This window comes from Streptomyces sp. SCSIO 75703, assembly GCF_036607905.1.
GTDB lineage: Bacteria > Actinomycetota > Actinomycetes > Streptomycetales > Streptomycetaceae > Streptomyces.
Genome location: NZ_CP144555.1, coordinates 6751602 through 6809272, shown reverse-complemented (window position 1 = coordinate 6809272; position 57671 = coordinate 6751602). Strand labels below are relative to the sequence as shown.

Annotated in this window: 46 protein-coding genes and 1 pseudogene (1 of these 47 only partly in view); 19 read left to right on the top strand and 28 right to left on the bottom strand. The window is 73.1% G+C overall.

The window, feature by feature from the left end; all coding sequences use genetic code 11:
• Nucleotides 1-859 precede the first annotated feature (859 nt).
• Complete coding sequence (locus VM636_RS29910; RefSeq protein WP_234312872.1) at nt 860-1552, top strand: pyridoxal 5'-phosphate synthase; 693 nt, start codon at nt 860-862, stop codon at nt 1550-1552.
• Between the two features lie 45 nt (nt 1553-1597).
• On the opposite strand, the gene VM636_RS29905 is transcribed toward VM636_RS29910, so the two are convergent.
• Complete coding sequence (locus VM636_RS29905; protein WP_030423419.1) at nt 1598-2059, bottom strand: nuclear transport factor 2 family protein; 462 nt, start codon at nt 2057-2059, stop codon at nt 1598-1600.
• 92 nt (nt 2060-2151) lie between these two features.
• On the opposite strand from VM636_RS29905, the gene VM636_RS29900 reads away from it, so the two are divergent.
• Entirely contained in the window at nt 2152-2712 is a 561-nt protein-coding gene (locus tag VM636_RS29900) for a TetR/AcrR family transcriptional regulator (RefSeq protein ID WP_030423420.1), read from the top strand.
• 1072 nt (nt 2713-3784) lie between these two features.
• On the opposite strand, the gene VM636_RS29895 is transcribed toward VM636_RS29900, so the two are convergent.
• Nucleotides 3785-4165, bottom strand: coding sequence for a peptidase inhibitor family I36 protein (locus VM636_RS29895; protein ID WP_030423421.1), 381 nt, complete (start codon nt 4163-4165; stop codon nt 3785-3787).
• 402 nt (nt 4166-4567) lie between these two features.
• On the opposite strand from VM636_RS29895, the gene VM636_RS29890 reads away from it, so the two are divergent.
• The gene (locus tag VM636_RS29890; protein WP_338482874.1) at nt 4568-4759 is read left to right on the top strand and encodes an e9imm peptide; all 192 of its coding nucleotides are present in this window, start codon (nt 4568-4570) and stop codon (nt 4757-4759) included.
• A gap of 5 nt (nt 4760-4764) precedes the next feature.
• Here the strand turns inward: VM636_RS29890 and VM636_RS29885 are convergent.
• Nucleotides 4765-5705: pseudogene (locus tag VM636_RS29885) on the bottom strand (IS5 family transposase).
• A gap of 90 nt (nt 5706-5795) precedes the next feature.
• Here VM636_RS29885 and VM636_RS29880 point away from each other — a divergent pair.
• On the top strand, nt 5796-6887 hold the full coding sequence (locus tag VM636_RS29880) for an IS630 family transposase (protein WP_053914774.1): 1092 nt from the start codon (nt 5796-5798) through the stop codon (nt 6885-6887).
• Here the strand turns inward: VM636_RS29880 and VM636_RS29875 are convergent.
• Nucleotides 6884-7840: an IS481 family transposase gene (locus tag VM636_RS29875; RefSeq protein WP_338482875.1), complete on the bottom strand. Its 957-nt coding sequence runs from the start codon at nt 7838-7840 to the stop codon at nt 6884-6886. The genes VM636_RS29880 and VM636_RS29875 overlap by 4 nt on opposite strands.
• Nucleotides 7841-8272: 432 nt before the next feature.
• On the opposite strand from VM636_RS29875, the gene VM636_RS29870 reads away from it, so the two are divergent.
• Nucleotides 8273-8992 carry a DUF981 domain-containing protein gene (locus tag VM636_RS29870; RefSeq protein WP_053912703.1) on the top strand — a complete coding sequence of 240 codons (720 nt, stop codon included), beginning with the start codon at nt 8273-8275 and terminating at the stop codon, nt 8990-8992.
• Here the strand turns inward: VM636_RS29870 and VM636_RS29865 are convergent.
• Nucleotides 8953-9234, bottom strand: a complete 282-nt coding sequence (locus tag VM636_RS29865; RefSeq protein WP_338486238.1) for a hypothetical protein — start codon at nt 9232-9234, stop codon at nt 8953-8955. The two genes, VM636_RS29870 and VM636_RS29865, sit on opposite strands and share 40 nt — an antisense overlap.
• A gap of 121 nt (nt 9235-9355) precedes the next feature.
• Here VM636_RS29865 and VM636_RS29860 point away from each other — a divergent pair, with 121 nt between their 5' ends.
• A complete protein-coding gene (locus VM636_RS29860) occupies nt 9356-9736 on the top strand; it encodes a metalloregulator ArsR/SmtB family transcription factor (protein WP_030419789.1) in 381 nt (126 codons plus the stop codon).
• Nucleotides 9737-10186: 450 nt separating this feature from the next.
• Here the strand turns inward: VM636_RS29860 and VM636_RS29855 are convergent, their stop codons facing one another.
• The 3 genes from VM636_RS29855 to VM636_RS29845 all read right to left on the bottom strand — a co-directional run bounded on the left by VM636_RS29855 (nt 10187) and on the right by VM636_RS29845 (nt 13655).
• A complete protein-coding gene (locus VM636_RS29855; protein ID WP_338486235.1) occupies nt 10187-10894 on the bottom strand; it encodes an SDR family oxidoreductase in 708 nt (235 codons plus the stop codon).
• Between the two features lie 2 nt (nt 10895-10896).
• Nucleotides 10897-12549 carry an NAD(P)/FAD-dependent oxidoreductase gene (locus VM636_RS29850; RefSeq protein ID WP_338486233.1) on the bottom strand — a complete coding sequence of 551 codons (1653 nt, stop codon included), beginning with the start codon at nt 12547-12549 and terminating at the stop codon, nt 10897-10899.
• 206 nt (nt 12550-12755) lie between these two features.
• Nucleotides 12756-13655 (bottom strand): alpha/beta hydrolase, encoded by a 900-nt coding sequence (locus VM636_RS29845; protein WP_053914796.1) that lies wholly within the window; start codon nt 13653-13655, stop codon nt 12756-12758.
• Between the two features lie 379 nt (nt 13656-14034).
• Here VM636_RS29845 and VM636_RS29840 point away from each other — a divergent pair, with 379 nt between their 5' ends.
• The 4 genes from VM636_RS29840 to VM636_RS29825 all read left to right on the top strand — a co-directional run bounded on the left by VM636_RS29840 (nt 14035) and on the right by VM636_RS29825 (nt 19840).
• Nucleotides 14035-15195, top strand: a complete 1161-nt coding sequence (locus VM636_RS29840) for a substrate-binding domain-containing protein (RefSeq protein WP_051821271.1) — start codon at nt 14035-14037, stop codon at nt 15193-15195.
• Nucleotides 15196-15403: 208 nt separating this feature from the next.
• The gene (locus VM636_RS29835; protein ID WP_030419794.1) at nt 15404-16126 is read left to right on the top strand and encodes a glucose 1-dehydrogenase; all 723 of its coding nucleotides are present in this window, start codon (nt 15404-15406) and stop codon (nt 16124-16126) included.
• A 190-nt stretch (nt 16127-16316) separates the two neighbouring features.
• Nucleotides 16317-18782, top strand: a complete 2466-nt coding sequence (locus VM636_RS29830) for an ATP-binding cassette domain-containing protein (protein ID WP_338486229.1) — start codon at nt 16317-16319, stop codon at nt 18780-18782.
• Nucleotides 18779-19840 carry an ABC transporter permease gene (locus VM636_RS29825; protein ID WP_051821272.1) on the top strand — a complete coding sequence of 354 codons (1062 nt, stop codon included), beginning with the start codon at nt 18779-18781 and terminating at the stop codon, nt 19838-19840. The genes VM636_RS29830 and VM636_RS29825 overlap by 4 nt, the downstream gene beginning before the upstream one ends.
• Before the next feature lie 112 nt (nt 19841-19952).
• Here the strand turns inward: VM636_RS29825 and VM636_RS29820 are convergent, their stop codons facing one another.
• Both VM636_RS29820 and VM636_RS29815 read right to left on the bottom strand, forming a co-directional pair.
• Nucleotides 19953-21668 (bottom strand): helix-turn-helix domain-containing protein, encoded by a 1716-nt coding sequence (locus VM636_RS29820; protein ID WP_338486227.1) that lies wholly within the window; start codon nt 21666-21668, stop codon nt 19953-19955.
• Nucleotides 21669-21796: 128 nt separating this feature from the next.
• Complete coding sequence (locus tag VM636_RS29815; protein ID WP_037857963.1) at nt 21797-22471, bottom strand: GntR family transcriptional regulator; 675 nt, start codon at nt 22469-22471, stop codon at nt 21797-21799.
• Between the two features lie 231 nt (nt 22472-22702).
• Here VM636_RS29815 and VM636_RS29810 point away from each other — a divergent pair, with 231 nt between their 5' ends.
• From VM636_RS29810 to VM636_RS29800, 3 genes are read left to right on the top strand one after another with little or no spacing between them, the layout of a single operon-like run.
• Nucleotides 22703-24193 (top strand): NAD-dependent succinate-semialdehyde dehydrogenase, encoded by a 1491-nt coding sequence (locus VM636_RS29810; protein ID WP_030419799.1) that lies wholly within the window; start codon nt 22703-22705, stop codon nt 24191-24193.
• Nucleotides 24190-25428, top strand: coding sequence for an iron-containing alcohol dehydrogenase (locus VM636_RS29805; protein WP_030419800.1), 1239 nt, complete (start codon nt 24190-24192; stop codon nt 25426-25428). The genes VM636_RS29810 and VM636_RS29805 overlap by 4 nt, the downstream gene beginning before the upstream one ends.
• A complete protein-coding gene (locus VM636_RS29800) occupies nt 25425-26402 on the top strand; it encodes a 3-hydroxyacyl-CoA dehydrogenase (protein ID WP_338486224.1) in 978 nt (325 codons plus the stop codon). The genes VM636_RS29805 and VM636_RS29800 overlap by 4 nt, the downstream gene beginning before the upstream one ends.
• Nucleotides 26403-26662: 260 nt before the next feature.
• Here the strand turns inward: VM636_RS29800 and VM636_RS29795 are convergent, their stop codons facing one another.
• Nucleotides 26663-28993: a heavy metal translocating P-type ATPase gene (locus VM636_RS29795; protein WP_030419802.1), complete on the bottom strand. Its 2331-nt coding sequence runs from the start codon at nt 28991-28993 to the stop codon at nt 26663-26665.
• Nucleotides 28994-29557: 564 nt separating this feature from the next.
• Here VM636_RS29795 and VM636_RS29790 point away from each other — a divergent pair.
• Both VM636_RS29790 and VM636_RS29785 read left to right on the top strand, forming a co-directional pair.
• Nucleotides 29558-31588 carry an ATP-dependent DNA helicase gene (locus VM636_RS29790; protein ID WP_338486486.1) on the top strand — a complete coding sequence of 677 codons (2031 nt, stop codon included), beginning with the start codon at nt 29558-29560 and terminating at the stop codon, nt 31586-31588.
• A gap of 116 nt (nt 31589-31704) precedes the next feature.
• Nucleotides 31705-32229 (top strand): AAA family ATPase, encoded by a 525-nt coding sequence (locus VM636_RS29785; RefSeq protein ID WP_338486222.1) that lies wholly within the window; start codon nt 31705-31707, stop codon nt 32227-32229.
• A 138-nt stretch (nt 32230-32367) separates the two neighbouring features.
• Here the strand turns inward: VM636_RS29785 and VM636_RS29780 are convergent, their stop codons facing one another.
• The gene (locus VM636_RS29780) at nt 32368-33246 is read right to left on the bottom strand and encodes an alpha/beta hydrolase (protein WP_338486220.1); all 879 of its coding nucleotides are present in this window, start codon (nt 33244-33246) and stop codon (nt 32368-32370) included.
• A gap of 110 nt (nt 33247-33356) precedes the next feature.
• Between VM636_RS29780 and VM636_RS29775 the strand changes: the two genes are divergently transcribed.
• Nucleotides 33357-35294, top strand: a complete 1938-nt coding sequence (locus VM636_RS29775) for a BTAD domain-containing putative transcriptional regulator (protein WP_053914370.1) — start codon at nt 33357-33359, stop codon at nt 35292-35294.
• 155 nt (nt 35295-35449) lie between these two features.
• On the top strand, nt 35450-35632 hold the full coding sequence (locus tag VM636_RS29770) for a hypothetical protein (protein ID WP_234312556.1): 183 nt from the start codon (nt 35450-35452) through the stop codon (nt 35630-35632).
• A gap of 59 nt (nt 35633-35691) precedes the next feature.
• Here the strand turns inward: VM636_RS29770 and VM636_RS29765 are convergent, their stop codons facing one another.
• From VM636_RS29765 to VM636_RS29740, 6 genes are all read right to left on the bottom strand, one after another.
• Nucleotides 35692-36708, bottom strand: coding sequence for a dipeptide ABC transporter ATP-binding protein (locus VM636_RS29765; protein WP_053914368.1), 1017 nt, complete (start codon nt 36706-36708; stop codon nt 35692-35694).
• Complete coding sequence (locus VM636_RS29760) at nt 36705-37709, bottom strand: ABC transporter ATP-binding protein (RefSeq protein WP_030419808.1); 1005 nt, start codon at nt 37707-37709, stop codon at nt 36705-36707. The genes VM636_RS29765 and VM636_RS29760 overlap by 4 nt, the downstream gene beginning before the upstream one ends.
• Nucleotides 37709-38695 carry an ABC transporter permease gene (locus tag VM636_RS29755; protein WP_030419809.1) on the bottom strand — a complete coding sequence of 329 codons (987 nt, stop codon included), beginning with the start codon at nt 38693-38695 and terminating at the stop codon, nt 37709-37711. The genes VM636_RS29760 and VM636_RS29755 overlap by 1 nt, the downstream gene beginning before the upstream one ends.
• Nucleotides 38692-39642 carry an ABC transporter permease gene (locus VM636_RS29750; protein ID WP_338486216.1) on the bottom strand — a complete coding sequence of 317 codons (951 nt, stop codon included), beginning with the start codon at nt 39640-39642 and terminating at the stop codon, nt 38692-38694. The genes VM636_RS29755 and VM636_RS29750 overlap by 4 nt, the downstream gene beginning before the upstream one ends.
• Nucleotides 39643-39651: 9 nt before the next feature.
• Nucleotides 39652-41400, bottom strand: a complete 1749-nt coding sequence (locus tag VM636_RS29745) for an ABC transporter substrate-binding protein (protein ID WP_030419811.1) — start codon at nt 41398-41400, stop codon at nt 39652-39654.
• Between the two features lie 372 nt (nt 41401-41772).
• Nucleotides 41773-42483, bottom strand: a complete 711-nt coding sequence (locus VM636_RS29740; protein ID WP_030419812.1) for a GntR family transcriptional regulator — start codon at nt 42481-42483, stop codon at nt 41773-41775.
• A gap of 196 nt (nt 42484-42679) precedes the next feature.
• On the opposite strand from VM636_RS29740, the gene VM636_RS29735 reads away from it, so the two are divergent.
• Entirely contained in the window at nt 42680-44059 is a 1380-nt protein-coding gene (locus VM636_RS29735) for an aminopeptidase P family protein (RefSeq protein ID WP_338486214.1), read from the top strand.
• Nucleotides 44060-44213: 154 nt separating this feature from the next.
• Here VM636_RS29735 and VM636_RS29730 read toward each other — a convergent pair whose 3' ends face one another.
• The 5 genes from VM636_RS29730 to VM636_RS29710 are packed head-to-tail and all read right to left on the bottom strand — an operon-like array spanning nt 44214 to nt 48987.
• Nucleotides 44214-45215 carry a proline racemase family protein gene (locus VM636_RS29730; protein ID WP_030419814.1) on the bottom strand — a complete coding sequence of 334 codons (1002 nt, stop codon included), beginning with the start codon at nt 45213-45215 and terminating at the stop codon, nt 44214-44216.
• A gap of 1 nt (nt 45216) precedes the next feature.
• A complete protein-coding gene (locus tag VM636_RS29725; protein WP_030419815.1) occupies nt 45217-46113 on the bottom strand; it encodes a dihydrodipicolinate synthase family protein in 897 nt (298 codons plus the stop codon).
• Nucleotides 46114-46158: 45 nt separating this feature from the next.
• Nucleotides 46159-47577 carry an NAD(P)/FAD-dependent oxidoreductase gene (locus VM636_RS29720; protein WP_053914366.1) on the bottom strand — a complete coding sequence of 473 codons (1419 nt, stop codon included), beginning with the start codon at nt 47575-47577 and terminating at the stop codon, nt 46159-46161.
• On the bottom strand, nt 47570-47824 hold the full coding sequence (locus VM636_RS29715) for a (2Fe-2S)-binding protein (RefSeq protein ID WP_030419817.1): 255 nt from the start codon (nt 47822-47824) through the stop codon (nt 47570-47572). The genes VM636_RS29720 and VM636_RS29715 overlap by 8 nt, the downstream gene beginning before the upstream one ends.
• On the bottom strand, nt 47821-48987 hold the full coding sequence (locus tag VM636_RS29710) for an FAD-dependent oxidoreductase (RefSeq protein ID WP_037857967.1): 1167 nt from the start codon (nt 48985-48987) through the stop codon (nt 47821-47823). The genes VM636_RS29715 and VM636_RS29710 overlap by 4 nt, the downstream gene beginning before the upstream one ends.
• Before the next feature lie 113 nt (nt 48988-49100).
• Between VM636_RS29710 and VM636_RS29705 the strand changes: the two genes are divergently transcribed.
• On the top strand, nt 49101-50684 hold the full coding sequence (locus VM636_RS29705) for an aldehyde dehydrogenase (NADP(+)) (protein WP_338486210.1): 1584 nt from the start codon (nt 49101-49103) through the stop codon (nt 50682-50684).
• Between the two features lie 278 nt (nt 50685-50962).
• On the opposite strand, the gene VM636_RS29700 is transcribed toward VM636_RS29705, so the two are convergent.
• The 5 genes from VM636_RS29700 to VM636_RS29680 all read right to left on the bottom strand — a co-directional run.
• Nucleotides 50963-53245 carry a lantibiotic dehydratase gene (locus VM636_RS29700; protein ID WP_338486208.1) on the bottom strand — a complete coding sequence of 761 codons (2283 nt, stop codon included), beginning with the start codon at nt 53243-53245 and terminating at the stop codon, nt 50963-50965.
• Nucleotides 53246-53554: 309 nt separating this feature from the next.
• A complete protein-coding gene (locus VM636_RS29695) occupies nt 53555-53809 on the bottom strand; it encodes an acyl carrier protein (protein WP_053914364.1) in 255 nt (84 codons plus the stop codon).
• On the bottom strand, nt 53806-54816 hold the full coding sequence (locus VM636_RS29690) for a pyridoxal-phosphate dependent enzyme (RefSeq protein WP_338486206.1): 1011 nt from the start codon (nt 54814-54816) through the stop codon (nt 53806-53808). Before VM636_RS29690 ends, VM636_RS29695 begins: the two co-directional genes overlap by 4 nt.
• The gene (locus VM636_RS29685; RefSeq protein WP_030419823.1) at nt 54813-56315 is read right to left on the bottom strand and encodes an amino acid adenylation domain-containing protein; all 1503 of its coding nucleotides are present in this window, start codon (nt 56313-56315) and stop codon (nt 54813-54815) included. The genes VM636_RS29690 and VM636_RS29685 overlap by 4 nt, the downstream gene beginning before the upstream one ends.
• Nucleotides 56315-57671: the 3' portion of a lantibiotic dehydratase gene (locus tag VM636_RS29680; RefSeq protein WP_338486203.1), read on the bottom strand. The gene runs 968 nt beyond the window's last position; only the last 1357 of its 2325 coding nucleotides appear in the window; its start codon lies beyond the right edge, outside the window; it ends in the stop codon at nt 56315-56317. The genes VM636_RS29685 and VM636_RS29680 overlap by 1 nt, the downstream gene beginning before the upstream one ends.

The following is a 57671-nucleotide window of genomic DNA, read 5'->3' as shown; positions in this document are numbered from 1 at the left end:
TGGACCGTGAAATCCCCCTCCGGCCCGGGGCGATGAGGCGTGTCCCGGGTGTGGTGCGTTAGGGAAGGAAGAGGCTTTCCGCGTGCACGGTACCGTCTCGCGTCACACGTTCGTCGTCCGCACCCCCACACGTACAGGGGTGGGCGCTCCCGCTGTCCGGGACCGTCGCGAGGAGGCCGAACCGGGCCGGCGGCGGTCTTCGCCGGCCAGAGGCGGGCAGGCGGTCCCAACAGCCAGAGCCGGACAGGCCGGCTCCTCGGCCAGAGGCAGGCGGTCTTTTCCCGCCAGGCCGGACCGGGCCGCACTCTCTTCGGCCGGGGCCGAGCCGCGCTCTCTTCGGCCGGGGCGAGCCGCGCTCTCTCCAGCCGAGGACGGGCGGCGGTCTCTCCAGCCGAGGCCGAGCCGCGCTCTCTCTCCAGCGGGCCGGGCGGCAGTCTCTTCGGCGGGCCGGGGTCTCTTCGGCGGGGGGCCGGGCGGTGCCGGTGCCGGCCGTCTCCGGAGCGGGGCCGCCGGAGCGGGGCGGGGCCTGCCCGGAGCGGGGCCTGCCCCGGGGCGGTACGGCCCGGGGCGGTACGCGGGGCGGTACGCGGGGCGGTACGCAGGAGCCGGGCCGGGACGGTGACCGTGCCCGTACCGGGTGCTGGTGCTGCCGGCCGGGAGGACCCGGCGCCCCGGGGGCGAGCCGGTGCGGGTGGTCGTCCGCCGGTACCTGGGCGGCTTCCGCCGCGCGTTCGGGAACACGCCGGGGACGTACTCCCGTTGATGCGGGGATCGCCGGTGCCGTCCGGACGGTGCCGGTAGGGTCGAGGGCGCCACGGCCGGCCGGGGAGCAACAAAAAAGAGGGGCGGGAGGACAGGCGTGTTGGACAGCGGGAGCGGCACGGACCGGACCGAGGACGTGCGGCGGTGGCTGCGGGGGCTGGAGGTGTTCGCGGGGCCGCTGGCCGACTTCGACCCCGCCCGTGTTCCGGACGACCCCGTCGACCTGTTCCTGCACTGGCTGCGGGAGGCGGTCGCGGCGGGAGTGCCCGACGCGCACGCGATGACCTTGTCGACCGTGGGCGAGGACGGCTGTCCCGACGCACGGGTCCTCCTGCTCAAGAACGTCGACGGCGACGGCTGGCAGTTCGCCGCCCACGCCCACAGCCCCAAGGGCCGCCAGCTCGCCGCACGCCCCCGCGCCGCCCTCACCTTCTACTGGCCCCTCCAGGGACGCCAGGTACGCCTGCGCGGCACCGTGGAGGCCGCCGGGGCCGAGCCGAGCGCCGCCGACCTGCTGGCCCGGTCACCGACGGCGCGGGCCGAGGCGCTGCTGGGCCGCCAGAGCGACCCTCTGACGGATGTACGCGACCGCGAGCGGGCCCTGCGGGAGGCGGTGGCCCGCCTCGATGCGGACCCCGCCCTGATCAGCCCCGCCTGGACGCTCTACACCCTCGCCCCGCTCCAGGCCGAGTTCTGGCAGGCGGACCGGGGACGCCTGCACGACCGGCTGCGCTACGAACGCCCCGACACCACGAGCGGAAAGTGGCAGCACCACCGGCTGTGGCCGTGAGCGCGCGGCACCCACTCCCCCGGCGCGTGGGGGCTGCCCCGGCGGTCAGCGCAGGGGGATGTCGCTGCCGTGGTCGGCTTCGGGGCGGGGACCGAGGATCCTGCGGTCGCTCTCGGCGATCGGGACGTCGTTGATGCTGGCCTCGCGGCGTTCCATCAGCCCGTGCGCGTCGAACTGCCAGAGTTCGTTGCCGTAGCTGCGCCACCACTGGCCGGCCGCGTCGTGCCACTCGTACTGGAAACGGACCGCGATACGGTTTCCGTCGAAGGACCACAGGCTCTTGCGCAGGGCGTAGTCGAGTTCCCGTTCCCACTTGGCGGTCAGGAAGCGGACGATCTCCTCACGGCCCGTCACGAACAGGTCCCGGTTACGCCAGACCGAATCGGGTGTGTAGGCGCAGGCCACACGGTGGGGGTCCCGGGTGTTCCACGCGTCCTCGGCCGCTTGCACCTTGCGGCGTGCGCTCTCTTCGGTGAACGGTGGAAACGGCGGTCGCGGCTCGCTCACGGGCACCCTTCCCCCTCCAGGAGAACGGTCGTTCTCGAATGGTGTCGACTACCGTAGGCAACGATCGTTCTCAACGTCAAGGAGACCCCCGCGTGCCGGCCCCGATCAGCGAAGAGCGGATCTCCCGTGACCGTGAAGCACTCCTTCAGGCCGCCGAGGCGCTCTTCTACGAGCGGGGCATCCAGGCGGTCGGCATGGACGCCGTCCGCGCGGCCTCGGGCGTGCCGCTGAAGCGGATCTACGCGCTCTTCGCGTCGAAGGAGGACCTGGTGGTCGCGGTGCTGCGGCACCGCGACCACCGGTGGCTGGCGAGCCTCGTGGAGTTCGTGGAACGGCACGAGGACCCCCGCGAACGGGTCCTGGCCCTCTTCGACTGGCTGGAACGGTGGTTCGCGCAGCCCGGTTTCCGCGGCTGCGCCTGGATCAACGCCTACGGCGAACTGGGTACCGCCTCCCCCGCGGTCCTCGCCGAAGTACGCTCACACAAAAGGGCCTTCCACCACCTGATCACCCGCTGGGTCGGCGCCGTCACCGACGCCCCAGCCGGCCCGGTGTGCCTCCTGGCCGAGGGGGCCATCGTCACAGCATCCCTGACAGGAGACACCGAAGCCGCCCGGACCGGCCGAGCAGCCGCCGAGACACTCATCAACTGACCCCCCTCCCCCCACAACCGCACACGACGACGGTGCGCAACTCCCCACACAACAGCACCCAACAGCACCCGGCGACACCCGGCGACGCCCGGCAGCACCCGGCGACGCTCGGCAGCACCCGGCGGCACCCGGCGGCACCCGGCGACGCTCGGTGGGCTCGGCGGCGCCCGGCGACGGTGTACAGCGGCGCGCCGCAGCCATGTTCGGCGGGGCCCGGCAACGCCCCGCGGCGCCCGGCGGGGCGCGGCGACGCCCGGCGGGGCGCGGCGACGCCCGGCGGGCTCGGTGGGCTCGGCGGCGTTCCGTGGGGCCCGGCGGCAGCCGGCGACGCTCGACAGCGGCCGGTGGCGGTGTACAGCGGCGCGCCGCAGCGGGGCTCGGCGGGGCCCGGTGGGGCGCGGCGACGCCCGGTGGGGCTCGGTGGGCTCGGCGACGCTCGACAGCGCCCGGCGGCGTTCGGTGGGGCCCGGCGGCGCCCGGCGGGGCGCGGCGGCACCCGGCGGGGCTCGGTGGGGCTCGGTGGGGCTCGGTGGGGCCCGGCGACGCTCGACAGCGCCCGGCGACGCTCGGTGGGCTCGGCGGCGTTCCGTGGGGCCCGGCGGCAGCCGGCGACGCTCGACAGCGGCCGGTGGCGGTGTACAGCGGCGCGCAGCAGCGGGGCGCGGCGGGCGCGGCGACGCCCGGCGGGGCTCGGTAGGGCTCGGTGGCGTTCGACAGCGGCCGGCGACGGTGTGCAGCGGCACGCAGCAGCGATGTTCGGCGGGGCTCGGCGACGCTCGACAGCGCCCGGCGGCGTTCGGCGGTGCCCGGAGGGGCGCGGCGACGCCCGGAGGGGCGCGGCGGCACCCGGCGACGCTCGACAGCGGCCGGCGGCGGCGCCCGGTGGCGTTCGGTGGGGCTCGGTGGCGCGCAGCAGCGGTGTTCGGCGGCGCCTTGGACCAGGAGACGGGGGCGGCCGGGGCCCGCGGCGGTCTTCAGGCCCCGGCCGGTCCCGGTCCCGGTCCCGGCTTCGGCTTCGGAACCGGTTCCGGTTCCGGTTCCGGTTTTGCGGGCGGGTTTCTTCGCGGTTCGGTCAGCAGCCGCTGCCGATACGCAGGGAGGTCATCTTGTCGTTGAAGTGCGAGGCCACGGCCGCTTCGGACTTGCCCGCCGCGATGGTGAACATGCAGCCGACGTAGTTGGAGTGCTCGTACACGCTGACCGTTTTGCCGGTACGGTTCCAGTACGAGGTCATGCGGTCGTTCATGTAGTCACCGACGTTGGGATTCGACGAGGTGTAGTGCCGGAAGTCACCCCGGTAACTGGACTGCTCCCAGACACAGAAGGACCCGGACGGACACTGCCCGGAGTCAGCCGCCACCGGATGCGCAGTCATGGTGGCGGTGGCGGCAGTGAACGCCAGAACGGCCGCGGCGGCCCGCAGACGCGTGGAGAAACCCCTGAATCGGACCATGCTTTTCTCCGTTTCGTTTTCCGTGGTCGACCACATGAAGCCAACCGGGAGCAGCGTAGGAATACCGCCGGCCGACCGGCAATACGCCCTCGGAACGACCCATTCGACGCACAAAGGTTTCCCCCCTTGATTTCCGGGGCCCCTTCACATTCCCGGAAAGCAGAGGCAGTCAACACGAACAGGTGACACCCCAGCGCCCGACGGCGCCCCCCAGTACCTCCCAGTACCTGGCGAGGCCTCACGGTGCCTCCCGGTGCCTGGCGAGGCCTGGCGGTGCCTCCCGGTGCCTGGCGAGGCCCGGCGGTGCCTAGGAACTGTCCGGCCGATCATGAGACTTGCTAATCTCCCAGTCGCCTGGAAGGGGTTGCTGCAGTGGTGATGGCTCGTGAGGCTGCCGTGGCAATGGTGCAGAAGATCATGGACGCGGACTACGCCGACGATGCCGAGGCCGCCGACGCGCTGGAGGCGTTGGGCAGGCTCCTCGGCTGTCCAAGTGGCCGTATCGGCGACTTGATCTTCTGGCCGAGTGGGCCGGAGCCCACAGCCGCTGAAGTGGTCGAACAGGCTCTGGAGCACCGGCCTTTCATGCTGTGACGGCATCAAACCCGTAGCCAGATGATCACCGCTGCCACGGTGACCGTGCCGAGGAAGACATAGCCGCGCTTGTCATACCGGGTCGCGACGGCACGGGAAATCTTCAGCCTGTTGATGGCCCGCTCGACGGTGTTGCGCTTCTTGTACCGCTCTTCGTCGAAGCCTGGGGCAGTCCGCCTCGTGATCCTTTGCGAGGCGGGCGGCCCGGCTGTCGGTCTTCTCCGGGATGGCGTGCCGGACGCCGCACCGCCGCAGGTACTCACGACAGGGACTGTTGCTGTAGGCCTTGTCGGCCGCGACGCTGTCGGGTTTCTTGCGGGGCCTGCCCGGTCCGAGCCGCGGGACCCGGATCTTCCCCAGCACCGGGATGAACTGTGTGCAGTCGGCCCGCTGCCCCGGCGTGACGATCAGGGAAAACGGACGGCAGCGGCTGTCCGCGCTCAGATGGGCCTTGCCGGTGAAACCGCCGCGCGAACGACCCAGGCCTTCGCCTCCCGCGCCACCTCCGCCAGCCGGCCGACAGGCTCTGCCACGGAATTTCGTCCTGATGTTCCAGCCCCTCGCCCCCCTTTGAGGCGGCGAGGGCCGGCGGCGGGTCGGTGCGGGCACCAGCCGCATGCTGATGCGCTCGGACGATGGTGGAGTCCACCGAGATGTCCCAGTCGATCTCCCCTGCCGCGTCGACCGCGGCTTGAACCTGCTGCAGCAGCCGTTCCCAGGTTCCGTCAGCGGACCAGAGCCGATGGCGCTCGTAGACCGTCTTCCACGGACCGAACCACTCCGGCAAATCACGCCAGTGCACCCCGGTCCGTACCCGGTACAGAATCCCGTTGATCACCTGCCGGTGATCACGCCACCGCCCACACCGCCCGTTGCTCACCGGCAGGAACGGCCGCAGCCGCTCCCACTCGGCATCCGAAAGACCGCCTCGCTCACCCTGCCCCACACACAGGGCAACGATCCGATCAGGCGACCGTCACATGATCGGCCGGACAGCTCCTAGTGACCTGAGTCGGAGATTCGTCGTTGGTTCGGTATGAGTCGTCCGGGTCCGAAGATTCCGCCGCTGTCGGTGACTGATGCCCAACGAGCCGCGCTGGAGGGCTGGGTCCGTCGTCGCACGACGGCCCAGGCTCTGGCCTTGCGGTCGCGGATCGTGCTGGAGTGCGCCGAGGGGTACTCGATCATGGAGGTGTCCCGCCGGCTGAGGGTCAGTCCGGACACGGTCCGCACCTGGCGGCGCCGCTTCCTCGAACGAGGCCTGGACGGCCTGTGTGACGACCCGCGTCCGGGCGTCCCGCGCAAGATCACTGACGCGGACGCCGAGCGGGTCATCGTCAAGACGCTTGAGGAGAAGCCGAAGAACGCCACCCATTGGTCGACCAGATCGATGGCGGCCGCCACCGGGATGTCGCAGTCGACGATCTCGCGGATCTGGCGGGCGTTCGCCCTGGCCCCGCACCGCTCACAGACCTTCAAGCTGTCCACCGACCCGCTGTTCGTCGACAAGGTCCGCGACGTCGTCGGCCTCTACCTCGACCCGCCGGAGAAGGCCCTGGTCCTCTGCGTGGACGAGAAGTCCCAGATCCAGGCCCTGGACCGCTCCCAGCCCGTCCTGCCGATGATGCCCGGCGTCCCTGAACGCCGCAGCCACGACTACGTCCGAGCGGGCACGACCACCCTGTTCGCCGCCTTGGAAGTGGCGACCGGAAAAGTCATCGGCTCGCTCCACCGCCGCCACCGGTCCGTCGAGTTCAAGAAGTTCCTCACCAAACTCGACAAGGAAGTCCCCGCCGGCCTTCAGGTCCACCTGATCCTCGACAACTACGCGACGCACAAGACGCCCGAGATCAAGAAGTGGCTGCTGGCCCACCCGCGCTTCCACCTGCACTTCACACCTACCAGCGCGTCGTGGCTGAACCTGGTCGAGCGGTGGTTCGCCGAACTCACACAGAAGAAGCTCAAGCGCGGAGTACACCGCTCCGTCCAGGCTCTCGAACGCGACATCCGGGCCTGGCTGGCCGACTGGAACGACCAACCCAGGCCCTTCATCTGGACCAAAACGGCCGACGAAATCCTCGACAAAGTCGCCGCCTACTGCCACCGAATCTCTGACTCAGGTCACTAGGTGTATTGACCCGCAGCGTTGTTGACACGGCTGATGGGCGGGTGTCCGTCCAGTGCGGTGTGGCAGCGGTGGTGGTTGTAGGTGTGGAGGAAGTCTGCCAGGGCTTCGGTCCGTTCGGTGTTTGAGGTGTAGGGCCGCAGGTAGGCCCATTCGTCGAGCAGGGTGCGGTTGAAGCGTTCGACCTTGCCGTTGGTCTGCGGCCGGTAGGCCCGGGTCAGCTTGCCGGTCGCGCCGAGCTCGGCCAGGACTGCCTTCCAGGCCAGGCCCTTGCGGTAGGCCCAGGCGTTGTCGGTCAGCACCCGCTCGATCCGGGTGATGCCCTGGCTGTGGAAGAACGTGGCCGCGCGGGTGAGGAAGCCCGCGCAGGTCGCGGTCTTCTCGTCGCCGTGGATCTCGCTGTAGGCGAGGCGGGTGTGGTCGTCGACGGCGGAGTGGACGTAGTCGAAGCCCATGTTGTTGCGGGTGGCCCGGCCGGCCTGGCGGCCCAGCGCTTTGTGACCGCCGCCGTCGGGGATCCGGCCGAGTTTCTTCACGTCGACGTGGATGAGTTCCCCGGGACGCTCGCGTTCGTAGCGGCGGATCAGCGTGCCGGTGGGGCGGTCGAGCCAGGCCAGGCGGTTGAGCCGGTGGCGGGTCAGGATCCGGTGGACGGTCGAGGCGGGCAGGCCCAGGATCGGGCCGATCCTGGCCGGCCCGAGCTTGCGGCTCTGTCGCAGGTCGCAGACGCGGGTTTCGACCGAGGCCGCGGTCCGGTGCGGCGTCGTGTGAGGCCGGCTCGACCGGTCGTGCAGGCCCGCCTCGCCTTCAGCCCGCCACCTGCGGATCCATTTGTGAGCCGTGGCCCGGGAGATACCCATCTCGGCGGCCACGTGAGCGACCGGACGGCCTGAGCAGACACGTTCGACCAGCAGTCTTCTACCGAAGACGGTCAGCCGGGCATTACGGTGGGGCACGAAGACCTCCGTGCGGTGAGTTCCTAGACAGCTCCCACCACACCGGAGGTCTTCGCCATGTTCAAGATCCAGCAGTGTCAACAACGCTCGTGATCAATACACCTAGCGGGGCCAGTCGTCGCCCCGGAGCCGGACCCGCACCGGGTACGAGACCGGTGCGGACGAATCCCCGGCCCGAGCCCAGACGCGGAGCCGGGTGTGGACGGGCCCCCGGTCCAGGCAGCGGGTCCAGGCGCGCGGGCGCTGCGAGTGCGGGTCTGGGCGCGGGACCGGATACGGGGTCTGGGCCGGGTGCGGGTGCGGGGTCGGGGGTGGCCGGTGGCTTCGCGCGCACCGCCATGCGGAGTACACCGGCCGGGTCTTCGGAGTGTTCTTCGCCGGGCGGGCGGCGCCGTGACGCCGTCGGGGCGAGGCGCGGGGTTTTCTCGGCTCATGAACGAGCTGATGCTGGCGGCCCAAGACGGTCTGAAGATCGACTGGACCCGGATGCCGACCTACAACACCATCATGTCCGTCGCCGCCGGAGCCGGGCTGCTGCTGGTCGTGGCCCTCGGATACCGGCTGCTGAACGGCCACGGCATCGTCTCCGAGAGCTGGGCACTCGCCTTCGGCGTGCTCGGGATCATCCTCTTCGCCACCGGCCTGCACATGACCCTCACCTGGCCCCTGGCCGGCCAGGGCTTCCCCTTCGACAACATCATCTTCGGCGAGCCCTCCCTCGCCTTCGGCACCCTGCTGCTGGCCGCGGCGTTCTACCTCTGGAAACGGGGCCGGCAATGGGAGGAAACACCCGACCGGCCCCGGACCACCGCCATGCTCAGCGGCCCCGTCTCCCTGTTCGTCTTCGCCATGGGCCTGGCCTGCCTCGCCATCGCCGCAGCCGGCTGGAAGTACACCCTCTTCGCCGCCCCGCCCGAGGAACCCATCTCCGGGGAATTCGCCGACCACCCCCAGCTCGAAGCCAGCTTCATCTCGGGCCTCTACGTACTGGTCGGCCTCGGCGCACTCTTCTACCCCGCCCTGCTCCGACGCCGTAGCAACACCACCGCCTGGATCGTAGGCACCTGCTGGACCCTCAGCGGACTGGCATTCCTCGCCTTCGGCGCACTCAACTACTTCACCCACATCGGACTCATCATCAACACCATGTGAAACCCCGGGAGGGGTGCCTCCCACTCCCTCACGGCGGCGGCCTTGCCCGGCTCCCAGCCGCCGGTGACATGGGAGAAGGCGGACGGGATGCCCCACAGCCACGCCGGACCGCCCAGCAGGCGCACCAGCGGAGCGAGCAGGAACCGCACGAGCGCCGCGAGCGCCCGGCGGGCTTCCGGCAGAGCAAGCAGACGGGTGCGGCACCACGGCCGGGCCGCACCCGCGACGCCTGCGAGCGGCACGGACCGCTGAACCAGAACAGAGGGCACCACGAAGCTGCCCTTCGCGGGCGGAGCAGCACTACGTTTCCACCATACAGGAATGCATGAACAGCTCTTCAGATGTCATCGGTATGATGGGCCCATGGGCCACGGACGCGACACCACCACCAGCAGCGCCAGCACCCGCGAACGCCTCGACGCGGTCGGAACCGCCGACGTCGCCGCCACCCTCCAGGCCCTCGCCACGCCTTCCCGGCTCTACATCCTGGCCCGCCTCCAGGAAGGACCCTGCGCGGTCGGAGAGCTCGCCGAAGCCGTCGGCATGGAAGCCTCCGCCTGTTCCCACCAGCTCCGGCTCCTGCGCAACCTCGGTCTGGTCACCGGCGAGCGGCAGGGACGTTCCATCGTCTACTCGCTCTACGACAACCACGTCGCCGAACTCCTCGACCAGGCCCTCTACCACGTCGAGCACCTGCGCCTGGGGCTGAACGACACCCCCGCCGCCGCAGCCGCCGGGAACTGAACGGACACCTCGCCGCACGGCGCCCCGGCCTTGCCGACCGTCGTCCTCCTCGTCGGGCCGGCGTGCCCGGGGCCCGCGGTGTGCGCAGGACGCCGGGCCCGCACCCGGCTGTGCCGCCACGGCGGCCGATCAGGTCCGCCCGGCCCTCCAGTCCGAGCAGGGGGCGCCGGACGAGTGGCTCCTCACAGCCGGCGTGCGCGAACCCGCCAGGGGAGCCACCGGAATTCAGGGCGGAAGGACCGCCTTCGGGCAGCGCCTCGACAGTTCGACGGCACCAAGTCCCCGCCCGCGGAGGGCGCAGCCCGGCAGCCGCGCATCGGGCGAGGTTCTACGGGAGCAGCGGGGCCCGCCGACGGCGGGTACGGTGCCGGTCGCGCTCCGCGTCCGCTCGCGGACGGCCCCGCCGCGACGATCGGCGGGGCCGCTCCGTGTGCCCGCCCCGGGGGCCGGTCAACGTGCCGTGTAACCGCCGTCGATCGGCAGGTTCACGCCCGTCACCCAGTCCGCTTCGTCCGAGGCCAGGTAGAGGACCCCGTAGGCCGGCAGGCCACCGGGGAAATCGGCGGCGATGCCCTCGACCAGTGGGGTCAGGACCGTGCTCGGGTGCACCGAGTTCACCCGGATGTTGTACTTGCCGTAAGTGGCCGCGTCCTGCTTGGTCTGCATCGAGACCGCGCCCTTGGCGACGTGGTACGCCGTGAACTCGTCGTTCCCGATCAGCCCGTAGATGGACGAGTAGTTGACGATGCTGCCCCCGCCCCGTTCCATCATGTGCGGGACGGCGTGTTTGGTGCAGAAGAAGACGCCCTTCACATCGACGGCGAACAGGGCGTCCCACTCGGCCTCGGTCAGCTCGTGCGTCGGCTTGTCGACACCGATGACGCCGGCGCAGTTGACGAGGATGTCCAGCCCGCCGAACTCCGCCACCACGGCGTCGGTCACCGACTTCGCCTCGGCCTCCCGGGCGACGTTCAGGTTCCAGAACTCCGCCGTCCCGCCGGCCTCGCGGATCCCCGCCACGACCTCCCGGCCCCTGGCCTCGTCCAGGTCGGTGACCGCGACGCGGGCGCCCTCGGCCGCGAACAGTTCCGCGGTCGCCCGGCCCATGCCCATGGCGGCCCCGGTGATCAGGGCGTTCTTGTTCTCCAGGCGTCCCATGACTACTCCCCTTCCGTCGTGTGCGAGGTCCGGTCACCGGCCGGCTGGTTGGCCAGGAAGGAGCGGTAGCCGTCCGCCTCGGCGGCACGGCAGAACTGCTGGTAGACCTGTCCGCCGCCCATGTAGACCTGGAACTCCTCCGGCTTGCCGGGGAGGTTGTCGCCCAGGAACCACGCCTTGGCCTTCTTGCCCTCGGAGTACATGACGGTGGCCCTGCCGGCACGCTCGGTCTCCTCCCTCCACCAGTTCTCCGACTCGGGGGTGGCCTCGAGGAACGGGACGTCGTTCTCCCGCGCCCACGCGATGGCCCGCTGGAGCCACTGGGCACCGAGCTGGATCGGGACCGGCAGGTTCGAGTACGGCGTCTGCGGGCCGAGGGACATGAAGAAGTTCGGGAACCCGTGGGCGCTGATGCCGAGGTTCGACTTCAGGCCGTCGGCGAGCCACTTCTCGCGCAGGGTGCGGCCACCGCGCCCCACGATGTCTATGGAGGTCAGGGTCCCCGTCATCGCGTCGAAACCGGTGGCGAAGATCAGCACGTCGAGCTCGTACTCGGTGTCGCCGACGACCACGCCGCGCTCGGAGATGCGGCTGATCGGCTGCGAGGCGACGTCGACGAGGTGCACGTTCGGCTTGTTGAACGCCGCGTAGTAGTGGTGCCCGGTCGGGACCCGCTTGCCGTTGAACGAGTAGGTGGTCGGCGAGAGGAGGTCGGCGACGGCCTGGTCCTCGACGATCTCGTGGATCTTCCTGCGGATGAAGTCCGCGGCGAGTTCGCTGGCCTCGTGGCTGGTGGCGAGGTCGGTGAAGCACTCGTTGGCGAAGTGGAACCCGCCCTCGTTCCACTTGCTCTCGAAGATCCGGTCGCGTTCCTCCGCGGAAACCTCCAGGGCGCTGTGCCGGGCCGGTTCCATCGCGACGCCGAAGGGGTGGTTCGCCGCCTTCTCGTAGATCTCGTCGTAGTGGTCGCGCAGGTGACGCATGTCCTGCTCGGTCACCGGCTCGTTGGTGGTCTCGACGACGAAGTTCGGCGTGCGCTGGAAGACGTGGAGGTCGCCGGCGACCTTGGCGATCTCGGGCACCATCTGGATGCCGGAGGCTCCCAGCCCGATGAGGCCGACCCGCTTGCCGGTCAGGTCCACGCCGCCCCGCGGCCACGTCGAGGAGTGGTACTTCTCGCCCCGGAACCCGTCGATGCCGTCGATGGCGGGGTAGATCGCCTGGGAGAGGACACCCATGCCGGAGACGAGATAGGTCGTCGTCAGGGTGGTGCCGTCGCCGAGGTGCACGGTCCACGTGTTCGTGTCCTCGCCGTAGACGGCCTTGTCCACGCGGGTGGACAGACGGATGTCCTTGCGGAGGTCGAGCCGGTCGGCGACGAAGTCGAGGTACTCCAGGACCTCCGCGCCGGCCGGATAGCGCTCGGTCCAGGTCCACTCGTCGCGGACCTCCTTGGAGAAGGAGAAGGAGTAGTAGCTGTACTCGCTGTCGGTGCGGACGCCGGGGTAGCGGTTGACCCACCAGGTGCCGCCGATGCCGCCCTGGCCGTCGACGACGAGGGTCGAGAGGCCGATCTCGCGCAGGTGGTGGAGCATCGCCAGGCCGGAGAATCCGGCACCGATGACGATGGCGTCGTAGTCGGGCTTGCTGGTCATGTGTATGTCGGTCCTTTCACCGAATGACGGCGCAACGAGCGCTCGGAGGGGAGCACGCAAGGGGGAAGGCGGAGGCGGGCGAAGGCGGCCGGAGAGCCGGCCGGGGTGCCGGGTACCGGTGGGCCTCAGCGGGCCCCGCCAGGTCCCGGTGACCCCGGTGGTGGCCCCGGTGGCCCCGGTGGCCCCGGTGGCCCCGGTGGCCCCGGTCAGGAGCGGTACCAGGCGGCCATGGCCGCGATCTCCTCGTCGGCGCGCGCGAGACGCCCGGCCTGGAACGGGAAGACGTGCTGCATGCCCTCGCCGACGGAGAACGTCACGTCGACACCGGCGTCCCTGGCCAGGGCGACCAGGCGTTCGGAGTCCTCGAAGAGGGACTCCGTGTCCGCCGCGCAGACGTAGAGCGGCGGGAACCCCTCGTAGGTGGCGTAGAGCGGATTGACCAACGGGTCCGTCGGGTCCGCTCCCCCGGAGAGGTACCGGTCGATGTTCCCGGCCAGCCCCTCGCGTGTGATCAGGAAGTCGGTGTCGTCGTTGGTCTCGATCGTGGCGCCGGTGTTCTCCATGTTCAGCCACGGCGACATCGTCAGGACACGTCCGGGCAGCGGCCGTCCGTCGCGGCGCAGCGCGAGGGTCATCGCGACCGCGAGGTTCCCGCCGGCGCTGTCGCCGACGAAACACACGTCCTCGGGCGCGACGCCCCGGTCCAGGAGGGCCTGGTGGACGGCGAGGCCGTCCTCGATCTGGGCGGGGAACGGGAACTCCGGCGCGAGCCGGAAGTCGAGGACGAAGGCGTGGGTTCCGCACGCCTTGGCCAGGTGTCCGGCGAGCTTGCGGTGGCTGGCGGAGGACCCGAGGGCGAACCCTCCGCCGTGCATGACCACCATCACCCGGGAGGGGTCCGCGTCGACCGGGGTCACGAGGACGCCCGGCACGCCGCCGACGCGGGTCGTGGCGTAGGTGACGCCTTCGGGCTCGGTGGTCGCGCGCTGCCAGTCCTCGAAGACCCAGCGCATCAGCCGGAGCGACATCTCCGGGTCGGACGCGAACTCCTCGCTCCACTCGGCGTAGATCTCCCCGAGGGGGTCTGAGGGACGGGAAGGGGGCATGGGCGCTCCTCGACGTCGTGGGTGGGTGGGCGGGCGGGTGACGGGGTCCGCCGCGCGCCGGGCCGCCGGCACCCGGCCGACCCGACGAGCCGAGCATCTCCGCCCCCACGCGCCGGACGTGAGTGCTGTCACAAAATGAGGCACCGTCGTCTCACAGTGGCTCGCGTCACAGGGTCCGGCTCGCGACAGCCTTCACCCCAGGCCCTCACCGGGCCCCTTCCCCTCACCCGAGCGCACCCGCCGCTTCGACCACGCCGGCGATCCCGCCCCTCGGAGCCGGGCCGGACACCGCGCGCAGGGCTCGTCCCTCCCGCACGCCCCGGCCGCTCGGGTCTCTCGGGCCATCTAGGTCCTTCACAGCTCTCAACGAGGAGAACCCATGCACGTCAAGAAGCGGCGTGTCGCGGTGAGCGGCGTCGCGGTCGCCGCGGCCATGGCGCTCGGCGCCTGCGGCGGCCTGTCGAGCGGCACCGGTTCCGCCGACGGCGGCTCGGGCGGTTCCGCCGGCCCGTGGCCGACCGTGAAGGTGGGCGGTGTCGGGGTGCAGTCCGACATCCGGGACGTCACCGAGTTCTGCGGCACCAAGCCGATCAAGGTCGGCTACGCGGACGGCAACGCCAACAACACCTGGCGCAAGGCGACCATCGCGCTCTTCCGCGCCCAGGCGGCGAAGTGCTCGAACATCACCCAGGTCATGGTGACCGACGCCCAGAACAACACGCAGAAGGCGATCTCGGACATCAACTCGATGGTCGCCCAGGGCGTCAACGTGATCGTGACCTTCGGCGACGCCGGAGAAGCCCTCCTGCCCGCCATCCAGAAGGCGAACGCGGCCGGCGTGGCGGTCGTGCCGATCGTGTCGAGCGTCGGGGGCACACCGGGCGAGGACTACGTCGACTTCGTCTCCGAGGACGTCGAGGCGTACGGCAGGACCCTCGCCGAGTGGACCATCAAGACGATGAACGGCAAGGGCAACCTGGTGATGCTGGGCGGCGTCGCCGGCAGCGCCTACTCCCGCACGGTCTACGAGGGCGTCAAGAAGGCGGTGGCGGAGCATCCCGGCGTCCGCCTGCTCAACTCCGACACCTACGTCGCCACCGACTGGGACGTCGGCAAGACGCAGCAGGTCGTGGCCGGACTCATCACGAAGCACGGCAGGATCGACGGGATCGTCTCCGACTTCGGCGGCGGCTCGGTCGGCGGCATCCGCGCGTTCATCGCCGCGGACAAGCCGCTGCCGGTCTGGGCCGCCAACGACTCCAACGAGTTCGCCGGCCTCTGGCACCGGTACCACAAGCGGTACCCGAGCTACCAGATCGCGACCGAGTCCTCCCGCAACTGGGTCGTCCAGGCCGCCCTCAACAAGGGCCTGGCGGCGTACAACGGCATCGCCGAGACCCAGCCCTCCACGTACACGCTGGAGATCATCGAGGACTCCACCGACCCGGACCGGATGCCGAGGTACGACAAGTCCCTGCCGGCCGACGCGATCCTCTCCTCCGGACTGACCGTCGACCAGCTCAAGGAGCTGTACGAGTAGCCCCGCGGAGGCCGGGCCGGCCGGAGCACCGCCGCGTCCACCTGCGGCGCCGGCCGCCGCCGGGCAGCAACTCCCCACGGGTGTCCGGGCCTTCCGGTGTGGCCCCCGAGCCCCGCGCACCTCTCCCCGCCGCTCTCCCGGCCGGTCTCACCGTTTCCCGCGCCCCACCCCGACGACACCACGACGCAGCAACATCCGAGGAGCATCCATGAACCGACTCGACGGCAAGGTCGGCATCGTCACCGGCGCCTCGCGGGGCATCGGCCGCGCGATCGTCGACGCCCTGGCAGCCGAGGGCGCGACCGTCCTCGCGACCAGCCGCGCCGCCGACGACGACTCGTTCGGTGCCGGCGTCACGTACGCGCCGCTCGACGTGAGCAGCGAAGCCGACTGGCGGCGTGTGGTCGGCCACGTCACGGCCCGCCACGGGCGCGTCGACTTCCTCGTCAACAACGCCGGCATCATCACCTACGAGACCGTCCACGACCTCACCAGCGAGCAGTGGAACCGGGTCGTCGCGGTCAACCAGACCGGCACCTGGCTCGGCATGCGGGAGGTGATCCCGCACATGGTCGCCCAGGGCGGCGGCAGCATCGTCAACGTCTCCTCCATCTGGGGCAGCGCCGCCGTCGCCGGCGCCCACGCCTACCACGCGACCAAGGGCGCGGTGCGCAACATGTCGAAGAGCGCCGCCGTCAGCTACGCCAAGGAAGGCGTCCGTGTGAACTCGGTTCACCCGGGCTTCGTGCAGACTCCGCTGACCGACGCGCAGGCACCGGAGGTGAACGAGTACGTCATCTCCCAGACCCCGATGGGCCGTGCCGGGCGGCCCGAGGAGATCGCCGCCGGAGTCGTCTTCCTCGCCTCCGACGAGTCCGGTTTCGTGACCGGTTCCGAACTCGTCGTGGACGGCGGCTACCTCGCCCAGTGACGGCCGTGACGGGCCGCGCCGGCCCGACCCGCCCGTGTCCGCACCCTTCGACTCCTCCAGGAGGTCCGACGTGACCCATACCGGCAGCAACGGATCCGAGACCCGGCTCCGACCACCCCTACAGGGTGGGACCCCCGAACCCACCGCTCCCGACCACGCGCGGCGCCGGCAGGCCGGTGCCCTCACGCCGGTGCTCTCCCTCCGGGGCATCGGGAAGTCCTTCCCGGGCGTGCGGGCGCTGGACGAGGTGACCTTCGACGTCCGCCCCGGCGAGGTGCACGCCCTGGTCGGCGAGAACGGCGCCGGCAAGTCCACCCTGATGGCCGTGGCCTCGGGCGCGCTGGCGGCGGACGACGGCGCGGTCCTCATCGGCGGCGAACCTCTCACCCAGGCGCGGCCCGAGCAGGCCCGCGGCCTCGGGCTCGGCATCGTGCGTCAGCATCCGGCGCTCCTCCCGGACCTGACCGTGGCCGAGAACATGGCGCTCGGTGTCGGGTACCGGCGCGTCGGCGGGCTTCGCCGTGCGGTCGCCTGGACCCGCGAGACCCTCGCTCCGTGGGGGATGGACATCGACCCGCGCGACCGCGTCGCCGGCCTGTCGATGGAGAAACGATTCATCGTCGAGATCGCCAAGGCCCTCGCGCTGGACCCGAAGGTGCTGATCCTCGACGAGCCCACCGAACATCTCAGTGCCGAGGAGGTGCAACGCCTCTTCGCCAAGGTCGGCGAGGTCGTGGCGGCGGGCGCCGGTGTCGTCTACATCTCCCACCGCATCCCCGAGGTCAAGCGGATCGCCGACCGGATCACCGTGCTCCGCGACGGCCGGACGCGCGGCACCTTCGACGCCTGTTCCGTCACCGAGGAGCAGATCGTCGAGCGCGTCGTGGGCCGCACGCTCGACACGGTCTTCCCCGCCAAGGCACCCGTGCCCGCGGACGCGGGCGCCCGGCTCGTGACGACCGGGCTCTCCGGTCCCGGCTTCGACGACATCTCCCTGACCGTCCGCTCCGGCGAGATCGTCGGGCTGGCCGGGGTCCAGGGCAACGGCCAGGCCGCGCTCGTCCGTGCGCTGGCCGGGCTCGTCCCGTCGACGGGCGGGATCGCGGTGGACGGGCAGCGGGTGCGCGGCGCGAACGCGGCGGCGGCGAAGGCCGGTGTCGTCTACGTGCCCGCGGACCGGCACGGTGAGGGCGTCTTCCTCCCGCTCGGCGTGGGCGAGAACATCGTGGCGCGCACCCTGCACAAGGTGTCACGGTTCGGCCTCGTCGGCGACGCACGGGCCCGCGCCACCGCGAAGGAGCGGATCCGGGACCTCGCGATCAAGACCCCGGGTCCCGAGACACCGATCCGCTCCCTGTCGGGCGGCAACCAGCAGAAGGCCGTCATGGCCCGCACCCTGCTGGCCGCGCCCAAGGTCCTCGTGGTCGAGGAGCCCACGCAGGGCGTCGACGCCGGTGCGCGCGTCGACCTGTACCGGATCCTGCGCGCGGCGGCCGACGACGGTGCCGCCGTCGTCGTGCTCTCCTCCGACAACGTCGAACTGGAGGGCCTGTGCCACCGCGTGCTGATCATGTCGCGGGGAAGCGTCGTCAAGGAGCTGGCCGGCGAGGAGGTCACCGAGGCCGCCATCGCCCGTGCGGCGCTGACCTCGACGACCGTGCGCGACCCGGCGAGGACGCGGGTGCGAAGACGTGGCCGGCTGCGGGCCTGGACGGCCGGCGACCAGGCCCCGGCGGCCGTGCTCGCCGCGGTCGTGGTGCTGCTCGGGCTCGGTACCGGGCTCCACAACGGCGACTACCTCGGTCAGTTCAACCTCACCAACCTCCTGCTCATGATCGCGCCGCTGCTGCTGGCCGGTGCGGCGCAGCAGGTCGTCGTCATGGGCGCCGGGTTCGACCTCTCGGTGGGGCCCCTCATGGGCCTCCTGGTGGTGATCGCGTCGTACTGGATCGTGGACGGCGGGAACCTGGTGCTGGGCCTGGTCCTCATGGCCCTCGGTGCGCTCGCGGTGGGCGTGGTCAACGGTGTGCTGGTGACCTGGTGCCGCGTCAACCCGGTCGTCGCGACCCTCGCGGTCTACATGGCGCTCCAGGGCGTCTACCTGTCCCTGCGGGACACGCCGGGCGGCACGATCTTCCCGCCGGTGGTGGCCGGCGTCCAGGCCCGTTTCGGCGTGGTCCCGCTGGTGACCGTGCTCGCGGTGCTCCTCGTACTGCTCCTCGAACTGGCGCTCCGCCGCACCAGGTGGGGCGTCGGACTCCGGGCGGTCGGGTCCGAGCCGGACGCGGCGGAGCGGCTCGGGGTGAGGGTCCGTCTGGTCCGGTTCACCTCGTACGTGATCTGCTCGGCGCTGGTCCTGCCCGCCGGCGTCGTCCTGATGGCCGAGATCGGTGTCGGTGACGGCCGCCCCGGCCTCGCGTACACCCTCAACTCGGTGACCGTGGTCGTGCTCGCCGGGGCCGGCATCTTCGGCGGGCGCGGTTCCTTCGTCGGGATCATCGCCGCCGCCGTCCTCGCTCAGCAACTGGTCAACGTCTCCCCGTTCCTCGGCCTCTCCCCCTCCTGGGGCTACTGGCTCCCGGGGCTCATCACCATCGGCGCCGCGGTGTCGTACGCGCAGTTGCGCCGCACCGGCGGGACGGGAGCGCGAGCATGAGAGCCCGGCCCGCCGACGCCTTCCGCCGCACGTCACGTGATCAGGGGACCGCCATCGACGACATCGACGCGGGCGCCACCCGGCGCCGCCTCCTCTCCGGCGGCGGGGCCGGGATCGTGGTCGCCACGATCCTCCTGTTCGCCCTCAGCCCCGCCGTCGCGCCGGGCAGCGTCGGACCGGCCCCCCTGCTGAGCATGCTGCCCTTCGCGGCCGTGCTCGCCATCGCCACCGCCGGGCAGACCCTCGTCGTGCAGCAACGCGGACTCGACCTGTCCGTGCCCGGCATGATCGCGCTCGCCGCGGCCCTCTGCACCTGCACGGTCCAGTACCACGGCTGGCCGACGTGGCTCGCCCTCACCGTCTCCGTGCTCGCTCCCGGACTCGTCGGCCTGGTCAACGGAGTCCTGGTCGCCGTCGCCCGTGTCATGCCGCTGATCGTGACGCTCGGGATGAACGCGGTCCTGCTCGGCACCGTCCTGCAGATCTCCGGCGGCTCGCCGGCCACCGCGCCCGACGGTCTCAGCCGGTTCTCCGTCGGCCGGACCCTCGGCGTGCCGCACACCCTGGCCGTCGCCGTCGTCGTACTCGCCGTCGGCGCCGTCGTCGCCAGGCGCTCCGTGGCCGGGCGCCGCCTGACCTACGTCGGTGTCAGCGTTCCCGCCTCCGCGGTCCTGGGCATCCGGGTCACCCGCTACCAGGTCCTCGCCTACGGTTTCGCGGGCCTCGCCTACGGCGTGGCCGGTGTCCTCCTGGCCGGCTACACCCGCACTCCCGGGCTCTTCGTCGGGGACGGCTACCTGCTGCCGACCGTCGCGGCCGTGGTCCTGGGAGGCACCGCGATGACCGGCGGCATCGCGAGCATCGCCGCCGGCGGGGTCGGGGCGCTGTTCCTGACCCAACTCGGCCAGTTGCTCCGCTCGCTGGGCTGGAACGACGCCCAGCAGCTCATCGTGCAGGCAGCGGTCCTCGCCGCGGTGGTCCTGCTTCGCCAGGCCGCCCCCGCCCTTCGCGCGCGGGCACGGCGTCGAGGTCCACGGGTGTCGCCCGCGGCCGGCTGACGGCCGGCCGCGGCGCGCACGGCGTGGTCCGGAGCCGGAGTGCCCCGGACCACGCCGTCGTGCCGCCGCGGCGCGCGGAGGTCCGCGCCGGGGGCCGCTTCGGCGCCGGCCGTCACGCGCCGGTGAGCTTGTACGACTTCATCTTGCGGTAGATCGTCGCGCGGGAGAGACCGAGCATCTCCGCGGCACGGGAACGGTTCCCGTCGGCTTCCCGCAGCGCCCGGGAGATCGCCTCCAGTTCGGCGCGCTCGATCATGGTCAGCGCGCGGGCGCCCTGGATGCGCTCCGGCAGGTCGCCGGGGAGGACGTAGCCGCGTTTGCCGGCCAGCACCAGTCCCTCGACGACGTTGTGGAGTTCCTTGAGGTTGCGGGGCCACTCGTACCCGGTGAGCAGGTCGAGGCTCTCCGCGCGCGGCTCCAGGCCGACACCGGGCACGGAGCGGTCCGTGAAGTAGCGCCACAGGGCGGGCAGGTCGGCGGTGCGCTCCCGCAGCGGGGGCACCCACACGTGCGACGCCCCGAGGCCCACCGCCGTCTCCTCGGCCTCCGCGGCCGAGCGCAGCGTGGCGGTCAGCATCACGGGGCCCCTCGGAACGCTCATCTCCAGCAGCCCGGCCAGGGCAATGCGCGTCGCGGGGTCGAGCGCGTCGATCCCCTTGACGATCACGGGCGCCCCGCTCTGCAGCCGCTCCGCGACGCCGCGCAGCCACCGCTTCCCGCCGATCAGGGTCCTCTCCACCGTGTCGATCACGACGTGGGCACCCGGACCGGGCTCGCCCGGACGGAACGGGAGGCCCAAGGCCAGTGACGTCTTCCCGACGCCGGCCTCCCCGGCGATGACCACCGGGCGTGGTGCCTCCCGCCTTCGCGCGACGGCGTGCAGGGCCGCCATCCAGTCCGGCGAGCGGCCGATGAGCTGCGGCCGGGCCGTTCCCGGCGCCGTGGTCGACGTGTTCCCGCCCCGCTGAAGGGCCACGATCGCTCCGGCGCCGCCCTCCACGGGCGCCAGCCGGACCTCGGTGGGGCCGCCGGAGAGTTCGACGACGAACCGGCCGTCGGATCCCCGCCGGGACAGGTCCCTGAGCACCGCGACATCCGCGCTGGACAGGCGGGAGGCGCCCTGGCTCTGCATGACCAGTCCCTGCGGGCCGAATCCGACCACCGCGTCGGCCTTCGCCTTCGAGGCGTCCAGGAACGCCTGGAAGACGGCACGGGCCTTCGGGGACGCCACGTCGAGCAGGTGCCGCTCCAACTGGTCGGCGACGGCGCGCACCGTGGGCCGCAGCAGCGAACGGCCCTCGATGAGCCCGCTGGACAGCGTCACCACGGCCACGATCTTCCGGGTCGTCGGGTGCCGTATCGGTGTCCCGGTGCAGACGGCGTCGCTGTACATGTCCGCGTAGTGCTCGGCGCCCGTGATCTGGACGCTGCGGCCGGTCGCCAGGACCGTGCCGACGCCGTTGGTGCCCACGAGCGACTCGTCCAGCACCGCTCCGCGGTCGGTGCCGACCCGGTCGAAGTGGCGCGAGGCGTCACGGTCCGCGGCCCAGCGCCCGAGGATGCGGCCTCGGGCGTCCGCCAGGAGAAGGCCGACGCCCGTCCCCGCCAGGTCGGCGGAGAAGCGCGCTATCGGCGCCTGGAACAGGTCCAGGAGATGCTGGTCGAGTTCGTCCACCGCCACGTGCGGGACCTCGCGGACGTTGGCCGGCACGCCGAGCGCCTCCCGGGAGCGCTGCCAGGACCTCAGCAGCTCAGGCGCGATCCCCGCGCGGTTGGCGCTCCCCGACAGCCATGCGTCTTTGAGCGTGTGAATGGGCGCCATCGACATGCTCGTCTCCTTCCTGAAGCAGAGCGGGAGCATAGTGCGACATGGCTCGTATGGTGCCACATCACATCATCCTGTAATACGAGATGATCGGGGAGCGTCGTTTCGGGACCCGCCGAGCCGTGCGGGGCTCAGGCCAGACGGCGACGGTACTCGTCGACGGCCAGCACGGCGGCGCCGCGGACGTGGTCCTCGCAGGCGGCTCGCGCCGCCGCCGCGTCGCACACGACCGCCGCGGCTTCGGTGATGCGCCCGAAGTGCTCGAAGGAGATGCGCGCCCGCCGGGCGTCGGTGAACGCGTAGCGGCGAAGGATCTGGATCCGGGCGTGCACGCGGGCCACCTCCTCGGCCAGGACCGGGTTGCCGGCACCTTCGAGCAGGAGACCGTAGAACCGCTCGTTCGCCTCCTCCCGCGTCTTGACGGTGCCCCGGAGGTAGGTCGTCTCCATCTCGACCAGGAGTTCCCGCAACTCGCCCTTGACCCGCTCGGATGCCTGTGTCGCGAAGAGTTCGCCCACCAGTCCCTCGAGCGCCCGCCGCACCTCGTAGATCTTCTCGATGTCCTGCGGCGTCAGCACGGTCACGACCGGGCCGTGATGGGCGACCACCGTCACCAGCCGCTCGGTCTCCAGTTGCCGCAGCGCCTCCCTGACCACGGTGCGCGAGACGCCGTACGCCTCGCACAGAACGCTCTCGCGCAGGGCGTCGCCGGGCTGGAAGGCCCCGCTGAGGATGTCCTCGCGCAGCAGCCGCGTGATCTGCTGCCGCAGCGGTGCCGCGTGTCGGGTCAGCCTTGGGGTGCTCATGATGGGTTCCTCAAACTCCAGCCGTCGCTCGTCCGCCCCCGGCCCCGCGGGCTCCCCGGGCGGATGTCTCACATCGATACACCGGACCGAATCCAGCCCTGCGCGGCTTAGCGTATTACGAGATGACGGTCATACGTCACTCGCGCCGCGCGGCACCGGGGCGGCAGCCCCCGCCCGGCCCGACCGGGCGCCGCGGCATCCGCCCCCGCCGAAATCAGGAGGTCCCCTTCCATGACGACACCGACCGCGCCGGTCACCGCACAGGTCCGCGGACGGGAGGTACCCGTCGGTCTGTACGTCGACGGCGCGTGGACGCCCGCGGCCGGCACGTTCCCGGTCCTCAACCCGGCGAACGGCAGGACGATCGCCCAGGTCGCCGACGGCAGCGTCGACCAGGCACGCGCCGCGCTGGACGCGGCCGTCAGCGCTTCGGACGCCTGGCGTCACATGCCTCCGCGCGAGCGCGCCGACCTGTTCCACCGCGCGCACCGGCTGCTCCTGCGGCGTGCCGACGAGATCGTCGAGACCATGACGCTGGAGAGCGGCAAGCCGTTGGGCGAAGCCCGGGGCGAGTTCCAGCTCTCGGCCGACTTCCTCCTCTGGTACACCGAGCAGATCGCGCACCTCCACGGCACCTACGCGCACGGTTCCCGGGGCTCCTACCGCATCGTCACCACCCACCAGCCGGTCGGCCCGTGCCTGCTCATCACTCCGTGGAACTTCCCGTTGCTGATGATCGCCCGCAAGGCCGGCGCCGCGCTCGCCGCCGGCTGCACGGCCGTGGTGAAGTCCGCGAAGGAGACTCCGCTGACCTGTGCCCTGTTCGTGCAGGTGCTGCACGACGCCGGGTTCCCGGCCGGTGTGGTCAACCTCGTCCACACGACGGCCTCCTCCCGGGTCTCGGCTGCGCTCATGGCGGACAGCCGGCTGCGGAAGGTGAGCTTCACCGGCTCGACCGGCGTGGGCAGCACCCTGCTCGGCCAGGCCGCCGCCCACATCACCAACGCCTCGATGGAACTCGGGGGCGACGGACCGTTCCTCGTGCTCGACGACGCCGACCTCGACCTGGCGGCCGAGCAGGCGATCGCGTGCAAGTTCCGCAACGCCGGGCAGGCGTGCGTGGCGGCCAACCGGATCATCGTCGACCGCCGCGTCGCCGGGGAGTTCACGGCCAGGTTCGTCGCGCTGACGGAGAGGCTGAAGGTCGGCGACGGGTTCGACCCGGCCACGGAGGTCGGCCCGATCATCTCGGACCGGCAGCGCGACACCGTCAAGGAACTCGTCGACGGCTTCACCCGGATCGGCGCGACCCTGCTGACCGGGGGCAAGGAGGTGCCGGGCGACGGGTTCTTCTTCGAACCGACCGTCTTCTCGGTGACGGAGGCGGATCACGACCTCTGCCACCAGGAGCTGTTCGCCCCCATCGCGGCGATCTACACCGTCGACTCGGTCGCCGAGGCGGTCCGGGCCGCCAACGACACCGGCTACGGGCTCGCCGCGTACGTGTTCACCCGCTCGGTGGACCGCGCCATCGCCGTGAGCGAGCACCTCGACTTCGGCATGGTCGGCGTCAACCGCGGCATCATGGCCGACCCCGCCGCTCCGTTCGGCGGCATCAAGGCCTCCGGCCTGGGCCGCGAAGGCGGGCACGAGGCGATCCACGAATTCCTCGAATCCAAGTACCTCGCGATCACCGTGGACGAGAAGGAGGCAGGTCTGTGACCGCCCGCGTCGCCCGCACCGGCGTTCTGCGCCAGCCCGGTACCGTGCTCTTCGGCCCCGGCGAACGGCGCCACCTGCCTCGTCTCCTCGCCGAGGTCGGCCGGCACGTCCTCGTCGTCACCGACGCCCGGATGGCGGGCGTGGCCGAGTTCGAGGACCTGGTCGCCGCCGTCGAAGCACAGGGGATCACGGTCTCGGTGTTCGCCGAGGCCGAGCCGGACCTGCCCCGCGAGAACGTGCTCGCCGTCGTCGACCGGTACCGAGGCTCCGGCGTGGACGCGCTGCTCGCCGTCGGCGGCGGCTCCTGTCTCGACCTGGCGAAGGTGGCCGCCGCCGTCCTCGCGCACGGCGGCGACGTCCGGGACTACTACGGCGAGTTCCTCGTCCCCGGCCCCGGGCTCCCGGTCGTCACCGTGCCGACCACCGCCGGCACCGGCGCCGAGGTCACCTGCGTCTCCGTCGTCTTCGACCAGGAGAAGGGCATGAAGGTCGGCGTGGCCAGCCCGCACCTGGAGCCGTACGCCGCCGTCATCGACCCGGAACTCACCCTCTCCTGCCCGCCGGCCCTCACCGCGGCCACGGCGGCCGACGCGCTGACCCACCTGGTCGAGACGTTCACCGACCGCGTCAAGGACGTCACCCCGGAGTTCCTGGCCGGTCATCTCTACGTCGGCAAGAACCCGTTGACCGACATCTTCTGCCGCAGCGGCCTGACGCTGCTCAACTCGTCCATGGAGAGCGTGGTCGCCGACCCGTCCGACATCGAGGCGCGCTCCGCGACCATGCTCGCCGCGTACAACGCCGGCATGGCCATCAACACCGCCGGCACCGCCGCGGCACACGCGATCCAGTCCCCGATCGGCGCGCTGACCCACACCTCGCACGGGTTCGGCGTGGGAGCGCTGCTGCCGTACGTGATGCGCTTCAACCTCCCGGTCCGGGTCGCCGAATTCGCCGAGATCGGCACGCTGCTCGGTGCGGCGGACCCGGGGTCGGCCCCGTTGGACCGGGCGAAGGCCGGCATCTCCCGCGTCGAGGAACTGCTGGAGACCGTCGGCTGCCCGACCGACCTCAAGACCCTCGGCCTGCGCCCGCGGGACTTCTCCCACGTCGCCGACCAGGCGATGCGCGCGACGCGCCTGACGGCCAACAACCCGCGCGATCTCACCCACGAGTCCGTCGTGGAGATCCTGCGGCGCGGCTGGGACAACGACCGCACGTGGTGGTCGGTGTGACGAGCGCGTCCACGACATCGGCACCCGGCCCGAGGGAGCCGGTCGCCGTCGCCGGGGCCGGTTCCATCGGGGTCGCCTTCGCCATCGTCTTCGCGCGAGCCGGCCACCCCGTCCGGGTGTGGGATCCGTTCCCCAGCGCTCTGGAGCGTGCCCGCGGCGAACTCGCCCACCGCCTCGGCCGGTTGTCCGCGCACGGCCTCGTCGGGGACCCCGACGCCGCGGGCGCGCGCGTCACGTTCACGCGCGACGTGGCGGACGCGGTCTCCGGGGCGACGCTGGTGCAGGAATGCGCCCCGGAGCGGGCGGACGTCAAGCGGGACCTGATCCGGGACGCGGCCCGGAGCGCGCCGGACCGGGCGGTGTTCGCCAGTTCGAGTTCGGCGATACCCCCGGGGCTCCTCGCCGCCGGTCTGTCCGAGGACCTGCGGGAGCGCGTCCTGGTCGGGCATCCCGGAAACCCCCCGTACCTCATCCCGGTGATCGAGGTCGTCCCCTCCCCCGCCACCGCCACCTGGGCCGCCGAGCATGCCCGCGCCCTCTACACGGGCGCGGGACTGCGCCCGGTCACGGTCCGCCACGAACCGGAGGGATTCGTGTTCAACCGTCTCCAGGGTGCGGTGCTGCGCGAGGCCTACTGCCTGCTCCGGGACGGGGTGGCGACCGTCGAGGAGATCGACGAGGTCGTCCGCAGCGGTCTCGGTCGCCGGTGGAGCCTCATCGGCCCGTTCGAGACCGCGGACCTCAACAGCCGCGGCGGTCTGGAGTCCCACGCGGAGAAGATGGGGCCGGCGTACGCCCGCATGGGGGCCGAGCGCGGTCAGGACGACCCGTGGACGCCGGACCTCGTCTCGGCCGCGGTCCGTCAGCGTCGCGCCCTGCTGCCACTCGACCGCTGGGAGGCACGGGTGCGCTGGCGGGACGAGCAGCTCATGCGGCTGACTCCGCTGTGGGAGGACGCCCGCGACACCCCCTGACCCCTCTCGTCCTCGGGGGTCGGCGGTCCGGGCGGCGAGGTGGCCGGGACCAGGGCGCGGGAGGCCCCGCTCGGGCACCGGGTACCCCGAACGCCGCCCGGGCCGCCGACCCCTGTCCCGGAGATGCCTCGCCCCCCGACCGGTCTGCCGACGGCAGGCGGTGAAGGCCCGTACGCCGCCCGACGTCCCTCCTTCCCCTGGGGGCGGTGGGGGGCCGTCCGCTTCGCCCGACGCGACTCGTCGGGCGAGTGATCGGCCGTTCACGGGGCGAGGGAGAAGTAGCTCTCCTCCTCCTGGGCGAAATGCAGGCGGAGGACCGCGTTCAGGCCGTAGAGGCAGGAGCGCAGGTCTTCGAGTTGTCCGGCGGACAGGCCCCCGTCCGCGTGGGCCATCCGCAGGTGGTGGGCGACGCGGCGGGACAACCGCTCGATCTCGGTGTGGGCGCGGCTCATGGTCGCGGTGGCCTCGGGTCCGCCCAGGACGGGTGCCAGGGCGGGATACAGCTCGTGCTCCTCGGCCTGCTCATGCGGCAGCAGGCGTTCGCTGAGCAGCCGGTACGCCTGCTCCACGGCGTCGAGCGCCCGGGGGCCGGGCGTGCCGGAGAGTCTGTCGGCGGCGTCGCGGACGGAGGCGAGAACCTCCTGGAGAGCGTCGTGTTCGACGGCGAAGCGGTGGATGAGTGATTCGACGGCGGGGGTGAGGGGCGGTCGCGCGGTCGGACCGCTCCGCAGGGCGCGCAGCGCGTTGAGGATGACGCAGACGTCGATGCCTTCCTGGAGGAGGGCGCCCGCGGCGGGCGGGAGAAGACCGGCGGCGGCCACAGCCATCGCGGCGAGCGACATCAGCATGCCGCCCAGGGCGCTTTGCACGGCGATACGTCGGGTGCGCTGGGCGATGGCGACGGCGTCGGCGAGGCGGTCCACACGGTCGGTGGTCAGGATGATGTCGGCGACTTCGGAGGAGGCGGTCGAGCCTCGCGCCCCCATGGCCACGCCGATGTCGGCGGCGGCGAGGGCGGGAGCGTCGTTGACGCCGTCGCCCACCGCCACCGTGACGGCACGCTCACGTTCGGCCCGTACGGCGGCCACCTTGCCGGCCGGGCTCAGTTCGGCGCCCACCCCGTCGAGGCCGAGGACGGCGGCGACCTCCCGAGCGGGTGCCGCCCGGTCACCGGTGATCATCAAGAGCCGCTCGAAGCCCGCTGCCCGCAGGTAGCGCAGCGTGCGTGGGGCATCTTGGCGCAGCGGGTCGCGCAGCAGGACCGCCCCGACCGGGTTTGCGTCGGTGGTGAGCCAGGCGACGGCCGCCCCGTCGAGCAGGGCACGGTTGTCGGCCGCCCTGGCCCAGCCGGGCAGCCCCTGCGGGGAGCAGATGCGGCCGATGGAGAGCCGGTGCCCGTCCACGGTTCCGGTGGCGCCCCGGCCCGCCTGCTCGGTGACGTCGGAGGGGACCGAGAGGCACAGCCCCCGGTCCCGGGCCGTGTCGACGATGGTCTTGGCCAGGATGTGCGGTGAGAACTGGTCGAGTGAGGCCGCCAGCCGGAGGACCTCCTCGGGTGTGACGTCGGGGGCGGCGATGACGTCGAGAACGCGCGGGCGGCCTCCGGTGAGGGTGCCGGTCTTGTCCAGCAGCAGGGTGCGGGCGCGTCCGAGGTTCTCCAGTGCGCCGCCGTCACGGATGACGACGCCGAGGCGGGAGGCCCGGGAGAGGCCGGAGACGACGGCGACGGGGGTCGCCAGCAGCAGGGGGCACGGGGTGGCGACGACCAGGACGGCGACGGCGCGCACCGCGGACCCGCCGGCCAGCCACGCCAGGCCGGCCATCGCGAGCGAGAGGGGCAGGAACCAGGCGGCGTAGCGGTCCGCCAGCCGTACGACCGGTGCGGACTCGGCACCGGCCCGCTGGGCCAGCCGCACGATCCCGGCATAGGTGCTGTCCTGCTCGTCGGCCGTGGCCCTCAGTTCGAACGCGCCGCCGGCGTTGATCACGCCGCTGCGTACGGGCTCGTCGTGGGACCGCTCCACCTGGAGGGACTCGCCGGTGAGCACCGACTCGTCGAGCACGGCGGTGCCGCCCTCCACCCGGCCGTCGACGGGAACCACCTCGCCGGGTCCGACGACCAGCAGATCGCCGGCGGTGACCTCTGCCGAGGGCACCGTGACCACCTCGGCCCCGGTGCGACGGCGCGCCGAGCGTGGCGCGTGTTCCAGCAAGGCCCGTAGGTCGTGGGAGGCACGCCGACGGGCAGCCGCCTCCAGGGTGCGGCCGGTGGCGAGCATCAGCGCGATGAGCGCGCCGGCCAGGTACTCGTGGACGGTCAGGGTTCCGGCGAGCGCGAGGACGGCGATCAGGTCCACCCCTGCCCGGCCGCTCCGCAGCGCGGCGATCACCCATCCCACGGCCGGGACGACGGCGGACAGGGTGCCGAGGGCCCAGATGAGGTCCGCGAGGCGGCCCGCGCCGAGGAGCCAGGCACTGCCCCCGGCCGTCAGGGCCGCCGCGGTGACGACGAGCAGGACCGGTTCGAGCCGTGGCGACACGATCGCCGCGCGCACGCCGCGTGGCAATGTCGTGAACGTGCGGTGGCCCATGGCTCACCTCGCTTCGTCCGGCCGGGCGAACGGCTGTCCCGGACCTTCGTCCAGCACAGCACACCGCTACTCGTCCTTCCACGCCACCGTGTACCCGGGGCTCGGCCGGGGGTGGCCGGGCCGCCGCGAAGGGGTGGCAGATCGCGAGGTTCCTTCCCGTGCGGGCGAGACTGTCGTCGTGGCCGTCGGCCGGCGGGACGAGCGCCGCCGACCACGGGAGGACGCACCGGCCGGGGGTGGCCGTCCTCGGCTGCGCCTGGCGACCGTTCGGTCACGGCGGGGCCCCTGCCTGCGGGGACGCAATGCGCGATATAGGGAATTCCGGAAGGACGAAAGAACGAAGGAAAGAAAGGACGGAAGAGTGGAAGGGCGGAAGGGCGGAATAGGTTACGCGCCATACGGCCGGTCGCCGAGGATTCGGCCACAGGACATGAATTCACCAGGTAAGTCAAGACTTACCTTCGGGGATCTCTGGCCGTATGGTGTGGCCCTACTCGAAGGAGAGCCCAGTTGTCGACAGCGAATGACCCCGTGGCGCGTGCGGTTGCGGCGGAGCAGGATTATGTGTCCTCCGTGTACGAGGTGCTCACCAAGAGGCTTTCCGAGGCAAGAGCAGACCGGGCGAGCGTGTTGAAATCGCCGGCGGAAAGCGCCGGCGAGGCATTCGAGAGGGAAATCGCCGCCGAGCGTCTGACCAAGGAAATCGGCCGTCTGGAGGGCGCCGAAAAGGGACTGGTCTTCGGGCGCGTCGACGGGACGGACGGCACGGCCCTGCGCATCGGGCGGATCGGACTGCAGGGGGAAGAAGGGGATGACCTGCCGCTGCTCGTGGACTGGCGCGCCAACGCGGCGCGGCCCTTCTACGAGGCGACGCCGGTCCACCCGATGAACCTGCGGCGGCGCCGGCACCTGCGCGTGGAGGACCGGACGGTCGTCTCGGTGAGCGACGAACTGCTGGACGGGACCGACCCGACCGCCGAGGACGTCGTGGGGGACGGCCCGTTGGCCGAGGCCCTGTCGGCACGGCGTACCGGCACGATGCGCACGGCCGTCGCGACCCTCCAGGCCGAGCAGGACGAGATCGTCCGCTCCGCCCACCGCGGGGTGACCGTGGTGCAGGGCGGGCCCGGCACCGGCAAGACGGTGGTCGCGCTGCACCGGGCGGCCTACGTCCTGTACGCGTTCCCGCGCGCCGCGGCGGAGGGTGTCCTGGTGGTGGGTCCGAACGCCCGGTTCCTCGACTACATCTCCCAGGTCCTTCCCTCGCTCGGGGAGAACGACGTCGTGCTGGCGACCTGCCGGGAGCTGGCCGGGGTGTCCACGGACACGGTGGACCCGTTCGCCACGGCCCGTCTCAAGGGCCGCGTCGACCTCGCCGGCGCCCTGGCCGGTCTGCTGCGCGGCCACCAGGCCCCCGCCGGTGACTTCACCGTGCGGGTCGGACGGGAACCGGTCCGGATCCCGGCGGAGGACGTCGCCGCGGCCCGCGACGCCGCGGTGGCGGCCGTGCAGGGGCACAACCCCGCGCGCCAGGTGTTCAAGGAGCTCTTGGCCGACGCCGTCGCCGAGGCGGTGCGCCGGGACTTGGGCGACACCCTGGAGCGGATCGACGCCGACGCCGAAAGGATGACGGGCATCGACCTCGACCGGTTCACCGGAGCCGGCCGGGACCGCGTCGAAGGCGCGGCCGGCCCGGGTCCGGTCCACGAACCGGACCTGGACGCCCTCCGCGCCGGTCTGCTCGCGGACGCCGCAGCAGACCGGGCGGTCGAGGTGCTGTGGCCACGGCTGGAACCGGGTGACCTCGTGAGGGCGCTCCTGACGAACGCCGGTGCTCTCGCAGAACACCTGCCCGGCCTGACCGCGCGGGAGCGGTCCCTCCTGCTGCGCGGTCCCGACGCCCCGTGGACCGACGCCGACGTGCCGTTGCTGGACGAGGCGGCGAGCCTGGTCGGCGGTCCGCCCGAGCGGACGTACGGGCACGTCGTCGTCGACGAGGCGCAGGAGCTGACCGCCATGCAGTGGCGGATGCTCGTCCGCCGCTGCCCGGCCAGGGCGATGACGCTGGTGGGTGACTTCGCCCAGGCAGGCCCGGCCGCGACCGCACGCGACTGGAAGGAGGCACTGGGCCCGCACGTCGGGACGCGGTTCAGACTGCACGACCTGACCGTCGGCTACCGCACCACCCGGGAGATCCTGGAGAGCGTCCGGGACCTGCGCGCCCGGATCGCTCCGGACCAGAAGCCCACCCGGTCGCTGCGCAGCGGTGAGAGTCCTCGCACCGTGAGCACGCCCGCGGCCGGACTGGCCGCCACCGTCGTCCGGGAGGTCCGGGCCCAGAGCGGCGCGTACCCGGGCGAACTGCTGGGGGTGATCTGCGCGGACACCCGAGTCGCCGGGCTGACGGCCCGGGGCATCGCCGGCCACGCGCGCGTCGTGCCGGCGTCCGAGGCGCGCGGCCTGGAATTCGACGGGGTCGTCGTCGTGGACCCCGAGGACATCGTCACGGCCCGCCCCGGTGGGGAGAGGGACTTGTACGTGGCCCTGACCCGGGCGACCAAGCGGCTGTGCACGATCACCGTCCGGCCCGTCTGACGACCGGGCGTCCACGGTGCCGAGGGTGGATGTCCGGCTTGCCGCGCGAGGCGTCCGGCGGAGGTCCCCGTCGCCGACGCTGTTCCGGCGGTCCGCGGGGCGCTAGCGTCGGGTCCGTGATCGTATGGCTCAACGGAACCCACGGCGTGGGCAAGACGACGACCGGTGCGCTCCTCCAGCGGCTCATCCCGGACTCACGGGTGCTCGACGCCGAGAAGGTCGGAGAGACGCTCATGGACATCGCGCCAGGGCTGCCCGCGACGGACAACTTCCAGCACTGGCCTCCGTGGCGGCCTCTGGTGGTCGAGACCGCGCGACGCGTCCTCGACTACACCGGCGGCACCCTGGTGATGCCGATGACGGTCCTGGTCGAGCAGTACTGGCGCGAGATCAGCTCGGGCCTCGCCCGGCACTCCATCCCGGTCCGGCACTTCGTCCTCCACGCCGACCAGGACACCCTGCGCGGGCGCATCGCGCGGGACACCGTCCTCGGCCCCGACTCCCCGTTCCGCCTGCGGTACCTCGCGCCCTACGCCGAGGCGGCCCGCACCTGGCTGCACGCCGAGGCCGAAGTCGTCGACACCACGCGCCTCTCCGCCGCCCAGGCAGCCCGCCGGATCGCGAAGGCCGTCGGGGGGTGAGGAGACGGCGCTCCCGGCGCCCTGAGCGCCGCCGCAGGGCGGACGCCCGCGCCGGCACGCGGGCGGCGGGGCCGGCCGCGCGCCGCAGCGGCCGCGACGCTTCCGGTGCGGGCGGGCCGGCCGCCGGCCCGGGGACGCTCAGCGCGCCAGGAGGTCCCGGAGCGTCGCCGCGGTCTCGTCCGGTGCCTCCTCGGCCATGAAGTGCCCGGCTCGGGTCAGCCGGTGGTCCAGGTCCGGGGCCCACGCCTGCCAGACGGCGGCGGCGTCGTAGCCCAGGCGCGCGCCCCAGTCCTGCTGGACGACCGTCACGGGCATGGCCAGCCGTGACCCGGCGTCCAGGTCCGCCTGGTCGTGCGTGACGTCGATGTCCGCGGAGGCCCGGTAGTCCGCGACGATCGACGGCACCGCCGCGGCGCTCGCCCGCAGGTACGCGGCACGCACCTCCTCCGGCATGGCGGCCGGGTCGTCGCTCCAGCCGTCGAGGAACGAACCGAAGAACGCGTCCGCGCTGCCCGCGATCATCGCCTCCGGCAGCCCCGGCGGCTGGGCCATGAGGAAGAGGTGGTAGCCGACCGCGGCCGAGGCGCCGTGCAGGACGTTCCACATGTCGAGCGTCGGCACGACGTCGAGGATGCCCAGGTGCGTGACGGTCTCCGGGTGGTCCAAGCCGGCCCGGAAGGCGACCAGGGCTCCGCGGTCGTGGCCGACGAGTGCGAAGCGCTCGTGGCCGAGCGCCGCCGCCATGGCCACGATGTCGGCGGCCATGGCGCGCTTGGCGTACACCTCGGGGCCGGTGGCCGCCGGTTTGTCGCTGGCACCGTAGCCCCGCAGGTCAGGGCAGATCACCGTGTGCTCACCGGCGAGCCGCTCGGCGACGTGCCGCCACATCAGGTGGGTCTGGGGGAAACCGTGCAGGAGCACGACCGGGCTGCCGCTGCCGCCGACGCGGGCGGCCAGCTCCACACCGTCCGCGCCGGGCAGGCGCACGTGGGTGAAGCCGGGAAGGGAGAGTGTCATGGGGGACCGTCCTTTCGGGCCGTGAACGACCCGATCAGCCTGGGCGACGCCGATCAGCAGCCGATCAGTACGGTGGCGCGCGGCCGGTCCCGGTCACCGAGGATGGGGGCATGCGAATCGACGTGCTCGGTACCGTGCGGGCCTTCCACGACGACGGCGGTGCGGTCGCGCTGGGCGGACCCCGCCATCGTGAGGTGCTCGCCCGGCTCGTCGCGGCCGAGGGGCGGATGGTCACCACCGACACCCTCGTCGACGACCTGTGGGCCGATCCGCCGGCCCGAGCCGTGGGCGCCCTGCGCACGTTCGTCGCCGCGTTGCGCCGCGCCCTGGAGCCCGGCCGGCCGCCCCGCGAGCCGCCGCGGGTCCTCGTCACCGAGGGTCCCGGCTACGCGCTGCGCCTGCCGCGCGAGGACGTGGACGTCCACCGGTTCCAGGACACCCTGGCGCGGGCCCGCCGCGATCCCGCCGCCGTGACCGCCCTCGGCACGGCACTCGCGGCCTGGCGCGGGCCCGCCTACGCCGAGGTGACCGGCTCCACATGGGCGCAGCGCGAACGGACCCGGCTGGAGGAATCGCGGCTGGAGGCCGTGGAACTGCGCGCCCGCATCCTCCTGGACTCCGGGGCGGAGGCCGGCCTCGTCGCCGAACTGGGTGCCCACGCCGCCGAGCACCCGTGGCGCGAGCCGGCCTGGGAACTGCTGGCCCGCGCGCTGTACCGCGCGGGCCGCCAGGCCGACGCGCTGGCGACCCTGCGCCGGGCCCGCGCCCTGCTCGTCGGACAGCTCGGGCTCGACCCCGGTCCCGGCCTCCGGCGCCTGGAGACGGCCCTCCTCAACGGGTCCGCGCCCCCGGTGGAGGCACCCGGTGCGTGGCCCGGCGCCGCCGTCCGGTTCGGCCCGCGCACCACGGTGGATCTGGCCCGCACCCTCGCGTTGGCGGGTGGCGACGCCCTCGTGCGCTCGCAGCGCGACCGCCTCGCCGCCATCCGGGCCGCGGAACGCACGGGGGACCTCTCCTTGACCGCCCGGATCATCGGCGCCTACGACGTGCCCGCCCTCTGGAGCCGGGCCGACGATCCCGAGCGGTCCCGCGCCGTCGTCGCGGCCGCCGAGCGCACGCTCACCGGGCTCGGCCCGGACGGCCCCGCCGGACCGCGCGCCCGCCTCCTCGCCACGGTCGCCGTGGAGAGCCGCAGCGCCGGCCTGTCCGGGACCGAGCGGAAGCGGGCCCGGCAGGCGGCGCGGCAGGCCGAGGCGATGGCACGGGAGCTGGCCGATCCCGCCCTGCTGGCCTTCGCGCTCAACGGGGTGTTCCTGCAGTCCTTCGACCGCCCCGGGCTCGCGGCGGCACGGGACAGGACCGGCGCCGAGATCCTCGGCCTGGCCACCCGGCACGAGTTGCCGCGTTTCGCGGTGCTCGGGCGGCTCGTCCGCCTGCAATCCGCCTCGGCCGTCGGCGACCTCGACGCCGCCGCCGCGCACGCCGACGCGGCCGACCGGCTCGCCGCCGCCACGGAGGCGCCCCTCGTCCCGGTCCTCACCGGGTGGTTCCGGGCCCGGGTCACGGCCGCCCGCAGCGCCGAGCCCGGCGGACCGGCCCCCGCCACGGCCGCGGCGCACTACCGGGCGGCCGAGGACGCCCTCCGGACGGCCGGAATGCCGGGGCTGCACCACGGCCTGTTCCCGCTCGCCCTCCTGGGCCTGCGCCTGCTGCACGACCGGCCCGCGCCCACCGACCCGCGCCTCGACTGGGGCCCGTACCGGCCGTGGGCGCGTCCGCTGGTGCTGCTCGCCCAGGACCGGGGCGAAGAGGCCCGGACCGCGCTCACCGCGGCACCCGCACCACCGCGTGACCACATGCAGGAGGCCATGTGGTGCCTGACCGCCCGCGCCGCCGTGTGCCTCGGCGAGCGCGGAATCGCCGCACGCGCGCGGGACGCCCTGCGTGACGCCCGCGCGGAACACGCCGGCGCGGCCGGCGGGATGCTGACCCTGGGCCCGGTGGCGCGCTACGTGGCGGAGGCGGAGGGGTGCGCCGGAGCGGGGTGAGCCGCGCGGGGCGGCGGACGACGGCCCCGGCCCCGGCCCCGGCCCCGGCGGCATCAGGTCGCCGCGACGTTCGGGAGGCGGGGCGCGGCGACGCCGGCGAGCACTCCGGAGCCGAACCGGCGCGGCCGGTGGGGGCCGGTGCTGCGGACGACAACGTGCACCCCTCGCACACCCTGCGGCTCTCGCGGGCCCTGACCGACGCCGGCCGGCCGCACCAACCGCCGGCCCTGCCCGGTGTCACCCACAGGACCCCGGGCGGGATCCGGGAGAAGGTGATGGCGCTGGAACTGGAGTTCTTCCGCCGCGAGCGGGGGCCGCGGCGCCCGGGACGGCGGTGACGGCGGCGGGGCCCCGGGGAAGCCTTCCTCCCCGGGGCCCCGCCTCTTCCCGTGGGCCGTCAGTCACCCGGGAAGTGACACGCCACCTCGCGCGAGGCGGCAGGCCGCAGCGACGGCCGCTCGGTACGGCACACCTCCCGCGCCTTGGGGCAGCGCGGGTGGAAGGCGCAGCCCGGGGGCGGGGCCGCCGGACTGGGCGGGTCGCCGAGCAGCACGATCCGCTCCCTGCGTCGTTCCGCCTCCGGGTCCGGCAGCGGTACGGCGGACAACAGCGCCCGTGTGTAGGGATGCTGGGGGCTCTCGTAGAGGGACTTCTTGTCCCCGATCTCGACGATCCGGCCCAGGTACATGACGGCGACGCGGTCGCTGACCCGCTTGACCACCGACAGGTCGTGCGCGATGAACACGTAGGCGAGGCCCAGTTCCGCGCGGAGCCGTTCCATCAGGTTCACGATCTGGGCCTGGACGGAGACGTCGAGAGCGGACACCGGCTCGTCGGCCACGATCAGCCGGGGGCTGGTGGCCAGCGAGCGGGCGATGCCGATGCGCTGGGCCTGGCCGCCGGAGAACTCGTGCGGATAGCGGTCGATGTGCTCGGGGATCAGGCCGACCAGTTCCATCAGCTCGGCCGCGCGCCGGCGGGCGTCGGCAGCGCTCCTGCCTTGTACCAGCAGCGGGTCGGCGATGATCCGGGCCACGGTCTGGCGGGGGTTGAGGGAGGAGTGCGGGTCCTGGAAGACCATCTGGATGTCGCGGCGCAGCGGTCGCAGGGCTCGCTGCGAGAGCCGGCCGATCTGTCTGCCGTCGAAGGCGATCTGGCCCGAGGTGGGCTCCAGGAGCCGTACGAGCATGCGGCCGGTGGTGGACTTGCCGCAGCCGGACTCCCCGACGAGGCCGAGGGTCTGCCCGGCGGCCAGGTCGAAGGAGACCCCGTCGACGGCGCGCACGGGCGCCCCCCGGCGCCCGGTCGCGGTCCGTTTCCCGGGGAAGGTCATGGTGAGGTCCCGGACGCTCAGCAGGGGTGCCGGGGCCGAGGTGTCCGTCCCCCCGGCAGGGGTGGTCGCGGTGGTGGTCATCGGGCGGCCTCCTCGACGGTCCGGGAGCCGGCGTGGTGGCAGGCCACCGTCCGCGCCGGCCCGTTCGTGCCGCGGTGGGGCAGGAGTTCGGGGCGTACGTCGGCGCAGGGACCGGCGGCGCGTGGGCAGCGGGGGGCGAAGGCGCAGCCGGGGGCAGGGGTGAGCAGGGAGGGCGGGGAACCGGGGATGGAGGGCAGCGGCGTGTCGTCCGCGGTGTCGAGACGGGGCAGGGAGTCGAGCAGCCCCCGCGTGTAGGGGTGGGCGGGGTCGGCGAACAGGGCATTGACCGGGGCCTGTTCGGCGGCCCGGCCGCCGTACATGACCAGCACCTCGTGGGCGACGCGGGCGACGACCCCCAGGTCGTGGGTGATCATGACGACGCCGAGGCCGCGCTCCTGCTGGAGGCGGGCGATCAGTTCCAGGATCTGGGCCTGCACGGTGACGTCGAGGGCGGTGGTGGGTTCGTCCGCGATGAGCAGTTCGGGCTCGCAGGCCAGGGCCATGGCGATCATCGCGCGCTGGCGCATGCCGCCGGAGAACTGGTGCGGGTACTCGCCGGCCCGGCGGGAGGGTTCGGGGATGCCGACCTCGCCGAGCATGTCGACGGCCCTCTTGCGGGCGGCGGCCCGGCGGGCCTTGAAGTGCACCCGGTAGTGCTCGGCGATCTGTTCGCCGACGGTGTAGTAGGGGTGCAGGCTGGACAGCGGGTCCTGGAAGATCATGGCCATGCTGCGGCCGCGGACGCGGGAGAGTTCCCGCTCGGACAGGCTCGTCAGTTCCCGGCCGGACAGCCGCACGGAGCCCGTGACGTCGGCTCCGTCCCGGTGCAGGCCCATGATGGCGAGGGAGGTGACCGACTTGCCGGAGCCGGACTCCCCGACGATGCCGAGGGTGCGGCCGGCCTCGACGGTGAAGCCGAGCGAGTCGACGGCCCGTACGGTGCCGCGCGGGGTGGTGAAGGTGACGCGCAGGTCGCGCACCTCCAGGAGCGGAGTGTCCATCAGTACCTCACCCTCGGGTCGACGACGGCGTAGAGGAGGTCGACGACGAGGTTGGCGACGACGATGAAGAAGGCGGAGAGCAGGGTGACGCCGAGGACGACGGGCTGGTCCGAGCTGACCAGCGCTCCGTAGAACAGCCGGCCGATGCCGGGGAGCCCGAAGATGGACTCGGTGATGACCGCTCCGGCCACCAGCCCGCCGAGGTCCATGCCGAAGATGGTCAGGATCGGGGTCATCCCGGAGCGCAGCCCGTGTTTGACGACGACCGTGCGTTCCGGCATGCCCTTGGCGCGGGCGGTGCGGATGTACGGCTCGGCCATCGCCTCGATCATGGAGCCGCGGCTCTGGCGGGCGTACATGGCCGCGTAGAGCAGGGCGAGGGCGGTCCAGGGCAGCAGCAGGTTGGCCGCCCAGGCGAGCGGGTTGTCGGCGAACGCCTGGTAGGTGGGGTAGGGCAGGAGTCCGGCGATGCGGATGACCCCGTAGATGAGCAGGACGGAGGTGAAGTAGACGGGCAGGGACGCGGCGGCGACGGCGCCGACCATCAGGGCCTTGTCGGTGGCGGTGTCCTTGCGCAGGGCGGCGGTGACGCCGGCGCCGAGGCCGAGCAGCAGCCAGAGGGCGGCGGCGCCGAGGGCGAGGGAGGCGGAGACCGGGAGCCGGTCCATGAGCAGGTCCCACACGGGCAGGGAGTTCTCGTAGGAGTACCCGAGGCAGGGGAAGTCACAGGCGACCGCGTACTGGCCGGTGCCGAGGGTGCGGCCGGTGAAGATGCCGGTGAGGAAGTCGCCGAACTGCCGCCACAGGGGCTGGTCGAGGCCCAGATAGGCACGGACGTCGGCGAGACGTTCCGCGCTGCAGGTCTTGCCGCAGGCTGCCGCGGCCGGGTCGGAGGGCAGGACGTAGAAGATGAGGAAGGTGACTGCGGCGATGGCGAGGAGCACGCCTGCGAGGGCGAGCAGGCGGCGGGCGAGGTAGAGGATCACGTGCGGCCGCCCCTGGGGTCGAGGATGTCGCGCAGGGCGTCGCCGAGCAGGGTGAAGGCAAGCACGGCGAGGAAGAGGAAGACGCTCGGGATGACGAAGTACATGGGGTCGGTCTCGTAGAAGGCGACGGACTCGGCGATCATCTGGCCCCAGGAGGGGGTGGGCGGGCGCACGCCCACGCCGAGGTAGCTGAGGGCCGCCTCGGTGCTGATCATCCCGGGGATGAGCAGGGTGGTGTAGGCGATGACCGGGCCCGAGACGCCGGGGAGGATGTCTCGTGTCAGGATCCGCCAGGACCCGGCGCCGCCGACGCGGGCGGCGTCCACGTACTCGCGGTGCTTGAGGGAGAGGGTCTGGCCGCGGACCACGCGGGCGACGCCCGGCCAGCCGAAGACGCCGATCACCACGGTCATGAGCAGGATGCGGTTGACGTCCTTGGCGACGGACAGCATCGCGATCATGAAGATGAGGGACGGGAAGGACATGGTCAGGTCCATCAGCCGGGACAGGACGGCGTCGGTGTGCCCGCCGAAGTAGCCGGCGGCGATCCCGGCGGCCGTCCCGGCGACGACCACGATGGCGGTGGCCGCGAAGGCGATGAGGAGGGAGACCTGCGCTCCGTGGACCACGCGGGCGAACAGGTCACGGCCCGTGACGGGTTCGACGCCGAGCCAGTGCTCGGGGCTGATCCCGCCGAAGGACCCGAGGGGCTGGCCGCCGAGATAGGGGTCGATGGCGGCCTTGTCGAACTCGTCGGGGGACCAGCCGCCGAGCGCGCTCAGCCAGGGGGCGGTGGCGGCCATGAGGACGAAGAGGAGGACGACGCAGAGACTGACACGGACGGCGGGGCGGCGGCGCAGCTCCCGCCGGGCGAGCTGCCAGGGGCTGCTGCCCGGCGGGGTCCGCTCTGCCTCGCGGGCCGTCGGGGTGGATGTGGGGGCGGTCATCGCGGCCCGTCAGCCCCGGCTCAGGGACGGGACTTTGAGGCCGACGGTGGCGTAGTCGATGGTGCCGCTCCAGACGGGATGGCCGAAGGCACCGGCGATGTTGGTGCCGATGAGCAGCGGCTTGCGCTTCAGCAGGAGCGGGACGGACGGGGACTTCTTCATGATCTCGGCGTCGAGGTCGATCCATGCCTGGTTGGCCTGCCGGGCGTCGGCCATGGCGTTGATCTCGTCGATGCGCTTCATGGTCGCCTCGTCACGGAACTGGGCGTTGTTGCCCTGGTTGCCCTTCTCCTTGATCGTGCGTCCGTCGAAGACGAAGGGGATCCAGGTGGAGCCGGAGGGGTAGTCGGGGCACCAGCCGGAGAGTGTCATGTCGGGGGTCGTGGAGAGATCGCCGATGACGTCGTAGTAGGCGCCGGGGTCGATGGTGTCGACGACGACCTCGACACCGACGCGTGCCAGACCCTGCTGGATGGCCTCGGCCTTGCCCTTGTCACCGGTGGAGACGCCGAGGGAGACCTTGAGGGTCTCCTTGCCGGCGGCCTTGAGCAGTTCCTTGGCCTTGGCCGGGTCGCCGGAGGGCGCGATCCTCAGGGTGTCGGCCTGCTCGCCGTCGGAGAGGGCCGGGGGCAGGTAGGCGGTGGCCACCTCGTTGAAGGCCGGACCGCCGCCCGCGATGATCACGGCCTCCTTGTCGACGGCGTACTGCATGGCCTCGCGGACCTTGGGGTCGTCGAAGGGTGCGCGGGAGTTGTTGAGGTGGAGCATCTCGGTGCAGCCCTGGGACTCGGCCAGCAGCCGCGCCCTGACACCGGGCTTGGTCAGCACCTTGGGGGCGCTCTCGGGGCGCATGTCGGCGTACTGGACGGCGGAGGCGTCCGCGCCCTCGCTGGCGATGATGCGGTCGTCGATCTGGCCGCCCTTGAGGCCCATGACGACGACGAACTTGTCGGGGTATGCCTTGCGCACGCTGTCGGTCGCCTGGTCCCAGTGCTCGTTGCGGACGAGCACGAGCTTCTTGTCCCGGTCGTACCTCTCGACCTTGTAGGGGCCGGAGGAGAAGGGGCGGGCGTCGTACTGCGTGCCCTTCTCCTGGGAGGCGGGCACGGGGGCGAAGGTGGGCAGGGTGGCGGTCGCGGCGAACTCGGCGACGGGCCGCTTCAGTTCGAAGACGATCGTGCGGTCGTCGGGGGTCTTGACCGAGTCGAGGTGCTGCCCTTGCAGGGGGCCCTTGTACCCCTTGGTGCCGGCCAGGTACTGGGCGGCGTAGTCGGGTCCGCCGGTGAGGTCGGGGGCGAAGGAGCGCTCGACGTTGTACTTGATGTCCTGGGCCTTGATCGGCGAACCGTCCTCGTACTTCACGCCTTCCTTGAGGGTGAAGGTCCAGGTGCGGCCCCCGTCGGAGGGGGTGCCGAGGTCGGTGGCGAGGTCGGGGACGAGGTCGCTGCCGCCCTTGCCGGGCTCGGCCTTGAAGGTGACGAGCGTGCGGTACAGGAGGCGCGTGCCGAGGTTCATGGTCGGCATGACCCAGTTGCGGGCGGGGTCGAGGTGGGAGAAGTCCTGGTTGGACAGGATGGTGAGGGTTCCGCCCTTGACCGGGGTCCCGCCGAGGATCTCGCCGTCGTTGATGGCGGCCGGGTTGGCGCCTGAGGGGTCGTCGCGCGTGGCGTCCTTCTTGGGGTCGGAACAGCCCGAGGCGCCGAGCGCGAGTGACGCCACCAGGACGGTGGCGAGGGCGAGTTGGGTGCGCTTGGTCATGGGTCACTCCAGTGAGGGGCGGCACTCTGAGATGTGACCGGTAACATAATAATGTGAAATTGCACTGCGCAAGAGCTTCGCACCGTCGTTACCCAGCCGTGCCCAAACCGGCTCGGCTCAGGGAGGTCCGGGGCGTCCGGGACCGGCTCGGCTGGGGCGCAGCGGCACGGGTCCGGCCTCGGCGGACCGGCCCATCGGCGGCCTACCCGCGACGGCTGCCCGCCGGTGCGGAGACGGCCGACAGGGCCCGGCGGCCACGGCGGGGGCACGGCGCGTCGGCGCCCGAGGCCCTGCCCGCGAAGCGGCGACAGCGCACCGGGAGGAGGTGGGCACCGCGATGCCCGCACTCCCCCGGCGCGGTTTACGGAACGGTCACATCCTCGAGCCGAGGCCGCCGGCCTGCCGGCCGACCGGCTCGTCGCGCCCCTGGGCCCACAACGAGCGGACGTGGCCGAGGTGGCGCAGCATGCATGCCTCGGCCGCCTCGACATCACCGGTGAGCATGACGTCGAGCAGTTCGACGTGCTCCTCCGCCGAGGAGACCAGCTTGCCCGCCTCGTCCAGGCCGGTCAGCCCGTAGAGGCGGGAGCGCTTGCGCAGGTCGCCGACGGTCTCGACGAGGCGGTCGTTGCCCGCGAGGCCGAGCAGGGTGAGGTGGAAGCGCCGGTCCGCCTCCAGGTAGCCGATGAGGTTGTGTTCGCGGGCGCTGGTGACGATCTCCTCGGCGATGGGACGCAGGGCCTCCAGCCGGTCCGCCGTGGCGATCTTCGTGATCCGGCCGATGGTGGGGACCTCGATGATCGTGCGCAGTTCGGTGTACTGGTCGAGGTCGCGCTCGCTGACCTCGGTGACGCGGAACCCCTTGTTGCGGACCGGCTCGACCAGGCCCTCCCGCGCCAGGTCGAGCATGGCCTCACGCACGGGCGTGGCCGAGACACCCAGTTCGGCCGCGAGGCCGGGTGCCGAGTAGACGCTGCCCGGACGCAGTTCGCCCGCGATGAGGGCCGCGCGGAGCGCGTGGCCGACCTGGTCACGGAGTCGTTCCTGGGCCTTGATGAGACTGCGCTGCTTCAGGTCGCCCATGACTTCCTCCGAGAACCTCATCACTCGCCGACGTGCGAGGCCCAGCGTACAATGTCACGTTTCTCCGTGCCTCGGCAGTCCGGACGGCACGGTCTCCACGGCAGGCCCCCTCCGGCCGGACACGACCCCACATATGCAATGTGACATTACACTGATGCCCACACCTACCCGTTCACGCCTTCCCGAGGGAGCCTTCGTGACCGACACCTCCTCCCACCTCCACATCGGCAGCCACGATCTGCCCGTGTCACCGGACCTCTCCCGGTTCATGGCCGGGAACTGGTCCCCGACCTCACTGCCGGACGCGGCCCGGGTCCCCGGCCACGCCCACATGCCGGCCCGCCGTGCCCGGCTCTCGGCCCGTTTCCCGGGCGAGCGGCTGATCGTGCCGGCCGGTGAGCCGAAGGTCCGCTCCAACGACTGCGACCACCGCTTCCGCCCGCACAGCGCGTACGCGTGGCTGACCGGGCTGACCGGCGAGGACCAGATGGGCCACGTCCTGGTGATGGAGCCGTCCGGACCGCACGGACACGAGGCGGTCCTCTACCTCCGTCCGCGCTCGCCGCGGGCGGACGGGAACGAGGAGTTCTACCGGGACCGCCGCTACGGGGAGTTCTGGGTGGGCCGCCGCCCCGACCTGGCGGAGGCCGAGCGCCTCACGGGCATCCGCTGCGCTCACCTGGAGACGCTCGGCTCACCGGTGGGCCGCAATGCCGCCGCCGACGCCGAACTGGCCGGCGTCCTGTCCGAGCTGCGCCTGGTCAAGGACGTGTGGGAGATCGAGCAGTTGCAACTGGCCGTCGACCACACGACCGCCGGTTTCGAGGACGTCGTACGGGCCCTGCCACACGCCCTGAGGCACCCGCGCGGGGAGCGCTGGGTCGAGGGGGTCTTCGGGCTGCGCGCCCGGGCCGAGGGCAACGGGACCGGCTACGAGACCATCGCGGCCTCCGGAGCGCACGCGTGCGTCCTGCACTGGATCCGCAACGACGGCCGTCTGAACCGGGGAGACCTGCTGCTCCTCGACGCGGGCGTGGAGACCGACACCCTGTACACGGCCGACATCACGCGCACCTTGCCGCTGTCGGGCCGCTTCTCCCCCGTGCAGCGGCAGATCTACGAACTGGTCCTGGCCGCCCAGGACGCGGGGATGGCGGCCCTGCGCCCGGGGGCGAGCTTCCGCGACTTCCACCGGGCGGGCATGCGGGTGATAGCGCAGGGCCTCGCGGAGTGGGGCGTCCTCAAGAACGCGGAGGGCGATCTGCACCGGCGGTACACGCTGTGCAGCAGCGGTCACATGCTCGGCCTCGACGTCCACGACTGCGCGAAGGCACGGGCGGAGACCTACCTCGACGGCGTCCTGGAGGAGGGCCAGGTCCTCACGGTGGAGCCCGGCCTGTACCTCCAGCCGGACGACGAGACCCTCCCGGCCGAGCTGCGCGGCATCGGCGTACGCATCGAGGACGACCTGGTCGTCACGGCGGACGGCGCCCGCCTGATGTCCGGCGCCCTGCCGCGCACGGCCGACGGCATCGAGGAATGGATGGGGCGCCTGCTGGACTCCGCCGCGGGCTGATCCGGGGGGCCGGAGTCCGGCCCCGTCGCCGGAGCTGCCGGGCCGATCGTACCGCCCCGTGCCGTGCGCGTGCCGCCGCCGGCGCCCCTCGCCGTGGGCGCCGGTGGCACGTCGGCCGCCTCGTATGCCGCTCACGCGGCATACGAGGGGCGTTCTAGAGAGTGAAGCCGGCCGGGTAGGGGTCCGACGGGTCCAGCATGTACTGCGCGGAACCGGTGATCCAGGCCCGCCCGGTGATGGACGGCAGGACGGCCGGCCGGTCCCCGACCGTCGCCTCCGCGAGGACGCGCCCGACGAACCGGGAGCCGATGAACGACTCGTTGACGAAGTCCTGGCCGACCGGCAGTCTCCCGCGCGCGTGGAGCTGCGCCATGCGGGCGCTGGTTCCCGTGCCGCAGGGCGACCGGTCGAACCAGCCGGGGTGGATCGCCATGGCGTGCCGGCTGTGCTCCGCCGTCGATCCGGGAGCCTCGAGATAGACGTGGTGACACACGTTGATCTCCGGGTTCTCCGGATGAGTCACGGGATTCTGCGTGTTGATCGCGTCCATGACGGCCAGTCCGGCGTCGAGCAGCCGCTGCTTCTCCGCCCGCTCGAAGGGGATGCCGAGGTCCTCGGTGCGGACGAACGCGTAGAAGTTCCCGCCGTAGGCGATGTCGTACCGCACCGGACCGTAGCCCGGGACGTCGACCGTCTGGTCGAGGGCGTGGCAGTAGGACGCGACGTTCTCCAGGGTCACGGATTCGGCGTGCCCCTCGTGGACCCGTACCCGGGCCGTGACCAGTCCCGCCGGGGTGTCGAGGCGGACCTCCGTCTCCGGCTCGACGACGTCGACCATCCCGGTCTCGACGAGGACCGTCGCGACGCCCATCGTCCCGTGCCCGCACATGGGCAGGCAGCCGGAGACCTCGATGAAGAGCACCCCGAAGTCGGCGTCCGGCCGGGTCGGGGGCTGGAGTATGGCCCCGGACATCGAGGCGTGGCCGCGCGGTTCGCACATGAGCAGGGTGCGCAGGTGGTCGCGTTCCGCGACGAACCTCTGCCGCCGCTCGAACATGGTCGCCCCGGGCAGGACACCGACGCCGCCCGTGATCACGCGCGTCGGCATCCCCTCGGTATGGGAGTCGACGGCGTGGTAGCAGACGGTCGAGCGCACGTCAGTTCACCCCGGCGTCGAGGAGGGCCTGGGTGGCGGCGCGCACGACGCCCTCCACCTCCGGGGTGAGCGGGTTCCGCGGCGGGCGGCACCTGCCGCCAGGGCGGCCGATCATGTCCTGGCCGAGCTTGATGGCCTGGACGAACTCCGTCTTGCTGTCCCAGCGGAGGACCGCGTGCAACTGACGGTAGAGCGGCAGTGCCGTCCCGAGGTCACCGGCGACCGCCGCCTCGTACAGCGCGAGGCAGGTACGGGGAAAGACCTGCGGGTAGCCGGCGACCCAGCCCTTCGCCCCGACGAGGCCGACCTCGAGGAGGGTGTCGTCGGTACCGATCATGAGGTCGAGTCCGGGCGCGAGCTCGGCGATCTCGTAGCAGCGCCGGACGTCGCCGGAGAACTCCTTGACGCCGACGATGAGACCCTCGGCATGCAGTTTGGCCAGCAGTTCCGGGCGCAGGTCGACCTTCGTGTCGATGGGGTTGTTGTACGCGGTGACGGGCAGGCCCGCCGAGGCCACCATCTCGAAGTGCTCGAGGACCGCGCGCTCGTCGGCGCGGTAGGCGTTGGGCGGCAGGCACATGACGGCATGGCATCCCGCGTCCTTGGCGAACTGCGCGTGCCGCTTGGCCTCGACGGCGCCGTAGGCGCCGACGCCCGGCATCACGGTGAACCCGGCGGGCGCGTGGGCGACGGCCGTCTCGACCACACGATCGCGCTCCTCGTACGTCAGCGTCTGGTATTCGCCGAGCGAACCGTTCGGCGCGACGCCGTGCAGTCCCTCCTCGGCGAGCCAGGCGACGTTGTCTCCGTAGGCGCCGAAGTCGACGCTGAGGTCGTCGTGGAACGGCAGGCCGGTCGCGACGATGACGCCGTGCCAGGGCTTGCGGGGCTCGGTCATGAGTGCTCCTTGTCGGTTTTCCCTGTGGTCCGTCTGTTTCGACGGCTATGCATCGCGGTCGGCGAGCGCGCCGAGGGTGACGGGCGTCGCGACGAGGCGTTCGGCGGGCGCGTACGCCCCGCCCCGTGCCACGAGGCAGTGCACGGCCGGTCCGCACATCCGCCCCTGGCACCAGCCCATACCGGCCCGCGTGAGCTGTTTGACCTGCCGGTGGTCGTGTGCGCCTGCGTCGGCGCGGGCGGCGCGGACCGCGCCCGCGTCCACCTCCTCGCAGCGGCACACGAGGGTCTCGTCGGGCAGCCACGCGGGCCATGCCGCCGGGAGCCGGTGGACCGTGTTCATCGCCCGGGCGAAGGCGCGCTGTCCGTCCGCCCTGGCGCGCACCGCGCTCCGGCGCCTCCGCCCCCGTCCGGGGGCAGCGCCGGAGTCGGCGAGGACCGAGCCGGCGGCGAGGCGCCCCTCGCTCACCGCGAGTCCCGCCCCGCCCACGCCACATGTCTCGCCTGCGGCGTAGAGACCGGGCACGGAGGTGCGCTGCCCGTCGTCGACGGCGACGACCGCGTTGCCGTCCGCCGAGTCCGTGAGCGCGCAGCCGAGCGGGACGAGCAGGTCGAGTTGGGGTGCGAATCCCCAGCCGACACCGACGGCGTCGACCTCGACCCGCTGTTCCGTACCGGCGCGCGGGGTGCCGTCGGGCGTCAACGAGGCGATGCGGACCGCGGTGACCCGGTCGTCCCCTTCGGCCTCGACGATCGCCGTGCGCGGCCGGAGCCGGATGCGGTGGCGCGCGAGCGCGGCGGCGTACTCCGCTGCCTCGGCCCACTTGCCCGGGTTGCGCAGCAGCGGTCCCGGGTGCCGCAGCCAGGCCCGGGGGTGGGCCGCCTCGCACACCGCGACCACCTCGGCTCCCCGGGCCGCGAGAGCGACGGCCACCGGGAGCAGAAAGGGTCCCGTGCCGCCCAGCGCCACACGGCTCCCGGCCGCGACTCCGCCGCCCTTGAGCAGTGCCTGGAGTCCGCCGGCGGTGAGCACTCCCGGCAGTTCCCAGCCGGGGAACGGCAACTGCCGGTCGTAGGCTCCGGTCGCCACGAGCAGCCTCGGCGCGCGCAGGACCACGGCGGTCTCCCGTGGCGCCCGGCACCGGTCGACGGCGTGGACCGCGAATCCCCCGTCCTCGCGGACGACGGACCACACGTGGTGCGCCAGGCGCAGGTCGAGCCGCCCGGCCGCCCGGCCCGCCGACAGCGCGTCGCACAGGGCCCGGTACTCGCGCAGTCCGTGGTGCAGGTCCTCGGTCGGGATCGCCGCTCGTGCGTGCTCCGGCGGGTGCCGCCAGAACTGTCCTCCGACGGCGGTTCCCGAGTCCACCAGGGCCACGCGCAGCCCGCCGGCCAGAGCCGTGACGGCCGCCGCCATGCCGGCCGGGCCCGCGCCCACCACGATCAGGTCCGACGGCTCAGGCATCGTCGCCCTCCCCGGTCGTGACGGCCATGCCCGGGCGGGCCGGCACCAGGCAGGCGCGCTGCCCGTCCGATCCGTCGACCGTGACGAGGCAGTCGAAGCAGACGCCGATGCCGCAGAAGACACCGCGCGGGCGACGTCCGACGCGGGTGGTGCGCCAGGCGATCCGGCCCGCGGCCACGAGAGCCGCGGCGACGGTCTGTCCCTCGACGAACGGCAGGGGCTCACCGTCGATGATGATCTCGTTCACTCTCGCGCACCTCCGGAGGCGAGGAAGCGGTCGGGCAGAAGAGCGGCGTGCGCCGCGGGATCGGCACCGCGCCAGGGATGTCCGAGCAAGTGGGCCGTCACGAGCGCGCCGGTCGCGGGGGCGAGACCGATGCCCGCCCCCTCGTGGCCGCACGCGTGGACGACGCCCGGCACCCGCGGGTCGGGACCGACGACCGGCAGGTGGTCCGGGCAGTACGGCCGGAAGCCGCGGTAGGCGCGCAACAGGTGCACGTCGCGCAGGAAGGGGAACAGCCGGCACGCCTGCGCCGCGAGCCTGGTGACCACGGCGGTGTTCATCGCCGTGTCGAAGCCGACGCGTTCACGGCTGGCGCCGATGAGGATCGTGCCGCCGCGGGTGCCCTCCACGACGCACGAGGTCTCCAGTCCGGCGTCGGACGAGGCGACGTTGGCGACGTAGTCCGCGGAGTAGACCTTGTGCCGGATGACCGGTGGCAGGGGTTCGGTCACCAGGACGAAGCCCCGGCGCGGGAGCACCTCGACGGGCGCGCCGAGCCGGCGGCCGACCTCTCCGCCCCAGGTTCCGGCGGCGTTGACGACGGCGTCGGCGGGCAGGGTGTCGCCGGTCGCCGTCCTGACGCCGGTGACCCGGCCGTCCCGGCCGGTCACCGCCGCGGTGACCTCGCCCGTGTGCAGGCGCGCGCCGCGGCGCACGGCGGCGCGCAGCAGCGCGACGGCCGCGAGGACCGGCTGCACCTGGGCGTCCTGCGGGTAGTGGACGCCGCCGGGCAGCTCCGCTGCCAGGTGGGGTTCGATGTCCCGCGGGTGTGCGATCGGGTCGGTGCGGACGCCGGCCGCCGCCTGCCGCGCGGCGAACTCGTGGAGCGCCGCGAGACCTTTCGTGGTGCCGGCCACGACCAGGCCGCCCTTGGTCTCGAACTCGAACGAGTCCGGACCGAGTTCCTCACCGGCCTCGTCCCACAGCGTGCGGCTCAGCCGGGCCAGGTCGAGTTCGGGGCCGGGTTCCTTGTCGGAGAGAAGGACGTTGCCCTCCCCGCGGCTCGTCGTCCCTGCGCCGACGGGTCCACGGTCGGCGACCGTGACGTCCATGCCCGCGGAGGCGGCGTGGAAGGCACACGCGGCGCCGACGACGCCTGCCCCCACGACAACGACCTTCAGAGTCACCGGACCCCCTCTGTGCAATGTCACATGCCATTGCCTAGGCTATACACCTGATCGGCCCAAGACAACGCCCTTCAGGCACGACCTTGTTGAGACATGGGTGAAGGTGTGACTCTGTGAATCTGACCGGAAACTCGATCGTGGCCGGCCGTGACACCCCCGGCACCGGTGACGCGTGGCGGGGCACCGTGGCCGCCACGGGCGCGCCCCGGGGCCCGCGGCTACGGGACGCCTCGCCCGACGACGTGGCGCGGGCCGCGGGACTGGCCGCCGCGGCCGCGCGCGAGTACCGCGCCCTGCCCGCACACCGGCGGGCCGCGTTCCTCGACGCCTGCGCGGAGGAAATCGAGGCGATGGGCGACGACCTCCTGCACCTGGCCGCGAGTGAGTCCGGACTTCCTCTCGGCCGTCTGACCGGCGAACGTGGCCGCACCTGCGGGCAGTTGCGCATGTTCGCCGCCCTCGTCCGAGGCGGGGACGCGCTCGGCGTACGCGTCGATCCCGCCCTCCCCGGGCGCCGGCCGCTCCCCCGGCCCGATCTTCGCCTGCGCGGCATCCCCGTCGGTCCCGTGGCCGTCTTCGGTGCGAGCAACTTCCCGCTGGCGTTCTCCGTGGCCGGCGGCGACACCGCGTCGGCTCTCGCCGCGGGCTGTCCGGTCGTGGCCAAGGCGCACCCGGCCCACCCGGGCACGTGCGAACTCCTCGCGCGTGCTCTCACCGCTGCCGCCGAGCGCACCGGCATGCCCGCCGGGGTCTTCTCCCTACTCGTCGGCCGTGCCCCCGAGGTGGGCCGAGCACTGGTGCGAGACCCGCGGATCGCGGCCGTCGGGTTCACCGGCTCCCGGGCCGGCGGGCTCGCGCTGGTCGAGGAGGCGAACACCCGGCCCGTGCCCATACCCGTCCACGCCGAGATGTCGGCGATCAACCCGGTGATCGTCCTCGACGGTGCCCTGGCCGACCCGGTGTCGCTCGCCACCGCGTACGTGGAGTCGCTGACCAGCGGCGCGGGTCAGTTCTGCACGAATCCGGGCCTTCTGCTGCTGCCCGCGGGCGACGCGGGCGACGCCTTCCGCAGGGCCGTGGCCCAGGCCGTGGCCGGCTCCACGGGACAGGTCATGCTCACCCCGGGCATCGCCGAGAGCCGCGTCGAGGGCGTGGCGCGGTGGGCGGCCACCGAGGGGGTCTCGGTGGTGGCACAGGGGCCGCCCGGCCAGAGCCCGTACGCGCCGGGCCCCGTGGTCCTGGAATGCGACGCGGCGGCCTACCTCGCGCACGAACGGCTCTCCCACGAGGTCTTCGGTGCCGCCGGACTCGTCGTGCGGTGGTCCGGTACGGACGAGCTCCTCGCACTGCTCGAACGCGCCGAGGGGCAGTTGACGGCCACGGTGCACGGGACCGACGCCGACCTCGCCACGGCCCAACGGCTGCTGCCGGTGCTGGAGGAGCGGGCGGGGCGCATCCTGTGGGGAGGCTGGCCGACGGGGGTCGAGGTCTGCCACGCCATGGTGCACGGCGGCCCGTGGCCCGCGTCCTCCTCCCCCGGTACGACCAGTGTCGGGACCCTCGCGATCGAGCGCTGGCTCCGTCCTGTCTGTTACCAGTCGTTCCCCGACGCCCTCCTGCCCGAGGAACTGCGGGCGGAGAACCCTCTGGGTGTCACCCGACTCGTCGACGGCGTGCTCGAGCCACGGTCGAGGTGAGGCGGCGCGTGGCGGCCCGCGCGTCACGGCGCGGGCCGCGCGTCGGCGGCCGACGGACCGTTTCCGGTGGTGCCGGCGACGGGGAGGCCGGCACCCCGCTCCCGGTGCCCGCGCTCCGACGTCCGTCGTCTCGTGCCGGATCACGACGTCCAGTCCCCCGCGTGACGCGCTTCGGGCCCGGGGCGGGCAGCCGTCCCGGGCCCGGTGCGGGTGCGCCCTTCGTTGCGGCCCCCGCCGCCCACCGGCCCGGACACGCCGGGCACGGCGGGGGCCCTCGGTCAGGCCGGTGCCGTGTCGAAGGCGACGAAGCGCAGTTCCGCGGTGTACCGGCGGCCCGCGTCGTCGCGCAGCCAGGTCTGCTCCGGGGTGGGCAGCATCTCCGTGAACGTGACCGTGCCCCGGGGGTCCCGGCGGGCGAGCCGGCGCAGTGCCTTGGCGAGGATGGTGACGTAGACGGGGCTGTCGAAGTCCACGTAGAACGGCCGGGACTCGGACGGCGAGACGACGAAGACGTACCGGGGCAGGCCGAGCCGGGCGCGCCAGCGGCGGGCGCGGACGAAGCGGCGGGCCTCGTCCTTGTCGTCGGCGAAGGCGGCCCCCGCCGCGGGCAGTCGCCAGGTCTCCCGGGCCACGGTCATGCGGTCGATGGTGACGCGTGGGGTGTGGTCGCCTTGGGGCAGGAGACGGAAGAGGTCCATCGACAGGGTCGTCAGGACGTGCGAGAAGACGTCCGTGACCGGGAACACGGCACCGTCCGGGAGCCGGACGACGAGGTCGCCGCCGTGGTCCTCCACGACGGCGTCGGCGCTGCGTACGGCCCGCGGGCGGGTGGGGTCCGCGGTGAAGTCGGTGAGGGCGACCTGGTAGTCCTGGGGCCGTACCAGTGTGTGCCGGACCCGGGTGGACAGCCGTGCGCGGTGCTCCTTGGGGAGCAGCGGCATCAGGCGCGGGCCGGGGTGGTCGCGGTCGGTGAGGCGGAGCAGTTCGCCGGCGTCCGGGTGCTGGTGGGTGAAGAGGGAGGCGCCCAGCGTGTTGGCGGCCAGGTGGAGTTCGCCGAGGACGAGGGTGAAGTCGCCGCGGGCCACCGCCTCGGTGCCGTCGGCGGCGATCATGACGTCCGGGCTGAGGTAGCGGGCCGCCGTCCAGCCGCCCGCGCCGGGGAACCGTTCCCGCACGGCGGTCTCGATGTCCGCGGAGCGGACGTCCACCCGGCGGGCGCCCCCGGGGACGGCGAGGACGCTCCCCCACAGGGCGGTGAACTCCGCCTGGAGGTCGTCCGCGGCGGCGCGCACGGGGCCGTGCAGCACGGGCAGGCACGCGAACCAGAAGGCGGCCAGGTCGACCGGGCCCTCGGCGGCGAGGCGTGCGTACACCGGACGCATGCCGGTGCGCAGCGCGGCGGCGAGCCGTGAGGTGAGCCATCCGGCGCTGTCCATCAGCAGCCGCAGCGGGCGCAGGGCCTCCAGCACCCCGGGTCCGAGGCGGGCCGTCGCGGACCGCCGGGAGTCGTGGTACACCAGCGCCCGGCACGGCGCGGTCGACGCGGACTTCTCCCGGACGGCGGCGGTGTCGGTCAGCTCGGTGAAGTCCCGCTCCAGGCCGGTCATCGCGCCGACCAGCGCGTCCGCGTCGCGGGCGTCCGCCACCGCCGCGCGTCCCCGTTCCAGCCGGTCCAGCGCGGCGATGCCCCGCCGGCGCGGGCCGGGCGCGCCGACGGTCTCCAGCCAGGCCCGCAGGTCCCGGTCCGGGTGCGTGCCCGCGGGGACCTCCAGGCGCCAGGTCACCCAGCGGCGGGCGACCAGGTCGGCGAGTACGGCGGGCACGTCGTGGTCCGGGAGCGCCGCGGTGATCGCCCGTGCCGGGCGGACGCCGTCGCACAGCGCGAGGACGGCGGCGGTCTCGGCGGGGACCGTCACCGGCGGCCTGCCGGGCACGCGGACCCGTCGGCCGTCCACCGTGAGGAAGGGCACCCGGCGGGGAGCGATCCACTCCCGCAGGCCGGGGTCGGCGTCCAGGGTCCTGGCGAGCGCGTCGATGCCCCAGCTCGCCCAGTAGACGGTGGACTCGGCGACCAGTCCGGTGCCCGTGCCGAGGGCGGCGCCGGAGGTTGTGGCGTCCCAGCGGCCCCAGCCGACGGGGCCGAAGAAGCCGATGGTGTCGTTCTTGACGCAGAACCGCTGCCAGTAGTGGGCGACCAGTTCCTCGCGCTGGCGGGGCATGCTGCTGCGCTTGTCCACGCCGGGCGTCCACCGCAGGAACGGCGCGATGCCCGAGGTGAGCACCGGGCGGTTCTGCCAGGCCACGGCCTTGCGGAAGGACGGGGTGCGGGCGATGTCCTGGAGGGTGTGCGCGGTCTCCACGGCGGCGTCGGCGAAGAGCCGGGAGAAGTCCTCCCAGCGGGCGCCGTCGAGGGGGGCGTCCGCGTCGAGCGTGTCGGCGGCCTCGGCCAGTCCGGGCGGGGCCAGCCGCAGCACCCCGTCGGCGGGGAAGCCGGGGCCGCGCAGGGCGAACTGTTCCCACAGGCGCCAGCGGCCGAGGCAGGGCAGGAGGTCTTCGGTCATGACGGGGCTCTCCTCGCGAGCGCGGGGGCGGGGGCGGGTCGGTGGCGGTGGCGGTGGCGCACGGCTACGGGACACGGGGCGGGCGGGGGCAGCGGACGTGCCGGGTACGCGGACACGGGGCCGGGGCACGGGGTACGGGACGCGTCCCTCGCACCGGGGCACCTGGCGCGTCCGGCCCGCGGGGGCTGCCGGGCGGGCGGCGTGGCGGGACGGCCCGTCTTCGGCCTCCCTCCCCGCCGCCGCGCCCCCCGGTCCCGGTGCGGGGTGGTCCGCGGCCGGTTCCGGGGCGGGCGCGCGGGGGACCGTGGGTCAGGGGCGGCCGTAGTCGGTGTCGACGACCTCGGCCAGGTCCCGCGGCGTCGGGTAGGCGAAGACCAGGGAGACCGGCACCGGGGCGCCGACGATCTCCTCCAGGCGGCCGGTGATCTGGAAGGCGGTGAGCGAGTCGCCGCCCGCCTCGTAGAAGTCGGTGTCCTCGGTCAGGTCGGGCAGGCCGAGCACCTCCCGGAAGATGTCGACGAGCAGGTCGGCGGTGTGGGCGGCGGTGGCGGCGTTCTCGGTCATGAGGCGTACTCCTCGGTGGTGGTCGTCACGGTGGTTCCCGTGGGGTCGGTGCTTGCTGTGTGGTGCAGGTCGTGCAGGCGGGCGGGGGTGTTGCCGCCGGAGACGACGGCCACGGCCCGCTCGCGGCGGCCGGCGCGCACGGCTCCGGCCAGGGCGACGGCTCCGCTGGGCTCCGCGTCGACACCGAGGCGGCGCAGCAGGGCGACGGCGGCGAGGATCTCGTCGTCGCCCACGGCGATCAGGTCGTCGACGCGGTCGCGGATGATCGGGTAGGGGACGCGTCCCGGCCGCTGGCCGCGCAGGCCGTCGGCGACGGTGGCGCAGGGCGGCAGTCGGACCGGGTGCCCGGCGGCCAGGGAGCGGGCGTAGCGGGGGCCCCGGTCCGGTTCGACGCCGACGATGCGCACCGGACGGTCCGCTGCCGCGAGGCAGACGCCGGCGAGGAGTCCGCCGCCGCCGGTCGGGACGTAGACCGTCTCGGTCCCGGGGGCGTCGGCGAGCACTTCGGCGCCGACCGTGCCCTGCCCGGCGACCACCAGGGGGTGGTCGGAGGAGGGGATGAGGGTGGCGCCGGTCTCCCGCGCGAGGGCGTGGGCCCGTTCCTCCCGTTCGGCCACTCCCCCGCCCACCCGGACGGTCCGGGCGCCCAGCGCCTGCAGGGCGGCGGTCTTGGCGGGGTCGGCGCCCGCCGCGAGGACCACGGTCAGGCGGACGCCGAGGGAGTGGGCGAGCCGGGCCAGGGCGATGCCGTGGTTGCCGGACGAGCCGGTGACGACCCGTCCGGCCCGCAGGGCCAGGAGGGCGTTGGCGGCTCCGCGGGTCTTGAACGAGCCGCCGTGCTGGAGGTGTTCGGCCTTGAGCAGGAGTCGCGTGCCGGGGACTTCCGGAACCGGTCCGCTCAGCAGGGGCGTGCGGCGGACGTGGGGGGCGATGCGGGCGGCGGCCTCGGCGACGTCGGCGGGGCCGGGGCGGGTGCCGGCCCCGGACCGCAGGCCGGTGGCGGTCACCGGGTGTCCCCCACGGTCAGCCGGCGGCGGTCGGTCTTGCCGCCGCGGGTGGTGGGCAGCGTGTCGTGGCGCCGGAAGTGCCGGGGCATCAGGTGCGGCGGCAGCGAGCGGGCCAGGTGGGCGCGCAGGTGGGCGTCCTTCGTGGCGGCCAGGTCGCCGGTGACGTGGGCCGTCAGGTAGGTGCGGCCCCGCTCGTCGGTGTGCGCGGTGACCACGGCGCCGCCGACGCGCGGGTGGGCGAGCAGGGCGCCCTCGACCTCGGCGGGGTCCACGCGGTAGCCGCGGATCTTGACCTGCCGGTCGGTGCGCCCGGCGTAGGTCAGGCCCCGCGGGCCCCACCGTCCGAGGTCGCCGGTGCGGTAGAGACGGGCGCCGGGCGGCCCGTAGGGGTCGGGCAGGAAGCACTCGGCGGTACGGGCCGGGTCACCGCCGTAGCCCCGGGCGAGGCCCGCTCCGCCGATGTACACCTCGCCCACCGTGCCGTCGGGGACGGCCGCGAGGCCGGCGTCGAGCACCCGGACGACCGTGCCGGGGCGGGGTGTTCCGACCACGTCGGCGGCCGTGTCGGGCTCGGCGGGCACGCGGTGGCGGGTGGTGGTCATGGTGCACTCGGTCGGCCCGTACTGGTTGACGAGCGTGCCCGGGACGGTCCGCCGTCCGCCGGCGGCCAGGAAGGGGCGCAGGGATTCGCCGCTGGAGGCGACCAGGCCGACGCCGGCCAGCGGCGCGGGCAGGTCCGGCCGTCCCGCCAGGTGGGCCAGGAAGGACGGGGTGGTGCTGAGCAGGGCGGTCACCCGGTGGGCGCGGACGGTGGCGGCGAAGCCGTCGGGCCGCAGCAGCCGGGAGCGTTCCGCGATCACCAGTCGTCCCCCGGCCAGCAGCGGGGCGAAGGTGTCCCGCAGGGAGGCGTCGTAGCCGAGCGGGGCCGTCTGGAGGGCCACGGTGTCCGGGCCGAGGCCGAAGGCGCGGGCGGTGTCGCGCAGGTAGGCGTCGAGGGCGTGGTGCTCGACGAGGACGGGGCGGGGCGCGCCGGTGCTGCCGGAGGTGTGGGTGACGTAGGCCAGGGCGTGCGGATCGACCGGGGCGGGCGGTGCCGCGGGCGGGCCCGGCGGGGTGGCGGGCCCGTCCAGCCGGATCGTCGGCAGGTCCGGGTCCGGGGCCAGGGTCCGCAGGTGCGCGGAGGTGGTCAGCAGCAGCCGGGTGCCCGCGCCGCGGACGAAGGCCGCGAGCCGGTCACGGGGCTGGGTGACGTCGAGGGCGAGGAAGGCGGCTCCGGTGCGCAGGACCGCGGCGATGGCGGCCACCGCGTCGGCGCCGTGTTCGACGGCGATGGCGCACACCGTCTCCGGCCCGGCGCCGTGGGCGCCGAGCAGGCGGCTCAGGGTGTCGGTGCGTGCGGCGAGCCGGCCGTAGGTGACGGGCCCCTCGGGGGTCTCCAGCGCGACGCGGCCGGGGTGGCGGGCCGCGTGCGCGGCGAGGTCGTCGGCGACGGTCCGCATCACGCCCCCCGGGTGCCGGCGACGGTCTGGTCGACGGCCACGAAGCGGAGTTCGGAGGTGTAGCGGTGCCCGTCGGCGTCGGTCAGCCAGGACTGTTCGGGGGTGGGCAGCATCTCGCTGACCTTCAGGCGGGCCGCGGGGTCCTCGCGGGCGAGGCGGCGGGCCGCCTTGGCGAGGATGGTGACGTACACGGGGCTGTCGAAGTCGACGTAGAACGGCCGGGGTTCGGCAGGGGAGACGACGAAGACGAAGCGGGGCAGGTCGTGGCGGCGCTGCCAGTGCCGGGCGCGGACGAACCGGGCGGCCTCGCTCTTCTCGTCGGCGAAGCCGACCTCTGCGACGGGGAGTTGCCAGGTCTCCCGGGCCACGGTCATGCGGTCGATGGTGATGCGCGGGGTGTGCTCGCCCTCGGGGCGGAGCGTGAAGCGGTCCATGACGCGCTGGGTGAGGGTGTTGGCGTAGACGTCGAGGACGTCGTGGACGGTGCCGTCGGGCAGTACGGCGCACAGGCGTCCGTCCCGGTCCTCGACGCGGACGTCGGCGCTCGGCACCGCGTTCGGGCGGTGCGGGTCGCCGGTCTGGTCGACCAGGGTGACGTAGTGGTCCTCGGGCCGGTCCAGGGCGGGCCGGCTGCGGGTGGACCACCGCAGGGGAAGCTCCTTGGGCAGCGTGGGCAGCAGTCGGGGGCCGGGGAAGTCGCGGGTGGTCTCGGCGAGGAGCCGGTCGCGGTCGGGGTGCTGGTGGACGAAGAGGGAGGCGCCCATGGTGTTCAGGGCGCAGTGCATCTCGCCGAGGACGAGGTCCACGTCGCCGCGGGCGAGGGCGTCGGGGTCCTCGGCGACGACCAGGACGTCGGGGCTGATGTAGCGGGCGAGGGACCAGCCGTCGCCGGGCTCGGCGAACTCGCGGCGCACGCGGTCGGCCAGTTCGGCCGTGGTCAGGCGGACGCGGCGGGCACCGGGGGGCAGGCCGAGGACGCGTCCCCACTTGGCGCGCAGTTCGGCCTGGGCGGTGTCGATCAGGTCGCCGGCGTCCGGGTGCGGCGAGGGCAGGGTGTGCATCCACAGGGTGGCGAGGTCCACCGGGGTGCCGTCGGCGCCCAGGCGGGCGTGGACGGTGCGCAGGCGGGCCCGGATGCCGTCGGCGAAGCGGTTGGTCATCCAGCGGGCCGCGGTCAGGCAGAGCTGGAGGGGTTCGAGGTGCGCCAGGAGGGCGGGGCCGGCGGTGGCGGTGGCGGAGCGCCGGGCGTCGGAGTACACCAGTCCGCGGCAGGGGGCGGTGCGCGCGCCCTTGGCCCGCTGGGCGTCGCTGTCGGTGAGGGCGGCGAAGTCGGCCTCCAGGGCGCCGATCGCGGCG

What these genes read in the sequence shown, in the direction of transcription:
- VM636_RS29815 (WP_037857963.1), bottom strand. Translation starts at nt 22,471, where the DNA reads ATGAGCACCCCAAGGCTGACCCGACACGCGGCACCGCTGCGGCAGCAG.
- VM636_RS29780 (WP_338486220.1), bottom strand. Translation starts at nt 33,246, where the DNA reads ATGACACTCTCCCTTCCCGGCTTCACCCACGTGCGCCTGCCCGGCGCG.
- VM636_RS29775 (WP_053914370.1), top strand. Translation starts at nt 33,357, where the DNA reads ATGCGAATCGACGTGCTCGGTACCGTGCGGGCCTTCCACGACGACGGC.
- VM636_RS29890 (WP_338482874.1), top strand. Translation starts at nt 4,568, where the DNA reads ATGGTGCAGAAGATCATGGACGCGGACTACGCCGACGATGCCGAGGCC.
- VM636_RS29880 (WP_053914774.1), top strand. Translation starts at nt 5,796, where the DNA reads ATGAGTCGTCCGGGTCCGAAGATTCCGCCGCTGTCGGTGACTGATGCC.
- VM636_RS29850 (WP_338486233.1), bottom strand. Translation starts at nt 12,549, where the DNA reads ATGACCAGCAAGCCCGACTACGACGCCATCGTCATCGGTGCCGGATTC.
- VM636_RS29845 (WP_053914796.1), bottom strand. Translation starts at nt 13,655, where the DNA reads ATGCCCCCTTCCCGTCCCTCAGACCCCCTCGGGGAGATCTACGCCGAG.
- VM636_RS29895 (WP_030423421.1), bottom strand. Translation starts at nt 4,165, where the DNA reads ATGGTCCGATTCAGGGGTTTCTCCACGCGTCTGCGGGCCGCCGCGGCC.
- VM636_RS29720 (WP_053914366.1), bottom strand. Translation starts at nt 47,577, where the DNA reads ATGCCTGAGCCGTCGGACCTGATCGTGGTGGGCGCGGGCCCGGCCGGC.
- VM636_RS29750 (WP_338486216.1), bottom strand. Translation starts at nt 39,642, where the DNA reads ATGACCGCCCCCACATCCACCCCGACGGCCCGCGAGGCAGAGCGGACC.
- VM636_RS29700 (WP_338486208.1), bottom strand. Translation starts at nt 53,245, where the DNA reads ATGACCGAAGACCTCCTGCCCTGCCTCGGCCGCTGGCGCCTGTGGGAA.
- VM636_RS29695 (WP_053914364.1), bottom strand. Translation starts at nt 53,809, where the DNA reads ATGACCGAGAACGCCGCCACCGCCGCCCACACCGCCGACCTGCTCGTC.
- VM636_RS29820 (WP_338486227.1), bottom strand. Translation starts at nt 21,668, where the DNA reads ATGTCGATGGCGCCCATTCACACGCTCAAAGACGCATGGCTGTCGGGG.
- VM636_RS29765 (WP_053914368.1), bottom strand. Translation starts at nt 36,708, where the DNA reads ATGACCACCACCGCGACCACCCCTGCCGGGGGGACGGACACCTCGGCC.
- VM636_RS29795 (WP_030419802.1), bottom strand. Translation starts at nt 28,993, where the DNA reads ATGGGCCACCGCACGTTCACGACATTGCCACGCGGCGTGCGCGCGGCG.
- VM636_RS29855 (WP_338486235.1), bottom strand. Translation starts at nt 10,894, where the DNA reads ATGGGACGCCTGGAGAACAAGAACGCCCTGATCACCGGGGCCGCCATG.
- VM636_RS29760 (WP_030419808.1), bottom strand. Translation starts at nt 37,709, where the DNA reads ATGGACACTCCGCTCCTGGAGGTGCGCGACCTGCGCGTCACCTTCACC.
- VM636_RS29685 (WP_030419823.1), bottom strand. Translation starts at nt 56,315, where the DNA reads ATGCGGACCGTCGCCGACGACCTCGCCGCGCACGCGGCCCGCCACCCC.
- VM636_RS29870 (WP_053912703.1), top strand. Translation starts at nt 8,273, where the DNA reads ATGAACGAGCTGATGCTGGCGGCCCAAGACGGTCTGAAGATCGACTGG.
- VM636_RS29860 (WP_030419789.1), top strand. Translation starts at nt 9,356, where the DNA reads ATGGGCCACGGACGCGACACCACCACCAGCAGCGCCAGCACCCGCGAA.
- VM636_RS29825 (WP_051821272.1), top strand. Translation starts at nt 18,779, where the DNA reads ATGAGAGCCCGGCCCGCCGACGCCTTCCGCCGCACGTCACGTGATCAG.
- VM636_RS29840 (WP_051821271.1), top strand. Translation starts at nt 14,035, where the DNA reads ATGCACGTCAAGAAGCGGCGTGTCGCGGTGAGCGGCGTCGCGGTCGCC.
- VM636_RS29835 (WP_030419794.1), top strand. Translation starts at nt 15,404, where the DNA reads ATGAACCGACTCGACGGCAAGGTCGGCATCGTCACCGGCGCCTCGCGG.
- VM636_RS29725 (WP_030419815.1), bottom strand. Translation starts at nt 46,113, where the DNA reads ATGACCGAGCCCCGCAAGCCCTGGCACGGCGTCATCGTCGCGACCGGC.
- VM636_RS29740 (WP_030419812.1), bottom strand. Translation starts at nt 42,483, where the DNA reads ATGGGCGACCTGAAGCAGCGCAGTCTCATCAAGGCCCAGGAACGACTC.
- VM636_RS29745 (WP_030419811.1), bottom strand. Translation starts at nt 41,400, where the DNA reads ATGACCAAGCGCACCCAACTCGCCCTCGCCACCGTCCTGGTGGCGTCA.
- VM636_RS29810 (WP_030419799.1), top strand. Translation starts at nt 22,703, where the DNA reads ATGACGACACCGACCGCGCCGGTCACCGCACAGGTCCGCGGACGGGAG.